Annotated in this window: 46 protein-coding genes, 2 pseudogenes and 1 CRISPR repeat array (2 of these 49 running past the window's edge); of the genes and pseudogenes, 14 read left to right on the forward strand and 34 right to left on the reverse strand. The window is 42.3% G+C overall.

Annotation, left to right across the window (positions count from 1 at the left end):
* The 8 genes from HNR44_RS14190 to arfA form a co-directional block, all read right to left on the reverse strand.
* Positions 1-426: the 5' end (the start) of a carbohydrate ABC transporter permease gene (locus HNR44_RS14190; protein WP_425489459.1), read on the reverse strand. It extends 513 nt beyond the left edge of the window; 426 of the gene's 939 nt are visible here — the first part of the coding sequence; the start codon lies at positions 424-426; its stop codon lies beyond the left edge, outside the window.
* Positions 427-504: 78 nt separating this feature from the next.
* A complete protein-coding gene (locus HNR44_RS14195) occupies positions 505-1,830 on the reverse strand; it encodes an ABC transporter substrate-binding protein (protein ID WP_343069524.1) in 1,326 nt (441 codons plus the stop codon).
* 351 nt (positions 1,831-2,181) lie between these two features.
* Positions 2,182-2,400: an FIMAH domain-containing protein gene (locus HNR44_RS18125; protein ID WP_425489460.1), complete on the reverse strand. Its 219-nt coding sequence runs from the start codon at positions 2,398-2,400 to the stop codon at positions 2,182-2,184.
* Positions 2,394-3,011 carry an arabinan endo-1,5-alpha-L-arabinosidase gene (locus HNR44_RS14200; protein ID WP_246407508.1) on the reverse strand — a complete coding sequence of 206 codons (618 nt, stop codon included), beginning with the start codon at positions 3,009-3,011 and terminating at the stop codon, positions 2,394-2,396. Before HNR44_RS14200 ends, HNR44_RS18125 begins: the two co-directional genes overlap by 7 nt.
* Positions 2,914-3,387, reverse strand: a complete 474-nt coding sequence (locus HNR44_RS14205; RefSeq protein ID WP_184404979.1) for a glycoside hydrolase family protein — start codon at positions 3,385-3,387, stop codon at positions 2,914-2,916. Before HNR44_RS14205 ends, HNR44_RS14200 begins: the two co-directional genes overlap by 98 nt.
* 304 nt (positions 3,388-3,691) lie before the next feature.
* The gene (locus tag HNR44_RS14210; protein WP_184404980.1) at positions 3,692-5,377 is read right to left on the reverse strand and encodes a ribulokinase; all 1,686 of its coding nucleotides are present in this window, start codon (positions 5,375-5,377) and stop codon (positions 3,692-3,694) included.
* 18 nt (positions 5,378-5,395) lie between these two features.
* Complete coding sequence (gene araA, locus HNR44_RS14215) at positions 5,396-6,889, reverse strand: L-arabinose isomerase (RefSeq protein WP_184404981.1); 1,494 nt, start codon at positions 6,887-6,889, stop codon at positions 5,396-5,398.
* Between the two features lie 24 nt (positions 6,890-6,913).
* The gene (gene arfA, locus HNR44_RS14220) at positions 6,914-8,434 is read right to left on the reverse strand and encodes an arabinosylfuranosidase ArfA (protein WP_184404982.1); all 1,521 of its coding nucleotides are present in this window, start codon (positions 8,432-8,434) and stop codon (positions 6,914-6,916) included.
* A gap of 297 nt (positions 8,435-8,731) precedes the next feature.
* Here arfA and HNR44_RS14225 point away from each other — a divergent pair, with 297 nt between their 5' ends.
* Positions 8,732-9,835, forward strand: a complete 1,104-nt coding sequence (locus tag HNR44_RS14225) for a GntR family transcriptional regulator (protein ID WP_184404983.1) — start codon at positions 8,732-8,734, stop codon at positions 9,833-9,835.
* A gap of 489 nt (positions 9,836-10,324) precedes the next feature.
* On the opposite strand, the gene HNR44_RS14230 is transcribed toward HNR44_RS14225, so the two are convergent.
* The 13 genes from HNR44_RS14230 to eutH form a co-directional block, all read right to left on the reverse strand.
* Positions 10,325-11,323, reverse strand: coding sequence for a LacI family DNA-binding transcriptional regulator (locus tag HNR44_RS14230; protein WP_184404984.1), 999 nt, complete (start codon positions 11,321-11,323; stop codon positions 10,325-10,327).
* 22 nt (positions 11,324-11,345) lie between these two features.
* Entirely contained in the window at positions 11,346-12,392 is a 1,047-nt protein-coding gene (locus HNR44_RS14235; protein WP_184404985.1) for an aldose epimerase family protein, read from the reverse strand.
* 20 nt (positions 12,393-12,412) lie between these two features.
* Positions 12,413-15,502 (reverse strand): beta-galactosidase, LacZ type, encoded by a 3,090-nt coding sequence (lacZ, locus tag HNR44_RS14240; protein WP_184404986.1) that lies wholly within the window; start codon positions 15,500-15,502, stop codon positions 12,413-12,415.
* A 161-nt stretch (positions 15,503-15,663) separates the two neighbouring features.
* The gene (locus HNR44_RS14245; RefSeq protein WP_184404987.1) at positions 15,664-15,819 is read right to left on the reverse strand and encodes a hypothetical protein; all 156 of its coding nucleotides are present in this window, start codon (positions 15,817-15,819) and stop codon (positions 15,664-15,666) included.
* Between the two features lie 146 nt (positions 15,820-15,965).
* Positions 15,966-17,267, reverse strand: a complete 1,302-nt coding sequence (melA, locus tag HNR44_RS14250; RefSeq protein WP_184404988.1) for an alpha-glucosidase/alpha-galactosidase — start codon at positions 17,265-17,267, stop codon at positions 15,966-15,968.
* Between the two features lie 52 nt (positions 17,268-17,319).
* A complete protein-coding gene (locus HNR44_RS14255) occupies positions 17,320-18,216 on the reverse strand; it encodes a carbohydrate ABC transporter permease (RefSeq protein ID WP_221434316.1) in 897 nt (298 codons plus the stop codon).
* The gene (locus tag HNR44_RS14260; RefSeq protein WP_184404989.1) at positions 18,216-19,097 is read right to left on the reverse strand and encodes a carbohydrate ABC transporter permease; all 882 of its coding nucleotides are present in this window, start codon (positions 19,095-19,097) and stop codon (positions 18,216-18,218) included. Before HNR44_RS14260 ends, HNR44_RS14255 begins: the two co-directional genes overlap by 1 nt.
* Positions 19,098-19,136: 39 nt before the next feature.
* Entirely contained in the window at positions 19,137-20,429 is a 1,293-nt protein-coding gene (locus HNR44_RS14265) for an ABC transporter substrate-binding protein (RefSeq protein ID WP_184404990.1), read from the reverse strand.
* A 268-nt stretch (positions 20,430-20,697) separates the two neighbouring features.
* Positions 20,698-22,191, reverse strand: a complete 1,494-nt coding sequence (locus HNR44_RS14270; RefSeq protein WP_184404991.1) for a UDP-glucose--hexose-1-phosphate uridylyltransferase — start codon at positions 22,189-22,191, stop codon at positions 20,698-20,700.
* Positions 22,181-23,188, reverse strand: a complete 1,008-nt coding sequence (gene galE, locus HNR44_RS14275) for a UDP-glucose 4-epimerase GalE (RefSeq protein WP_184404992.1) — start codon at positions 23,186-23,188, stop codon at positions 22,181-22,183. The genes HNR44_RS14270 and galE overlap by 11 nt, the downstream gene beginning before the upstream one ends.
* Positions 23,185-24,366 carry a galactokinase gene (locus tag HNR44_RS14280; RefSeq protein WP_184404993.1) on the reverse strand — a complete coding sequence of 394 codons (1,182 nt, stop codon included), beginning with the start codon at positions 24,364-24,366 and terminating at the stop codon, positions 23,185-23,187. The genes galE and HNR44_RS14280 overlap by 4 nt, the downstream gene beginning before the upstream one ends.
* Before the next feature lie 271 nt (positions 24,367-24,637).
* A complete protein-coding gene (locus HNR44_RS14285; protein WP_184404994.1) occupies positions 24,638-25,531 on the reverse strand; it encodes an N-acetylmuramoyl-L-alanine amidase in 894 nt (297 codons plus the stop codon).
* A 194-nt stretch (positions 25,532-25,725) separates the two neighbouring features.
* On the reverse strand, positions 25,726-26,811 hold the full coding sequence (gene eutH, locus HNR44_RS14290; RefSeq protein WP_184404995.1) for an ethanolamine utilization protein EutH: 1,086 nt from the start codon (positions 26,809-26,811) through the stop codon (positions 25,726-25,728).
* A gap of 164 nt (positions 26,812-26,975) precedes the next feature.
* On the opposite strand from eutH, the gene HNR44_RS14295 reads away from it, so the two are divergent.
* The gene (locus tag HNR44_RS14295; RefSeq protein WP_184405095.1) at positions 26,976-27,158 is read left to right on the forward strand and encodes a YqaE/Pmp3 family membrane protein; all 183 of its coding nucleotides are present in this window, start codon (positions 26,976-26,978) and stop codon (positions 27,156-27,158) included.
* Between the two features lie 55 nt (positions 27,159-27,213).
* Here the strand turns inward: HNR44_RS14295 and HNR44_RS17700 are convergent.
* From HNR44_RS17700 to HNR44_RS14305, 3 genes and pseudogenes are all read right to left on the reverse strand, one after another.
* Positions 27,214-27,520: pseudogene (locus HNR44_RS17700) on the reverse strand (VOC family protein).
* 90 nt (positions 27,521-27,610) lie between these two features.
* Positions 27,611-29,212: an ABC transporter permease gene (locus tag HNR44_RS14300; protein ID WP_184404996.1), complete on the reverse strand. Its 1,602-nt coding sequence runs from the start codon at positions 29,210-29,212 to the stop codon at positions 27,611-27,613.
* Positions 29,212-30,120 carry an ABC transporter ATP-binding protein gene (locus tag HNR44_RS14305; RefSeq protein ID WP_184404997.1) on the reverse strand — a complete coding sequence of 303 codons (909 nt, stop codon included), beginning with the start codon at positions 30,118-30,120 and terminating at the stop codon, positions 29,212-29,214. The genes HNR44_RS14300 and HNR44_RS14305 overlap by 1 nt, the downstream gene beginning before the upstream one ends.
* Positions 30,121-30,378: 258 nt before the next feature.
* On the opposite strand from HNR44_RS14305, the gene HNR44_RS14310 reads away from it, so the two are divergent.
* Together HNR44_RS14310 and HNR44_RS14315 are read left to right on the forward strand one after the other, a co-directional pair.
* Entirely contained in the window at positions 30,379-30,960 is a 582-nt protein-coding gene (locus HNR44_RS14310) for a TetR/AcrR family transcriptional regulator (RefSeq protein WP_184404998.1), read from the forward strand.
* A 196-nt stretch (positions 30,961-31,156) separates the two neighbouring features.
* The gene (locus HNR44_RS14315; RefSeq protein WP_184404999.1) at positions 31,157-31,570 is read left to right on the forward strand and encodes a DoxX family protein; all 414 of its coding nucleotides are present in this window, start codon (positions 31,157-31,159) and stop codon (positions 31,568-31,570) included.
* A gap of 51 nt (positions 31,571-31,621) precedes the next feature.
* On the opposite strand, the gene HNR44_RS14320 is transcribed toward HNR44_RS14315, so the two are convergent.
* The 3 genes from HNR44_RS14320 to HNR44_RS14330 all read right to left on the reverse strand — a co-directional run bounded on the left by HNR44_RS14320 (position 31,622) and on the right by HNR44_RS14330 (position 35,876).
* Positions 31,622-33,073 (reverse strand): aldehyde dehydrogenase family protein, encoded by a 1,452-nt coding sequence (locus HNR44_RS14320; protein ID WP_184405000.1) that lies wholly within the window; start codon positions 33,071-33,073, stop codon positions 31,622-31,624.
* A 183-nt stretch (positions 33,074-33,256) separates the two neighbouring features.
* A complete protein-coding gene (locus tag HNR44_RS14325) occupies positions 33,257-34,345 on the reverse strand; it encodes an NADH:flavin oxidoreductase/NADH oxidase (protein WP_184405001.1) in 1,089 nt (362 codons plus the stop codon).
* Between the two features lie 385 nt (positions 34,346-34,730).
* Positions 34,731-35,876: a stage II sporulation protein P gene (locus tag HNR44_RS14330; protein ID WP_184405002.1), complete on the reverse strand. Its 1,146-nt coding sequence runs from the start codon at positions 35,874-35,876 to the stop codon at positions 34,731-34,733.
* 230 nt (positions 35,877-36,106) lie between these two features.
* Here HNR44_RS14330 and HNR44_RS14335 point away from each other — a divergent pair, with 230 nt between their 5' ends.
* From HNR44_RS14335 to HNR44_RS14360, 6 genes are all read left to right on the forward strand, one after another.
* On the forward strand, positions 36,107-37,069 hold the full coding sequence (locus tag HNR44_RS14335; RefSeq protein WP_184405003.1) for a siderophore ABC transporter substrate-binding protein: 963 nt from the start codon (positions 36,107-36,109) through the stop codon (positions 37,067-37,069).
* A gap of 228 nt (positions 37,070-37,297) precedes the next feature.
* Positions 37,298-38,659: a magnesium transporter gene (mgtE, locus tag HNR44_RS14340; protein ID WP_184405004.1), complete on the forward strand. Its 1,362-nt coding sequence runs from the start codon at positions 37,298-37,300 to the stop codon at positions 38,657-38,659.
* 359 nt (positions 38,660-39,018) lie between these two features.
* A complete protein-coding gene (locus HNR44_RS17705; protein ID WP_246407463.1) occupies positions 39,019-39,408 on the forward strand; it encodes a hypothetical protein in 390 nt (129 codons plus the stop codon).
* A 610-nt stretch (positions 39,409-40,018) separates the two neighbouring features.
* Entirely contained in the window at positions 40,019-41,512 is a 1,494-nt protein-coding gene (locus HNR44_RS14350) for a spore germination protein (RefSeq protein WP_184405005.1), read from the forward strand.
* An 11-nt stretch (positions 41,513-41,523) separates the two neighbouring features.
* Positions 41,524-42,585, forward strand: coding sequence for a GerAB/ArcD/ProY family transporter (locus HNR44_RS14355; protein WP_184405006.1), 1,062 nt, complete (start codon positions 41,524-41,526; stop codon positions 42,583-42,585).
* Positions 42,582-43,670: a Ger(x)C family spore germination protein gene (locus HNR44_RS14360; RefSeq protein ID WP_184405007.1), complete on the forward strand. Its 1,089-nt coding sequence runs from the start codon at positions 42,582-42,584 to the stop codon at positions 43,668-43,670. The genes HNR44_RS14355 and HNR44_RS14360 overlap by 4 nt, the downstream gene beginning before the upstream one ends.
* A 46-nt stretch (positions 43,671-43,716) precedes the next feature.
* On the opposite strand, the gene HNR44_RS14365 is transcribed toward HNR44_RS14360, so the two are convergent.
* A complete protein-coding gene (locus HNR44_RS14365; protein ID WP_184405008.1) occupies positions 43,717-44,631 on the reverse strand; it encodes a LysR family transcriptional regulator in 915 nt (304 codons plus the stop codon).
* 163 nt (positions 44,632-44,794) lie between these two features.
* Between HNR44_RS14365 and HNR44_RS14370 the strand changes: the two genes are divergently transcribed.
* The 4 genes from HNR44_RS14370 to HNR44_RS14385 all read left to right on the forward strand — a co-directional run bounded on the left by HNR44_RS14370 (position 44,795) and on the right by HNR44_RS14385 (position 48,813).
* A complete protein-coding gene (locus HNR44_RS14370) occupies positions 44,795-45,490 on the forward strand; it encodes a CoA transferase subunit A (RefSeq protein ID WP_184405009.1) in 696 nt (231 codons plus the stop codon).
* A gap of 27 nt (positions 45,491-45,517) precedes the next feature.
* Positions 45,518-46,186 carry a 3-oxoacid CoA-transferase subunit B gene (locus HNR44_RS14375; protein ID WP_184405010.1) on the forward strand — a complete coding sequence of 223 codons (669 nt, stop codon included), beginning with the start codon at positions 45,518-45,520 and terminating at the stop codon, positions 46,184-46,186.
* The gene (locus HNR44_RS14380) at positions 46,180-47,361 is read left to right on the forward strand and encodes an acetyl-CoA C-acetyltransferase (RefSeq protein WP_184405011.1); all 1,182 of its coding nucleotides are present in this window, start codon (positions 46,180-46,182) and stop codon (positions 47,359-47,361) included. Before HNR44_RS14375 ends, HNR44_RS14380 begins: the two co-directional genes overlap by 7 nt.
* A gap of 120 nt (positions 47,362-47,481) precedes the next feature.
* Positions 47,482-48,813: a short-chain fatty acid transporter gene (locus HNR44_RS14385; protein WP_184405012.1), complete on the forward strand. Its 1,332-nt coding sequence runs from the start codon at positions 47,482-47,484 to the stop codon at positions 48,811-48,813.
* 527 nt (positions 48,814-49,340) lie between these two features.
* Here HNR44_RS14385 and HNR44_RS14390 read toward each other — a convergent pair.
* From HNR44_RS14390 to cas5b, 6 genes and pseudogenes are all read right to left on the reverse strand, one after another.
* Positions 49,341-49,553, reverse strand: a pseudogene (locus HNR44_RS14390) (ATP-binding protein); the annotation flags it as partial.
* 122 nt (positions 49,554-49,675) lie between these two features.
* Positions 49,676-53,093: direct repeats of the CRISPR family, unit length 30 nt; unit sequence GTTTCAATTCCTCAAAGGTACGATCTAAAC.
* Positions 53,094-53,279: 186 nt separating this feature from the next.
* Positions 53,280-53,543: a CRISPR-associated endonuclease Cas2 gene (gene cas2, locus HNR44_RS14395; RefSeq protein ID WP_184405013.1), complete on the reverse strand. Its 264-nt coding sequence runs from the start codon at positions 53,541-53,543 to the stop codon at positions 53,280-53,282.
* Between the two features lie 13 nt (positions 53,544-53,556).
* Positions 53,557-54,561, reverse strand: coding sequence for a type I-B CRISPR-associated endonuclease Cas1b (gene cas1b, locus HNR44_RS14400; protein WP_184405014.1), 1,005 nt, complete (start codon positions 54,559-54,561; stop codon positions 53,557-53,559).
* A 2-nt stretch (positions 54,562-54,563) separates the two neighbouring features.
* Entirely contained in the window at positions 54,564-55,061 is a 498-nt protein-coding gene (gene cas4 / locus HNR44_RS14405) for a CRISPR-associated protein Cas4 (RefSeq protein WP_184405096.1), read from the reverse strand.
* A gap of 32 nt (positions 55,062-55,093) precedes the next feature.
* Entirely contained in the window at positions 55,094-57,463 is a 2,370-nt protein-coding gene (gene cas3, locus HNR44_RS14410) for a CRISPR-associated helicase Cas3' (protein ID WP_184405015.1), read from the reverse strand.
* Positions 57,464-57,566: 103 nt separating this feature from the next.
* A protein-coding gene (gene cas5b / locus HNR44_RS14415; protein ID WP_184405016.1) for a type I-B CRISPR-associated protein Cas5b crosses the window boundary here: on the reverse strand, positions 57,567-57,671 show its final stretch. The gene runs 642 nt beyond the window's last position; 105 of the gene's 747 nt are visible here — the last part of the coding sequence; its start codon lies off the right edge, out of view; it ends in the stop codon at positions 57,567-57,569.

Here is a 57,671-nt window from a genome sequence, read left to right on the forward strand (position 1 = left end):
GAATATAACACCCGCAACAATAACTGATGTCAAAGCCGGGAGAAATAGAGATGCCCGGAAAAGGTTTCGAAATTTTAGTAATCTGCTATTTAAGAATGTAGCTAAAATAAGGGGAATAACTACTAAAATAATAACCGTTAAAATAACATAAATGGTTGTATTTTGTAGTGCTGTATAAAAATTAGGAGTCAGTAACCTTTCATAGTTTGATAACCCTACAAATGTCACCTGCCCAGGTAATATAGATTGAAAGCTCATAATGAATGCCTGAATCATCGGGTAAAGAAACAGAACCAAAAAGGAAATAATAAACGGAGACACAAATACATAAGGAGCAATCCGTTTAGAAGTCTTTATCTTAGACCAAAGGGATGGTTTAGTATACAGACGATCTTGTTTTGTTTTAATTTCAGTAGTTTTTTCCAAAGTGTCATCCTCCCCTCACTCAACGAATAATTAAGAAGAGAGAGAAAGTAAGATCCCCCTCTCTTTTTATTAAATTTGTTAGTCTGTCGCACCGCTTCTAACTGCCTCAGCAGCATCATTTAATGCCCGTTCTGGGTCCCCTTCATTTCGAATAGCCTCGTTAAATACGTTCGTATTTAATTCATTGGCTACGCTTGCTGTATCAGGAGTAACATTAAGAGCTTCTACTTCATCGGTTAATTCTGCCAACAAGTCGAAGATATCATCACCGAAGAACTGATAGAACTGGTTATCTTCTAAAACCTCTTCACTATCCCACACAGAGTATCGCGGCGGGTCAAACCCAAGATCTGTCCAAAGCGCTATATTAGCTTCTTCACTAATCTTGGCTTCAGACATGAGGCCTTTAGCAAGTTCTGGATTTTCTGTCTGATTTGTGACAACCGTACCTGTGCCTCCCATACCAGCAGTTCTATTTCCTCCTTCTTCCCAGGTTGGCATAGGCCGAATTTCAATTTTTCCTTCAAGGTCTTCCATATAATCTGTAAATCGTCCCATGTACCACATTGGCATGAGCACAGAAGCAGCTCCGCCGTCATTCATATAACCGTAGAACTCCTCTGCGTGATGCTCACCACCAGGTGCTGGTTCAGCAATTTCATGCTCATAAACCATATCCTGAAGGAATTGAAGTGTACTTATATTTATACCATTATCTAATGTAAGATCTCCATTTTCATCAAAGAAATCAGATCCTTGTTGACTTACCATAGCCCAGTAACCGAAATCATCTTCTGTTTCCACAGTTGCCATCATGGAATCCGTATTGTTAACTACTTGCTGACCAGCTTCAACGTAATCATCCCACGTTTCAATTGAATCAATGTCTACGCCTGCCTCATCCATAATTTCAGTATTGTAATACATAACGGTTGCACCGATATGGTAAGGGGTGCCATAATACTCTCCATCTTGAGCATAAATTTCAAACCTTTCTTCAACAGCATCATCAAATATAGGTTCAACGTACTCATTCATCGATTCGAATTGCGGTTCCCCTTCAAGGAAAGTGCCAAATTCACTGATTTCAATATCAGCAATATCTGGAGCTCCTTCACCGGATTGAAGCGCAAGACGTAAGTTGTTATGCATCTGATCATAAGGGAACACTTCAGCAACTAAAGTCACTTGGTCATCAGGATTTTCTTCATTCCATCTATCTACAGCCGATTCAAATAAATCAATATGAAGCTGCTGAAACGTCCAATAAGTTAACTCTGTTGCTTCACCGTCATCAGTACCAAATACTTCGGTATCCTCCGGGTCCTCTTCTTCTCCATCACCGCCACAAGCTGCTAGCACAAGTGCCGGAATTATCGCCAACCCTAAATATATCCTATTCACTTTTATTACCCTCCCTGAAACCGCCATCATAATATAAGGTGCTATTTTTGGAACAGAGCAAACATTTAAAGATATGGTTCTTTCACAAAGTACGGGGAGATTAATCAGTTTGCTTCATAAAATGCGTATTGCAGCGGTCTCGAATAAACGGCTTAAATGACTTCCCCCGCGAAATGTGATTGAACCAAAGATATAAAATCACATGCAGTTTAAAGAACACCTCTTTTCTGACCTTCTAAGGTTGCATAGGGTCAACAAAGAAAGTTCTAGAAATCTGAAAACATCGATGCTTCACTAAAATTATGCTTGAAAAACTATTCCCACTTTCCAATTAACCTCTCAGCTAAAGTGCTATAACTTCATATGCCTCTTCATTATCACATCATTCTCTTTCTGATTATCCAGCAAGTGTTTTAAGCCTCCCAAGTGTCGTAGGACTTTTTCTTCTGCTTTTTGGTCTTCGTAATGACTTATTGCAGTCAAGTGCAGGAGTAACGCATGTGGTGCTTCTTTGTTTGCAAATGCTCCAGACCTGGTATTGCTCAACTTGTTCTTTGATATCTTCAGCATTTACATCCGGTTCGTCTAAAATATGGCCATCCGTCCTTCCATTCCATATGTCTTATTTGCATTCTAATGACACCATCAGCATCTCCATCGTAATAATGATGAATCATATAGTATTTTCCGAATTTCTCGTAAACATCTTGCCCACCAGGACCTATTTGATTTGATTCGCTTCCAAGGATCACTGTTCCCCCACCTTCATCGAGTCGATTACCATCCTTGTAGACATAAGGTCCAGTGACAGATGTTGCACGCCCCATAGCGACCTTATAAGTACTGTCGATACCGCTGCAACACGTATCCCATGATGTGAGCAAGTAGTAAAATTCACCTTTTTTAAATATCGTTGGTGCCTCGATAGGATTGCTTTCAACATCCGGCCGAGAAGCTAAACTATGAATGTCTCCGATCGGTTCTGTCATGTCGTTAAGCTCTTGGAGTTTGATACCATCCCAATGTGAACCAAAGGCAATCCACCACTTATTACCATCTTGAAAAACGTGGGGATCGATCGCATTAAAATGATCTCCAGATTCGGATGTCAAAACAGGACCGAGGTCTTCCCAACTTTCCAGATCTCCTGGTGTTTCCGTGCGTGATAATTGCTGAATCATTAGTTCCAAAAGAAGAGGCTGCATCATACAAATAATATGTGTCGTCATTTTTTACAACTTGCGGAGCCCAAAGATGCTCCACATTGTAATCGAGTGTCCACTCCGGAAGAGGGACCTCACCAAGAGATTCCCATGGCCCTTCTAACGATCCATTCGATTTTCGAACATAAATACCACCAGGATCTTCTTCATCCAAAATTCCCGTTGAAAACACATAGTAAGTATCTCCATCTTGAATGATCGAAGAGTCATGCACCGGATCATCAATTTCTCCAGGAATAAACTCTCCAATGTCACCTGTCATATCCAGTTTTCCTTCTGGAAGGTTTGGCACTTTAAGTGAAAGGGTAGTCTGCTCATTTTCATAGTAGAGCATATACTCTTCACCTTCGACTTGATCAGTCGTATCCAGACGAACAATGCTCTTTTTTTCCTTTGGATCAATGACATTAGCAGCTAAAACGTCTATCTGATTCCCCTACAAAAGAGAACTGTTCCGCTTCCACACTGTTCGGTATTTCTTCAAAGATGACATCTAAGGTATTTATATTGACCGTATAATTTCAATTGGCTCGGATTCTAGATCTTCAATTCCATAAGCTTCTCCCCCAAAAGCAACAAGAAAAATCTATATTGCTATCAACATGTGACACTGCGCTTTCATGTTTTACCCCCGTTTATTAACTTTTTAATATCACTTTTGACTTCCGATGATTCTTCAACCCCTTCAACCTCTTCATAACATCATTCTCCCCGCGTCCAAAGTAATCATGTAAGCGTTTGTATTCTTCATATAGTTTTTGATAGATTGCGTGATTTTCTTGGTTTGGCAGGTATGGTTCAGGGTGCAATCTTGCCATGTGATTGGCTGCTTCTTCTATATCACTGTATCCGCCTACTTCTTTTCCAGCTGCTACTGCGGCGAACATGGCTGAACCGACGGCTGGCAGCTGTTCGCTTTCTCCTACGTAGATGGGGCGGTTTGTGACGTCGCTGTAGATTTGCATGAGCATTTTATTTTTAAAAGGAAGTCCCCCACAAGCATATAGCCTTTGAATCGGCACACCACCTTCCTCAAAGCTATTAATAATTCGATATGTCCCAAAAGCAGTGGCTTCAATCAGTGCGCGATAGATTTCTTCCGGTTTAGTGGAAATTGTGAGTCCTAGAATCAACCCTGTAAGGTCAGCGTCTACAAGAATTGAACGGTTCCCGTTCATCCAATCCAACGCTAACAATCCACTCTCACCCGGCTTCAACTGAGAGGCTTTTTCTTCCATTAGTTGGTGAATGTTTTTGCCTTGCTCGCGTGCCTCTACTTGAACTTCTTCAGAAATGTAATTCTCTACAAACCAATTGAAGATATCCCCTACGCCTGGCTGTCCAGCTTCATATCCATAGAAACCGGGGATGACACCATCTTCAACTACACCACACATTCCCTCAACAGCGCGCTCATTTTTTCCAAGCAATACGTGACATGTCGATGTTCCCATCACCATGACCATTTCTTCTTCTCGGGTTACACGCATCGCAGGTACACTCACATGTGCGTCTACGTTTCCAACAGCAACGGCTATTCCTGCAGGGAGGTTCATCTTTTCCGCCATTTCAGGTTGCAATTCTCCTGCTTTTTCACCTTGGGGATACACTTCACCCCGCAATTTAGTGTCATAGAGATCCACAAGTTTAGGGGAAAGGGCACGCAGTGTATCGGGCTGTATATATCCCTCTCTTTTGTGCCAAATCGCCTTGTAGCCTGCCGTACAGCTATTCTTTCTTACTACTCCGGTCATTTCCGATGTGACCCAATCCGTTGCCTCTAAAAATTGATCGGTTCGGTCGTAGACTTCCGGCTTTTCCTCCAGAATTTGCATAATTTTGGCGATCATCCATTCAGAAGATTGCTTTCCTCCGTAACGTGACAAAACATGGCGTTCCTTCTTTTCTAAAATCCGGTTTAGCTCATTCGCCTGGGGCTGTGCAGCGTGGTGCTTCCAAAGTTTTATCCAGCTATGCGGTTCTTCTTTCAAGTCATCAAGCAAACATAAAGGTAGATTCTGTTCATCTACAGGCAACATCGTACAAGATGTAAAATCAATGGAAATACCTATTACATCTTGAGGATCCACATTCGCCTTTTGGATAGCTTCAGGTACTGCAGTCGTCAATACTTCAATATAGTCGTGAGGATGTTGCAACGCCCAATCATCGGAAAGCGTTGTTCCATCTGGCAATTTTTCATCGATCACCCCGTGTGTGTATTCCGTCACGGCATTTTCTATTTCTTTTCCGTTTGCTAAATCAACCACTACCGCGCGCCCGGATTCGGTGCCAAAATCCACACCTATTGTATATTTGCTCATTACTAACCTGCTCCTTACCTATACATTCATCTTCCAATAACCCGACATACTTCTTAACTGATCTTTAAAGCTATTTACCCTTGTTTCTTCATCAATCACGGCACACTCGATATTCACCATTTCCGCGTAATCTTTTAGATCCTCTGCGTCTATTTCGAAAGACAAACAAGTATGATGAGCACCCCCGGCAGTAATCCAGGATTCTGTAGATACTTCCATCGATGGTGTCGGTTGCCATATAATCGTTGCTACAGGAAGATGCGGCATCGATTCATGGTTCTCAATGGCGTTTACTTTATTGACCACCAAGCGAAACCTTTCTCCCAAATCGATAACTGCTGCATTTACGGCTTCACCAGCCATTCCCTTAAATACCAATCGTGAAGGATCTTCCTTGCCACCCATCGTTAGTGGGTTCACCTGTATTTCTTGCTGTTCGCCTTCACCGGCGATTGTTGGGCAAACTTCGAGCATATGAGAGCCGATGATACTTTCTTCGCCCTTTTTCCAATGATACGTATAATCTTCCATAAACGACGTTTTCTTATTTCCCGATATGATTTTCATGATCCGAACCAAGCCAGCTGTTTTCCAATCCCCTTCGCCGCCAAAACCGTATCCTTTTTCCATGAGACGCTGGATGGCCAAGCCGGGGAGTTGTTTCATTCCATTAAGGTCTTCAAAATTTGTTGTAAGCGCTTGATAGTTATTTTTTTCCAGAAAATGTTCTAAAGCGACCTCGATTTTAGCTTGTTCTTTGACTGCTTCCCATTGTTCTTCTTTGACTTGTTTTGAAATCTTGTATCGGCTTTCATATTCTTCTAGCGTTGATGCAAGATCTTCCTCTCGTAATTGTCCAATCTCGTCAACAATTTCCCCGATTCCGTGCGCATGCACTTTCCAGCCAAATTTTACCTCAGCTTCAACTTTATCGCCCTCAGTTACTGCAACATTCCGCATAATGCCTCCGAAACGGGCAATTTTCAAATGTTGACCTTCTGCATGAGCAGCGGCTACATTCATCCATTTTCCGATCCTTTGTAAAACATCTTCATCATCCCAATGACCGGTGATAATTTTTCTCGGTATGTTCAACTTCTCTGTAATGAAACCAAATTCGCGGTCACCATGCGCGGATTGGTTGATATTCATAAAATCCATATCGATGGATTCCCATGGAACTTCTTTATGATATTGGGTATGAAAATGTAGCAAAGGTTTACCCAATTGTTTTAATCCGGCAATCCACATTTTCGCCGGGGAAAATGTGTGCATCCAAGTGATCACCCCGGCACATTGATCATAAGCGTTTGCTTGTAACAATGTCTTTCTTATTTCATCGGAAGTTTTCATTACTCCTTTGAATTCTATACTTTGCTGAACAGATCCGGATTCATTCATCCGCTTTACGATCTGCTCGGAATTGGCTTGCACTTCCTTAATGGCATCTTGTCCGTATAAGTTCTGACTTCCGGTTAAGAACCAAATTGAATATTTTCGATTGTCCGACATGAATTGTTACACCTCTATTTTGAATTAATCCACTTTCCTTTTTAGACGAACCATATTCCAGGACATTTTAGGAACCGCCGCCTTTAAAGATTGGTTGTCGATAATTGCATTCCCTATATTATGTGGTCTCACTTGTTCTTCGTCTTTTGTATTGACCGCTTTAGGATCATCATGCTCTAATACCACGTGCTCAAGAACATGGAAGTTTTCGAAAGATCGTAAATCACACTCTATATTCAGCGGCTCCGTTAAGTGTCTATTTGTTAGAAACAAGACCAACTCATCTCTCTCCTCGTTATAAACAACGGCACTATCCAGATACGGAATATCCGTAAATTCTTTAGAATCATATTTATCGGATTGAATGATTGGTTTTAAAGCCTTACCTCTCCCATAAACCGATAAATAATAATAGGGATAATAAATCGTCTGTTTCCAAGTCTTGCCTTGATTCTCGGTCATTATGGGCGCGATCACATTCACGAGTTGAGCCATAGCAGCAATTTTCACCCGGTCTGAATGATTGATCAGTGTATGCATCATGTTGGCAACAAGCAGTGCATCCTCGAAATTATAGACATCTTCCAATTGCGGGGGCGCCACTTGCCAAGGTTGCATACCCCTATCTGATTCCGTCGAGTGATACCATACATTCCACTCGTCAAAACTGAGATTGATCGTTTTATTGCTTCTCTTCTTTGCTTTAATGTAGTCACAAGTAGAAATGATCGTTTTAATAAAATCATCCATATCCAATGATTTCGCCAAGTAATTGGCGGTATCATTCTCATGATTTCCGTAATACTGATGAAGGGAGACATAATCGGCAAAATCATACGTATGTTCAAGCGTTATTGCTTCCCAATCGGGAAATGTTGGCATATTGTAATTAGAACTGCCACAACTCACCAATTCTATGGATGGATCCACAATCTTCATTGCTTTCGCAGTTTCATAAGCAACCCTTCCGTATTCTTCAGCAGTTTTTCCTCCCATTTGCCATGGACCATCCATTTCGTTGCCAAGGCACCAGGTTTTGATATTATGCGGATCTTTATAGCCATGTTTGATCCGAAGATCACTATAGTAGGTTCCGCCTGGATGATTGCAATATTCAAGAAGATTTCTTGCTGCATCCATACCTCTTGTCCCTAAATTCACGGCCATCATGACATCTGATTCTGCTTTCCTGGCCCATTCAGCAAACTCATTCGTACCAATTTGATTCGTCTCAATGGTGCTCCACGCAAGTTCCAAACGCCTTGGTCTTTGATCTTTAGGGCCAATGCCATCTTCCCAATTGTATGCGGATACCATGTTTCCACCAGGATATCTAACGATCGGTACTTGTAGGTCTTTTACCAAATCCAGTACATCTTGCCGAAAGCCATTTTCATCAGCAAGTTCATGCCCGGGATCATAAATGCCTCCATAGACTGCTCTTCCTAAATGTTCGATGAAAGATCCATAGATTCGCTCATCAATATCGGAGAGTACGTATTCTTTATCCACGATTACCTTTGCGCTGATTTGTTCGTTGCTCATTTTTAATCACACCCTAACTCAGAAATAATCAGAAAACACCCACAAAAATCTAAAATTCTAATATTTAATAAATTCATATACGCATTTCATAGCATCTTGGGTTTGCATAAGTCCTTTTTATGTATCACTTCCTTCTCAGAGTATAGAGAAAAACACTAAAAATAAACACTTGTACGTATAAGTTATTATTATTGAAACACACCAAAATGAATAATGCAATCGCTTTCTTGTTATTTTTTATCTTTTTCGATTTAATTGTACGTTCAAGTTTGGTATACTCTAGTAGCGAGGTGAACCATGACTGCTAAATATAAACAAATCAAACAGCATATTAAATCAAAAATTCTTGATGGATCTTTTCAACCTCATCAAAAACTTAACTCTGAATATGAATTCGTTGAGGAATTTCAAGTTAGCCGCCATACAATTAGACAAGCGATCGGGGAATTAGTGAGTGAAGGATGGCTTTATAGAAATCATGGGGTAGGTACGTTTTGTGCGGATCGCTCCAACATGGTTAATAATCCTTCACGCAAAAATATTGCAATCATTACAACCTACATCTCCGATTATATTTTCCCGCATTTAATTCGCGGGGCGGAGAGTTATCTGAGCGATAAAGGCTACAATGTGATGATTTTCAGTACAAATAATGAGTTTGAAAAAGAAAAACTTGCACTTGAAAATATCTTAACCCAACAAGTAGACGGGGTGATTATCGAGCCTACAAAAAGTGCTTTTTCCAATCCAAATTTAAGTTATTATTTAAATCTGGAGAACTCCAATATTCCTTATGTTATGTTTCACGCCTATTATGAAGAATTGGATCCATTTAGCTTAACATTAAATGACGAAGCGGCAGGTTTTTTAATTACGGAACATCTGATTAGGCGTGGACACAAAAATATTATTGGTGCTTTTAAAAATGATGACACCCAAGGCATTCAGCGGATGAAGGGGTTTTTCAAGGCGCATCGTAAACACAATTGCCGAATAGACCCTTCCTTGTTAATTACGTACTCTACATTGGAAAAAAATGATAAATCCGTACGAGAAGTTGGTAAACTTTTGAAGCGCAATGATAATAAGCCGACGGGTATTGTGGCTTATAACGATGAACTGGTGATTAAGCTTTTGAAAGTCCTTCGATCGCATCAACTTAGTGTCCCTGACGACATTTCCATCCTGGGTATTGATGATTCCCATTTTACGGAAGCTACCGAGATTAAGTTTTCTTCCGCCAAGCACCCAAAAGAAAAGTTAGGACAAGATGCAGCGAAAATGATTGTTGATTTAATCGAAGGTCGGGACAGGGAAGTCGATTCCATCGTTTATGAACCTGAACTGGTTTTAAGAAATTCTTCCAAGGACCTTACTGCTGCCACGACAACAACCATATAATCCCCTCTTCCCAACCCATGGTGTTACTCTTATAACCTTCTAATCTTCCAATTCTGGATAAATTAATAACATTGTGATGGTAATTGGATCAAGCATGATTTTTTTGCAGGCGATCATCGACTCGTTATTTTAACGGACAGTGGTTTCCCCATTGTCCGTTTTCTTTAATCAAAACTTAAACGCAACCTCTCGATATTATAAACTCGAGTTTCGCGCCCCAAAGAAAAAGGGATTCCAGCTGCACAAATGATATGAAAACCCTAATATGCCAGTCCTTTTGTAAACTTCCATTTTAACCCTGCAAACGACATTATGCTTTCAAAAAACTGATTTACCAAAAATGTAAATATTTCACAGAGTTCCCATTGCTTATGGCACGTTTGGTGGAGTGCGAAGATAATAAAAGAGACACGGGGGAGTGGCCTCGCGTCTTTTATTGGGATCGTATAACAGCTTTTCTCGACCTATAAAATGATTATTTTTCCACCCCTAACGACAACTCTCCCTTATCACTAACTCCGTGGCAATTTCTACTGTTTTACTAATCACCCGATTTCCGTTTAACCTTTCGAATACCATATCTACTGCTGTTTCTCCCATTAATTCTGTATGAACTCTCACTGAACTCAATGGTGGGTATAGATATTTCGCAATGCTGACATCGTTCATACTGATAAGGCACATCTCATCAGGAATACGTACATTATTTTCTTGCAGTGCGCGTAAACTGCCTACAGCCATGGTGTCATTGGCAAGGAAGAGTGCATTCGGTCTTTGTTCCAGTGAGTGTTCGTGCAACAACTGTTTCGTTAAGTTATAACCATCTTCCACCGAAAAATGACCGGTATACATCCATCGCTCGTCAAAAATCCGCTTTTCTTGCAAGTAGCTTTTATACGTGGTCGCGCGAATGTCCAATATCGGTGCATATTTTTGCGCGTACGTCTCTTTTCCTCCGATAAAACCGATACGAGAATAGCCACTTTCCAGAAAGTAATCGATCACTTTTTTTGTTGCGTGATAAAAGTTCGCAATGACGGAGTCATACTGATCTTCATTCGGATTCGAGTCTACAAAGATGAGATGCGGAGCCTCTTTAGATAATTTTTCTGCCTGTTCGGGATGAAATTTCCCAACCGCGATGATGGCTTTTGAGTTTTCTTGTACACCGTTATGAATAAAATCATCATATACATATTTTTTAAAGTTGATTTTTTGGGCTCGACATCTCTCTTCAATGCCTAACCGAATCGACATGTAATAGAGATCTTCCAATTCTTCTTGTTCCGTATACCAATAAACAATCGTAATTGAATCGACAGTAGTATTTTTCTTCGTATGTTTCTTGTAGTCCAATTCTCCTGCCACTTCAAATATTCTTCGTTTCGTGTCTTCTCCGACTGAGAGGGTTTTATCGTAATTCAGTACTCTGGAAACCGTCGCGATGGAGACGCCCGCCTTCTTGGCAATATCTTTTATCGTAGCCATATTTATAACGCTTCCTTTTCTCTTATTCCATGCTGCTTACAGTATAAACCGTTTCTGAGTGATATGTCTCGTCGGCGGATATAAAACAGGTGGGTCTTTCCAGGCCGGAAAACACTTGCGGAAGTCGTTGCGTTTCAATGCAAACGCCCCGAAAAGGGGTTCCATTTCCACCTTTAAGCGGTTGATCGGTTTCTAATTTTTGTGCAGTGTAAATGACAGCGCCCGGCTCTGTGGTGGTTATATGCAAAGACTGTCTGGAAAGCGGATCAAACAATCTGATCGGTGCTTGCGCTTTATTCTCTTGCCAAATAAAAAAATGATCGATGCCGCCATGAGCTGTTTCGATTTGCGGATGCTGCGCGTCGACAATCTTCCGAATGCTTGTTTTTTCTCGGATATCAAATGCAGTGTTTTCTGGTTCAATCAACTCACCTGTTGGAATTAATTCATCATCGAGTGCCAACACAGATTCCACCGGAGCCTGAATTTGATGCCCCAAAATTGTGGCATCCACTTCAGTTGTCAGATTAAAATAACTATGATTGGCAATGCTGAGCCATGTATCTTGATCACTGACTGCTTCCACTTTCATCCGTATTTCATCTTGATCCTTTTTTAATACGTAAGTAACCTTCAGATTCACTTTACCCGGATAGCCTTGCTCACCGTGCGTTGATGCATAAAATAAATGCAACCACAAATCTGAATCGGTCTCTTCATAATGATAATCCCAAAAAACATCGCTGAAACCTTGATCCCCGCCATGTAGATGGTGGTGTCCCTCATTTTGGGAAAGCGGCCATTTATGATCCAAGATCTTCATCTCACCGTGCGGAACCCGTCCTGCTACACGTCCTACAATGGCTCCAAGATAATTGGTATCGGTCAAATAGTCCATCGGATTCTCATATGCGAGCACCAAGCTATGATCAGGTTGGTTGGAGGGATACCAACCAGTGATTCTCCCTCCATAATTCAACACACATAAACGTGCGCCGATCTCGTTGATCATTTCCAATTGCATCAAGTCATGTCCTTTGTAAACCTGAATTCGCTGTTCTTTAAACAAGTGGCGACCTCCTTCAGTCCTCACAATTCCCCATCCAGAAAACCTTGAAAATGCACCTTAAACTTAAAATTTCTCGTTTTCAACCGATATTTCTCTAAAACATCCGGCCCGCAACTTGCAGAACCCAGTCCGTGCTGTTGATGATTCATGTTGACGGTAATCATGTTGTCTTCTGTTAGCTCATATAGGTGCTGTGCTTGTTCGATTTTTTCTCTGGAATACATTTGTGCGCTGAATTCCACTTCAGGATCCCCGATCACTTTTATCCCATGTCCTCGAACGTCAACGAGGGTGAACCAGCGGGTTTTGTGCCGGTTCCCGTTTTCCTGCGGAAAAACATAGGGAGTAAACATATTCCTGACAGAGTTGATCCATACACCATATGTGGGGGCTAATTGACTGTCGATATAAGATTCTCCCGGCCCTAAACCGTACCATTGAACGTTCTCAAATCTTCGTGGAACCCCCATCCTTAATCCAATTTTAGGCAAAGTTTCAGGTATATCTCCTTCGAAAGATCCTTCAACATGTAAAGTTACATTTCCATCTACAAAGATTTCATATTTATACTTTACATGAATCCCCCAAGCAAGTACCGGTGGTGCGATACGTGCCACCACTTCAATTTCTGCTTTCCTGCCCTCTTCTGAGAAATGATAATGAACAGAGCGAATGTTGTGCTGCATACCGTGCAAGCCGTACTTTTTCCACGTCTCTACGGAAGAGGGTGGGTTAAATCCAGGGATGAGATCGTTATCAATCGGTGCTCGCCAAAAATCAAGCTCGGGTCCGGAATCTATCATTTCCTGCCCTTTATAAAGCCATGAACTTAATTTTCCACTCGCTTTATCAAAAGCAAAGTGAAAATCTTCGCCGTAAAAAAGAATGTCGGCATCGGTTTCATTCACCGTTATGTTGTGTAACTCCCTGGGAATTTGAATATCATGCGTTTTGTTGTTTTCTTGGACAGCAAATTGCGACCAGGCTACCAGATGCCCTCTTTCTGCCCAATCTGTGTCCATAGCCAATGTAAAATCCAATGTCAACCAACAATCTTTTTCATGCTGCCCCGTCGTATCATAAGGTATTTCGATTTGTTTTACTTCACCAGGTTGAACTTCCGGTAAAGTTAACCTGCCTTGATCAATGATTCCTTCCTCTGAATGGAGATTCCAAGACAGCTGTAAATGGGCCAAATCAACGAACTCATAACGATTATTGATCTGAAATAATCTTTCTTCCAAGTCGATCGCCTCTATCACTACAGGTTCAATCACTTTTTTATATTCCAATAATGCAGGAGATGGCGAACGATCCGGCCTAAGCAAGCCATCGATAACGAAATTGGAGTCGTGCGGCTGTTCCCCAAAATCGCCACCGTAAGCAAAGAACGCTTCCCCTTCTTTCGTATAGGAACGTATCCCATGATCCAACCATTCCCAAACAAAGCCGCCTTGCAGCCTATCATGTCGATAAATCGTCTCCCAATATTCGTTGAAGCCGCCCGGTCCGTTCCCCATGGCATGGGCATATTCACACAAAATATGAGGCTTGGATAAATCGCCGCGCTGACCTAATTTCTCCAATACATCAAAGTCTGTGTACATCGTTGTAAATACGTCTGATGATTCCAGCTCATCTTCTGGATATTGATTACCACGATCCATGACCACCTGTGTTTCTCCCTCGTAATGAACGATTCTCGAATCGTCACGATCTTTCGCCCACGCAGTCATGGCCTTATGGTTACGTCCATAACCGGATTCATTACCCAAAGACCACATAATGATGGAAGGAAAGTTTTTATCCCTTTCCACCATGCGTTGAATTCGATCCAAATACGCCTTCTCCCACGCTGGATCATCGCTGATTTGGTGTTTATTTCCAATTAATTCAAAACCATGACACTCCAAATCAGATTCATCTATCACGTAAAGGCCATAAACGTCACACAAGTGATAAAAGTAGGGGTCGTTCGGGTAATGTGCCGTACGCACCGCGTTGATATTATGCTGCTTCATAAGTTTTACATCTTTTTCCATCGATGCCCTTGGAACACTTCTTCCTAAATCTGGATGATGATCATGGCGATTGACCCCTTTTAATTTGATGGGCTTTCCATTCACCAACATCAATCCCTGTTGTATCTCCACCGAACGAAAACCAACATTTGAAGGAATGACTTCAACAATTCTTCCTGATGCATCTTTTAATGTAATCGTCAGTTTATAAAGGCTGGGAGATTCCGCGGACCATTTCTTGGGCGATGACACAGATAACTCAAAATGATTTTTTCCCGAAATATCCACTTTTTCTTCCTTGATACCGGATTGCATAGATGTATCGAATAACTCCACTTCCAAGGAATAACCTTTTAATCCAGAGGGATTTTCCAGGTTCACATCCAATTGTAATGTGGCGTCTTGATAATGGTCATCAAACTCGGGCTTGGCGAAAAAATCAGTAATGTGAACATTCGGTTTCGTCACCAGATAAACATCCCTGAAAATGCCACTGAGCCACCACATATCCTGGTCTTCAATATAACTTCCATCGCACCATTGATAAACACGAACCGCCAAAGTGTTTTTACCGTTTTGAACATAAGGCGTGATATCAAATGCAGACGGTATTCTTGAACCTTGGCTGTAGCCTACTTCCTCGCCATTTATCCAAAGATGGAAAGCACTATCCACCCCTTCAAAATGAAGGATGGTCGTTTCGTCTTCGCGCTGATCGATATAAAACTCCCTTCGATAACAACCCGTAGGATTATTGCTGGGAACATGAGGCGGATCAATAGGAAAAGGATACTGCACATTCGTATAATGAGGGCTGCCGTAACCCTCAAGTTGCCAGTTGGAAGGTACATTGATCGTGTCCCAGCCGCTCGTATCGTACGTTTGTTTATAAAATTCACGCGGAGACAACATTGGCGACTCCGAATATTTGAATTTCCACTTGCCGTTTAGAGATTTATATCCTTTTGATGATGACCGTTGATTTTTCAGTGCTTGCTGCTGATCTTCATAACGAAAGAAATGAGATTTAGCGGGTAATCGATTTCTTTGGATCGTTGACAATGTTTCCAAGTCTTGTAATAGATGCATGTTTTCATCTCCATTTGGTATATCGTTATTATCCTTAATTGTATGGCCCTTACCTTTTAGGTTTAACGGAATCTCCTCCAAATCACTTAACGTCATGAGAATCCATGTTCACAGAAGTAGAATTCATTTCTCTCGAGTAGCGCACTGATCAAAAGTGTAGATTACATAGCAATGGCATCTTGTAAATTCAAATTTTCTTTGTATTCTTTGATGCCTCCACCATGTACAAAGTTGTTAAGTAGGCTTATGTAAGTACCATTATCTTTTGGGCCACGGGCGAATTCTACATGCTTGGTTTCTAATCCGACCAATATCATTACACATTCGCTCATTTCCGATTTGGCAACACTCATTTTGTAATGATGTTTAATATCCTTGCATCCTTATAGGATAGGCATTTTTTTATAACAGACATTTCAACTATAAATAGTGGGAGTGGGTAACCCAACTCCCTTCGTTCACCTTATTTGTATTCCGGCAGCCAATCGCCATGTGCTTCAAACAAATCATCACAGAGAGAACGAATGTCATCCATCGATAATTCTGCAGACGTATGCGGATCAAGCATGGCCGCCTGATATACAGGCTCTTTCTTTCGTGTACGATTCGCTTCCATCGTCAAAAGCTGCGTATTTATATTCGTTCGATTCAGTGCTGCCAACTGTTCTGGTAAACGACCGACATAAGTTGGAGAAACTCCATTCCGATCTACCAAGCAAGGAACTTCGACTACTGCTTCTCGCGGCAAGTTCTCAATCAAGCCACCTGAATTCGGCACATTACCGCCAATTTTAACTGACTGATCGGTTTCCATTGCTTTAATAATTCGAGAGGCATATTCATCTGAACGCTCGTGTGTAACTGATTCATCGTTGATCAGTTGGTCTCTTCGCTTTTCCCAATCGGCAATTTGGGCTTCACAGCGGCGCGGATATTCATCCAAAGGAATATTGAAGCGATCAATCAATTCCGGATAAGCTGATTTAATAAAATAAGGATGATACTCTGCATTATGTTCCGATGATTCCGTAACATAGTAACCGAACTTGTCCATCAATTCAAAACGTACCATGTCATCATGTTTGCTTTGCTGTTTTTCTCGAGCACGCCTTTTGATCTCCGGGTATAAATCTTCGCCATAGCGGCTCACTTCCAATAGCCAGGCCATATGATTAATCCCGGCAATCTTTGATTTGACGCCTTCTTGGGACATATCCAAACGCTCAAAAAGTTCTGGTACACAAGCTTGCACGCTGTGGCAAAGCCCAACGATATCAATTTTGCTCTCACCCGCGACAATACCGGTTAATGCTGCCATCGGATTGGTATAATTCAAGAGCAAGGCATCCGGACATACCTCTTCCATCTCTTCGGCAAAACCAAGCATCACCGGGGCCGTGCGCAATGTCCGAAACAGGCCGCCAATCCCGATCGTATCCCCAATCGTCTGCCGCAACCCATATTTTTTTGGTATCTCAAAATCGATCACTGTCGATGGCCGGTATCCCCCGACCTGTATGGCATTGATCACATAAGATGAACCACGCAGGGCTTCCTTACGATCCAAATACTTTTCAATCGCCACATCTGCATTCAATTGCTTTTTTAAGTGTTGAAGGAGCTGAAAAGATTCGTCCAGCCGTTTCTCATCAATATCATACAACGCAAATTCCATACCCTGTAACGCCGGTGAAAGCATGCAATCGCCCAATAGATTTTTCACAAATACGGTACTTCCTGCACCTATAAATGTTAATTTTGACATTAATATTCACCTCTTAATGAAATTTATGATTTGCTAGTTTTGATAAACAACATTATTCCTTCATCCCTGTATTGGCAAACCCTTGCACAAAATGACGTTGGAAGATGAAAAAGACAATGAGGATAGGGATAATAGATATTAAGGTCATGCTCATCATCAAAGTCCAATCAACGAAATATTCCCCTTCTGCCATAACCATACCAACAGGCAAAGTATACATACTGCTATCTGTAGAGACTACAAGCGGGTAAATGAGATCGTTCCATCTGAACATGAAGGTAAATATGATCAATATGGCAATCAAAGGTTGGACATTGGGCAGAATGATCTTGAGAAAAATCTTAAATTCCCCAGCCCCGTCAACTCTAGCAGCTCGAATCATTTCGTCCGGGATAGAAAGCATATATTGTCTGGCTAAAAACAAACCGAATGCTTCCGCGGCAGTAGGAATAATCAATCCAGCATACGTGTTAATCCAACCTAATTCATTTAATATGAAGAAATTAGGAAGAACAATGATGTGTGCCGGAACCATTAAAGTAGCAAGTACAAGTACAAACAAAATGTTTCGACCCCTAAACTTATACTTGGCAAAAGCATACCCAGCAAGCAAATTGATAAAAACTGTGAGAATCACCGCAAAGAAAGCAACGATGATACTGTTCACCAAATAATCCATATAGGGAACGACTTGGAATAATTCTTGGAAATTCTCCCATGTAAACGTTCGCGGAATAAAATTCGTATCTCCTGACATTGCTTCTCCACTCGTTTTAAATGCTGTTGAAAGCATCCATAGAAAAGGGATCAAGAAAATAAACGCGATAATGCAGAGGAAGAAAAATGAAATTTTATTCGTTTCTTTCCATTCTTTCTTCATTGATTGAAATTTTCGGTTGAAGGTTGAAGAGATTGATTTATTTTCGTTTGTAGGTGCTTTTGAATTCATTACTCTTTCTCCCTCCCCAACCACAGACTAATGCCGCTAATAGCCAGTACTAGAATAAATTGAACAACCCCTAATGCTGCACCATAGCCCATAGCTCCTTCTTCAAATGAGGCTCTGAATATATAGTTGATCAAAATCATTGTAGAATTTCCCGGTCCACCGCTCGTCATGGTATAGACTAAATCAAAAGCCATAATGGTATTGATTACTAAAATGATCACAACAAAAACGGTTGTTGGTTTCAAAAGGGGCAATGTAACATTCCAAAATTGCTGCCACTTATTTGCGCCATCTATTTGCGCAGATTCATAGAGATTTTCTGGGACGTTTTGAACCCCTGCTAAATAAATGACTAAACTATACCCTGCTTGTACCCATATCATTGCTATGATTACAGCTGGCATCGCTAAAGTTGTCGATCCCAGCCAATCGGGATTCACTCCTATATAACCCAGCCATTCATTAATCAGACCAAAATCCGGATTAAACATCCACACCCATATAAGAGCTGTTGCTACCATTGAAACAACGACAGGCATGAAGAAAATGGCCCTGAAAAATGCTCGAAATGGTGTTTTCATTCTGAGGAGCAATGCTCCCCCGATCCCTAAAGCTGCACTGATGGGTACAACACCTATTGTGAAATATAAAGTATTTCCTAAAGCTGTCCAAAACAGGGAGTCAAAAAACAATTCAGTGTAGTTGCTCAAGCCAATAAAGGATGGATCCCCAATAATATTCCATTCATGGAAGCTGATAAAGAAAATAAAGATAATGGGAGCAATCATAAATGTAAAGAATAGAATAATATTCGGTGTCAGAAATACATAAGGAGTTATTCTTAGTTTATTTTTTTGAAACCAACTGTACACAGCCGTCATTGTTCAAACTCCTTTTACGTTTGTTTTACTTTAATCACTTTAATCTTTGATAATAGAATCAATTTCTTCTTCAAGAGAATTTGCCACATCTTCCGGGGTTTCTTCATACACAAGCAAATTTTCCATTTGATCAGCAATGACCTGATTGATCTCGTTAAATTCAGGTATTGTCATTGTTTGCGCCATGTGCTCCGGAACCGTTTCAGCCTGTTCAAGAAATACTTCCATCGCTTCAATTGAATCAGGATCGTCAAAATCATAGTCAATTTCATCATCAACGTCTGTTCTACCAGGGATAAAGATGCCCTCTTCGGCAAACGCCATATTATTGTCAGCTTCCCCTAAAAACTCTAGAAATTTTTTGCCTTCTTCAGGTTGTGGTGCATTCTCGGGGATTGCCACTGCATTTCCTCCCATATCCGATGCTGACTGTTCTCCTTGAGGCATGAATGTCACCTCCCATTCGAATTCAGTACTTTCTTCGTATTCCGGGATCATCCAATTGCCATCGATAAGCATCCCGGCAGTCCCCGAAGTAAAGAGCAAGTTAGGGTCATCCCCACCGCGTGCACTATTTCCTACTGACATGTGATTTTGATACATTTCTTGAATCTGACGCAAGGTGTCAACTCCATCTTCGGTGTTTACCGTCGCTTCCGATAAGTCATTAGAAAAAATCGACACACTATTCTGGTAAAATAGGGGGAGAATACGGTAAGCACTTCCTTCATCCCAAGAATAGGCAAGTCCATAATTCGCAAGATCATGCTCTTGAAGTTGCTGGGAAACATCAAACAGTTCTTCCCAGGTCCAGGCTTCATCAATCTGATTCGGGGGTTCAATCCCTAATTCATCCATATACGTTTTGTTGTAAAATAAGGCAAGTGTATCGGTATGATGCGGCATTCCATATATGGCATCTCCTTGGCTAACCGCTTCCAATAAACTGGGATTAAATTGTTCTATATTATCTTCATAGATATCGCTTACATCAAGCAATGCATCTTCTCCCAAATATTCACCCAACTGCTGATATTGGATTCTTATCAGATCCGGCGCATCGTCAGCGGCAATTCGTATCTTCGCTTGCATGTGAATATCATCACCTGGCATAGGATGCGCATCAATTTTGATACCGGGATTTTCCTCTTCGAATTGCTGAAATTGTTCTTGAAATGCCCTTTCTTCACTATCAGAACTTGACCAGTACATAAAATCCAATACGACCTCGTCTTCTGATTCCTGATCAGCTCCTTCGCCATTTGGGCTGCATCCAATAAGGACTGCAGGAAGAAGAACGTTTAATATTTTTGCACTCCACATTTTTGACATTTGAGATCTCCTTTTTTGATTCTATTTCATCAAATGCCTGACCACGCTCACAATAAAATATTTTTTTAGTAATCATTTACTTATATTTTTACTGTTCTAGCCTATTGAGAAATCGTTTGCAATAGGCACCTGTTATTTAATTTGCTTTAACAAATGTTCTAAAATATATTAATGGAGCAGCGGAATCTTGTTTATGATCCCACTTTCCTTCAAAAAGATCCCCAAAAGCCCTCTTAGCAATACTAGTTTCGATTCTCTAGCTATTAAACTACAACCGCCCAATAAACTCCATCAATCCTTCCCGCCCGTCTTCGTTTTGTTTATAAACCCCCGCGTCTTCCAAGACTCGCATGAATTTCGCTCCCACTTCTTTTTCGATCTGTCTCCATAACTCTTCCTCATCATCGATCATGCCGTAGCGTTTTTTCAATTGCTCTGCCCAATCTTGGTGAATGGCCGTGACCGTGTCGGTTGCACCTTGTATATAACGCTGAATCTCTTCAAGCTCTTCGACCAAACGTTTCGGCAGGACGGCAAGGCCCATTACTTCGTTCAAGCCGATGTTTTCTTTCTTTATATGATGGACATCTTCGTGAGGGTGGAAAATGCCATCGGGATATTCCTCGTTCGTGCGGTTGTTGCGCAAAACGAGGTCTACTTCGTACTGTCCGTCTTTCCAACGGGCGATGGGGGTGATTGTGTTATGCGGCGTCTTCCCTGTGTATGGGATAATTCCGTGATCAGCATCTTCATGCCCCTTCCACTCACGATGTACGTGCTCGCAAGCATCCACAAGTGTGGCTTGATTCGATGATCGCAAACGCAAAACTGTCATGGGCCATTCGACAACTTGAGCGGTAATTTCCGGATAACCCGATAGCGTGAAGTCATATTGAGCCGCTGCTTTTTCCAAGGCAAACGTATAGCGGCCGCCTTGATAATGGTCGTGCGATAAAATCGATCCCCCTACGATCGGCAAATCTGCATTCGAGCCGATAAAATAGTGCGGGAAACGCTCAATAAATGAAAGCAATTGTTTGAAAGTATCGCGGTTGATGACCATGTCACGATGCTTTTCACTTAACAAAATGGCATGTTCGTTGTAGTAAATGTAGGGCGAATACTGTAAATACCACATTTCTTCCTGCATGGGCACACGGATTAAACGGTGATTGGATCTTGCCGGATGTCCAATTCGGCCCGCATAGCCCTCGTTTTCTTTACAAAGCACACACAATGGATAGTCAGCGGACACCGCTTTTTCTTTTTCGGCTTCGATGTCTTTCGGGTCTTTTTCCGGTTTGGATAAATTAATGGTAATATCCACGTCTCCATAATGATTTTCATGGGTAAAATGAACATTTTTGGCAATCCGGTCCATTTGGATATAATTCGATTTCTGACTCAGCCAGTAAAAATAATCCGTAGCGGAAATCGGATCCTTTGCATATTTTTGCTCAAATGTGAATTGCACATCGGAAGGGCGCGGGAGAAACACATTCATCACTTTCGCCTTCCATTTGTCTTTTTCATCCAGCAAATCCGCAATAAGCCCTTCATCGACTGCAATTTGGCTCAATTGTTCCAGCAAGGGTGCCAGCTCACGACCCTCATCAGGAGAAGAATAAGAAAAAGCATCAAGGCCATACAACGCCATCAATTGATTCCTTACATAAACGCGGTTACTTTCCTCAGCGAGCTCCGCTTCAATGGCCCAATCTACCAATTGCTCGATTCGTTTTGAGGTTTCTTCAATTCTCATTGGTACCATCCTCCTCATAACCTTGCGGAAATTTCCGATGCCACATCCAAGCGTCTGCAATCATTTTTTCTACATTTGTTCGCGATGGTTGCCAATCCAAAGTTCGTTTCACTTTTTCCGAAGAAGCGATTAATCTCGCCGGATCCCCGGATCGGCGTTCCCCGATTTTTTGAGGTATGGGATGGCCAGTCACTTTTCGTGCAGCTTCGATCATTTCTTTCACGGAAAAACCGTTGCTGCTGCCAAGATTGAAAATATCACTGGCGTTGCCCTTGCGTAGGTGCTCCAAGGCTAGCAGATGGGCATCGATAAGATCTTCCACATGAATATAATCGCGAATACACGTCCCGTCGGGCGTCGGATAATCGTCACCGAAAATCGTGATCGCCTCTCGTTTTCCCAAAGCGACTTCCAATATAATCGGGATCAAATGCGTTTCCGGCCGATGATCTTCACCGATCACGCCACTTTCAGCAGCACCGGCAACGTTGAAATATCTTAGAGAAACATAACGAAGGCCATGCGCCTCTTCGCACCATTTCATCATCCGTTCCATCGTTCTTTTTGTATCGCCGTAAGGGTTGGTCGGTTCTGTCTTCGCCGTTTCCACAATCGGCACTTCGTCGGGCTCGCCATAAACCGCTGCTGTCGAAGAAAAAACAATCGTGCGTACACCGTGATCAATCATGGCTTCCAACAGCACTTCGGTACCATGAACATTATTGTCAAAATAAGCAAGCGGTCGCTCGACCGATTCACCAACCAGCGACGAAGCGGCAAACATGAGCACTTCATCAATCGATTCTTGGGCAAACATTTGCTGAACGAAAGTCCGGTCGCGAAGATCGCCTTCATAAAAATGGACTTCGTCCGGCAGCGCCTCGCGGTGACCGGTCGTTAATTGATCCAACACGACCACTTCTTTTCCCTTCGCCAATAACTGCCGCACGGCATGAGAACCAATGTATCCCGCTCCACCGGCTACCAACACACTCATCGTGACACCTTCTCGAGGATTAATTCTTTCGCTCCATCGCCCACCTCTGCTTCATAAAAGGAAGCTTCATAGCCGATCACTTCACTGTAACGCGCAGCGACATTTTCTAAAAATAAGTTCACATGCGTTTTATCTACAAAAGCAATTGCGCAGCCACCGAATCCAGCGCCTGTCATACGTGCTCCGATCACGCCCGGCTGTTCCCAAGCCAAACTGATCAGAGTATCCAACTCCTTGCCAGTCACTTCATAATCATCACGCAATGATTGGTGTGACTCGTTAAGAAGCTCCCCGAACTGTTGCCAGTCACCAGTTTTCAACCTCTGCACAGCAATTTTTGTTCTTTCATTTTCTGCAATCACATGCTTGGCTCGTTTTGCCGTTACCTCGTTTTTCACGGTATGTTGCCATTTTTCCCATTGCTCCATACTGATTTCACCAAGGGCTTGAATCGGCAAATGCGCCTGCAAGTCCTGTAATGCTTCTTCGCATTCCCTGCGTCGATCATTATAAGCAGATCCAGCTAACGTCCGTGCTTTGTTAGAGTTCATAATGATCAGCGAGTAATCTTCAGTTGGAATCGGTGCATATTCATAATCAAGGGTTTGGCAGTCTAAAAGCATGGCATGCCCTTTTTTTCCGAAGCCGACCGCAAACTGGTCCATGATGCCGCTTTGTACACCGATGTACTCATTTTCGGCCTGCTGACAGAACTGAACCAACGTCCTTTTCGACAAGTTCCATCCTTCCCATTCATTTAACAACGTTGCCATCACCAACTCGATGGAAGCGGACGATGATAAGCCCGCACCATTTGGAATGTTTCCAACAAAATAAATATCGTAACCAGCTGTTGGTTCATAGCCATGCTTTTGCAAAATTGCCAGCACACTTTTAGGGTAATTCACCCAATCATGTTCCAATGAAAAACTTAGATCATCCAATGTAACCGTTATCAAATCCTCCAAATGAAAATTTTCGGAATAAAAACGACACTGGCGATCTTTTCTTTTGGTTGCGTAAGCATACGTCCCTTTCGAGATCGCTCCCGGAAATACAAAACCACCATTGTAGTCGGTATGTTCACCGATAATATTCACACGCCCCGGCGCAAAAAAACAGCGCTCCGCTTCTACGCCAAAACGTTCCTTAAATCTTTCACTTTGCTCTCTATGCATACTACCCCTCCCATTGCTCTTATAAGGAGTATACTATTCATTTAGTAAAACATCAATTTATTTTAGTAAAAATATTGAGGGAATTTCGACGGAATCATTGCGAATTTCCGTAGCGTAAGCTGCGAATAAGGCTCTTATGAAGGACTATAAAGGGTAAAGAGTATGTAGATTACTAAACTGAAATGGCGGCAAAATCGTTGGATGCTCCTTTACCCCAATTAAGAAAATAAGAGCACCCCTGGTACGCCAGAGGTGCTCTTATTTCACATCACTACAATTGGCCTGTTCGGTCGAGAAAAGTCATGACTTGAGCTCTTGTTGCCGGTTCATTCATACGTTCCCCATTCGTAACTCCGCTTGCAACCGCTTTTTTTACGGCAGATTTATGGGCATGGGGAATGGTGCTTCCAGGTTTCGCTGTTACAATAGCTGCTACTGCTGCGATGGCATCATCGACTGGAAGTTTTCCTTCTTCATATTGATCTGGGATGCTCTTCCCAATAAGGCCACGATTTGCCCCATCGTTGATGACTTCTTCAAACTTTTTCCTTAACACACGGCTCTGAACCTCCATATACCTTTTCCCCTCCTCCCCTTTGTAGGGAACTCCATAAAAATCACAAATCGCTTTCGCAAGGGCAACCGCACTTTGCCTCCGGAATGGATCTGATTTTAACCGTGCTAAATCCTGAGGGTTCGTCATAAACCCATGCTCCATCAAGACCGCTGGCATTCTCGTCTCTCTCAGCACATGAAAATTGGTCCAATGATTGGGCTTTGAACCTACATTTCCTCGATGATGAGTGCCCGTCTCTCTCGAAAGATAATGCGACCAGACATCAGCCAATCGCTTTCCAAGCTCGCTCGTATGCCAATAGAAAGCCCAGTGCCCTCTTACGGAAGAATTTGCATTCGCATCAGCATGAATGGAACAAAATAAATCAGCCCTTCTGTGATTGGCATCCTCCGTACGTTGCCTCAGCGGCCGTTCGGAAGCATTTGGCGTTTGCGTATACATGGTTTGAAAACCCGATGACTCCAGAAGCGGTTTGACGTAATGAGCGACAGCTGCATTAAAGCTATGCTCGGCCATCCCCGGCACGCCTTTATTTGGCGGGTACGTATCACTTCCGTGTCCAGGATCAATGGCAATAAGTTTAGTCACCTTCCTCCCCCCTTCTTTCATTATATATATCTACCCTTTGACTAAAAAAAGGGGGGCTAAAGCGCTCTTGCACCGAAAAAATTACCGAAGTGCTAAATGGTTCCGTCTCGAGCCGTAGGTCAACGACACTCCCATCGCTTACGATAACCGAGGCTTCTTCAATAGGTCCGATATATTAACCGGAGAGTTCTCGTTTATTTCTGCCTTATTTTCTCTCTAGTTACTACCCAAGCCAGCGTCACAGCTGTCATTCCTCCCGTTAATTTACCGATGACCATCGCGAACACATAATTCGCATCTACGCCAGCAACAAAGCCCAAGTGGCCTCCCAGTACAAAAGCGCCACTCACACAAAACGCAGCTACAATGGTTTTGCCCCGTTCATTCATATCAGAAAACATGGCAAAGGCCGGGATCGCGTGGGCAAGAGCGGCAAGCAAGCCAGCACTCGCTTCTGCATTCATACCGAGTCGATCTCCAACACGCTGCAAAGGTTGCTCTAACCCCCGGCTCAACATGTAAACGAGCGGAAATGCTCCTGCGAGTACGAGTACGATCTGCCCGATAATTGTCATCCCCTCTGAAAGTGGGGTGAGTCCTGAAATAGATGCAAACGGGAGCAAGGTTTCAATACTTAATAAAATAATGCCAATAACAGCCACCGCCGTAACTGCTCTTCCTAAAAACGTAAAAATCTTAACCGTAGCCTCTTGATAAAAAATTAAACCTGCCCCGATAACGACGGAAAAAACCATTGCAGGCATTAAATTCAGCAGCATCATATTCACTGGCAAACCAGCCACAAGCCCACCGATGAAGCAACCTAAAGGGGCACAGACAAGTCCCATTAAAATTCCCCTTGCAAAAAACGGCACGTCTTCTTTTTGCAATAAACCCATAGCGGCAGGCACGGTAAAAGAAAGCGCCGGACCATAAATGGTCCCTAGGAAAACCCAGGCAAAAGCAGCTGTTGCTTCATTATCCGCGAGTTCAACAGCCAGAGCATGACCGCCCATATCAATAGCCAGAAATGTATTGATTAGTGCAGCTGGATCAATACCTACGGTTTCATGAAGTGGAGTGCTCACCCATTCAATCCCGCTTGCTAACAAAGGAGCTATCGTAACAATCCCCACAATCACAAGGGCAAGCGGCCCCATCATTCGAAATGCTTCCAGAAATTTAGTGCCAATTCCTAATTGAGAACCAAATATGTAATCAACAGCACTCACTGTTAATGAAAGGATCATCACAAATAAAATGACCTGGTTAATATCCATTACTTATCATATCCTGTGTTCCTTTATAAACGATACATTGAAATCATCACATGGATATACGTTTGAGGCAAGCATTCTAGGTAAAAATACACGGTTTGTTGATACTGAATAAGCGGGAATATCCATGAATATGATAAGATTACAACTTTGACGAGGTGCATATGATGCTTTATTTATTAGCTGTTCTTTTACCCCCTGTTGCTCTATTAGTGGTTGGAAAACCCTTTCAAGCCATCCTTAATCTCGTTCTCCTTTTTTTATTCTGGATCCCAGCAGCCATTCATGCGCTCTTTGTCGTGCATGAAGTAAAAGCCGATCGACGGGCAGAGAAATATGGAAGATCATAAAGCTCAAAAAATCCGCGTTCTTTCATTAAAAGAAGGCGGATTTCTTTACACCCCGTTATTGGGGAAGATTCAATTGCCATAACACACCAAACTTTTTGCTAAAAGCGTAATCATCCAATGGCATAATGCGTTTCCTAAAGTCTTTCAATTTCTTCTTCCGAATCACATGTGAATCTATATGGAAAACGAAGGTGTAAAGGTAAATTCATGCTGAATAGGACTATAAATACACATGAATTTTTAATGAAAAGATCGCATGCATAACCCGTTTGCTCCATAGCGAACAATCCTGGTGATTTTTGAATCCTCAATGATAAATGTGTAATCATTCATGGCTTCTTCCGCTTTCCTTCTTGGAACATGAAAAATGGTATAACCTTTGAGGTTTGTAAAAAACTCTCTAATAAAGTTTTTGATCTTTATAATCACAACAAACCTCTATTACATCTCGTTTATCCTTCAATATCCCGTTTACTATATCCGATCAATCCTACAACCATTAGAATCACCGCAACCACGACCAATAACGTTACAGCCATAACATTCATGTCTTCAACCGGCAGCTGAGGGATATATCCATATGGGGATAGTTGTCCGGCCCATTCCGGAAATTGAAATAACTCGCCCAAATAAAGAACAATAAAGGCGTAAAATACATACAGCCATATGATGCTCACCAACTTTGGGAGTATACCGATCAGCAATACAGCAATGCCAACCATAACGAGCATGGCAGGATAATATACTAGAGCAGCTCCATATATCGTCCCAAAATCAAAAGCTTCCTCCATGACAGCCAATCCCGCAGCCCAAAGGCCAATAGCAGTAAGAGAAATCATCATAAATCCATTTAAGATTGAGATGATGAGATAACTGCCCATCAATTTTGTACGTGAAACAGCTCTCGCAAGCAAATGCTCAACGCGGTTCTTTTTCTCTTCACCATGAAGTTTAAGCATAGACATTAAAGGAGGCACCGTTACGAGTAATCCCATCACAATCATTAACGTAGGAATAAATTGCTCCGTTAATGTATATCCTTCCTCTGCCACTAGCATCTGCTCCATCATCTCATTACCTGCAAAAAACGATTCCAAATCGCCTAGGACCGAGCCATAAGACAGTCCCATGATGAGCATCCCCATCCCCCAGACAATGATGCCAGTGCGCTGCAATTTTACAATAAGACCTGCTGGATCCTGTAAGAAAGGAGAAGCACCTCTTCTTCCCGGTCTTGAAGGAAAAAAACCCGTTTCCAAATCACGAATGGCGTTAAGATAATTGGCCATAAAAAATAGAACAACCGATACACCAATGGTTAAAAAAATCGGCCCCCAATCATTATTCGAATAAACTTCTGTCTGAGTCACCCACCCCAAAGGTGAAAACCATGATAACGTTTCGTTCGTCACATCACCAACCGCACGTACAAGGTATGCGATCATCAGCACAGCTATGGAAAATCCTGTCGTTCCGCGTGAACTCTCTGAAAGTTGGGCGAATAGCGCCGTCACACCTGTAAAGAAAATACCGGTTGCGCCTAAACCAGCACCATAAAGTAAAGATCCCTCCAGATCCATACTTTCTACCCCTAATGAATATAACCCAAACCCTGTAACTAACGTCAAAAGCACATTCGTTACACACAAAACCAATAACGTCGCATTTAAATTAGATAGACGTCCGACCGGCAGAGAACGAATCATTTCGGCACGTCCATCTTCTTCATCTGCCCGTGTGTGACGAGTCACGAGCAAAATACTCATCAACCCAACGACAACTGCTGTTATTAACAACATTTGGTGCGCAGTCATGGCACCAAGCGTATAATTATCCAAATTCCCCGGACCTACCATTGCTATCATCGCGGGATTTTGCATGGTTTCAGCCATACCGTCCCTCTCTTGTTGAGAAGGATATAAATCAACAAAAGCGATGGGCACCATTAATGTAAAGAAAGAAATTCCGATGAACCATAATGGAATACGAAGGCGATCCCGTCTCATCATCAACCTGGACAGAGATCCGATATTTTTGAAAAGCGAATCAGACATCAGGATACACCCCCTGCATTTCCTTCATCTTTATTTTCATAATGACGCATAAATAAATCTTCCAACGTTGGCGGCATACTTTCCAGTTTCACAATCCCGAATTGACTGACATGTCTGATGACATGATCCAACTCTTCAGCATCGACTTGGAATGAAAGCGCCAGACCTTGCTCTTGGATATCGTGAATACCTTTGAATTCATTTAAAGATGTGATCGGCTCATTTGTCTCCACATGTATATTTGTTCTTGTTAAATGACGTAACTCGTTTAACGTACCTGTTTCAATCATTTTTCCTTGGCGAATAATGCCGACTCTATCACACAATTTTTCCACTTCCGATAGGATATGACTGGAGAGCAAAACGCTCTTCCCTTTATTTTTCACATCTATGACGCATTCTTGGAAAACCTGTTCCATGAGTGGATCGAGCCCGGATGTCGGTTCGTCCAATATATAAAGATCTGCTTCCATTGCGAATGCAGCAATCAACGCAACCTTTTGCCTGTTTCCTTTTGAGTACGTTCTGCATTTCTTGGTTGGATCAAAGTCAAATTTCTTAATCAACTCTTCCTTCCGGCTTGTATGGCTACGTCCTCGCAGCTTCAGAAAAAGATCAATCACTTCTCCGCCGGTTAAATTTGGCCATAGATTCACATCTCCAGGCACATACGCAATCCGCTTATGAACGTCAACAGCATCAGACCATGCATCTTTGCCGAATATCTTCACCTCACCTTCTGACGCCTTCAAAATACCGAGAAGCACACGAATGGTGGTTGACTTTCCAGCACCGTTCGGACCGATAAAACCATAAATTTCTCCTTCATTGATTTCTATGTTTACCCCTTCTAAAGCGGTAAACTTCCCAAACCTTTTTGTTAAATGGTTGACGTTTAATAAGCTCATTTCGCATCCCCCTGCCTTTTTACACCCTCATAGAAGACTTCTTCTACTCGAATGTCATATTCAAAATAATTTCTTTCCTATGGACTTCTCCATGCTTCATCGCAGATTCAGCATACGATATGATAGTGAAAGATTTGAATGATTTTATTATATATCGTTCATAATATACAATATATGCTTTTTTGGCAAGAAGATATGAACTTTTTTATTTGTTTTCGTACATTATTTTGATTACACTGATGAGGAGGTGAAAGTATAATGGATGGATTTGAACGTCGGAGAGAACAAAAGAAACAACAAATTTTAAAGTCTGCCTTAGACCTTTTTCTGGACTATGGTATACAAAAAGTGACGATGACAGAAATTGCCAAACAGGCGATGGTTTCACAGGTAACCATTTATAACTACTTTACAAGTAAACATAATTTAATCCATGAAGTCTTTATCTATTATGTTGAAAAGGCCGTTAAAGAGTTCGAGGAGATTGTGTACAGTGATGCCCCGTTCCCGGAAAAAATCAATCAAGTGATATTTAATAAAAAAGAAGTTTCGCAGCAAATCAACGAAGAATTCTATCAATTCATAATGAAGGAATATACCGCCGGGGCGGATTACATCCAAACGATTTATGAAGAAAAATCCATTCCTTACCTAAACCATTTATTAGACGAAGGAAGGGAACAAGGATATGTGGATCGAACGTTATCCAATGAAGCAATCTTCTTTTATATCGCCATGATGAAAGACTACATTCAACGAGAAGACGTATACAAAAAGATTCTACCGTTAACCGAAGATATTACGAAGCTGTTCTTTTACGGAATTGTCGGCGAGAGGTGAACCTTCTCGTTCACCAGCACCGAAAGACGAATGATCTCCCGCCTTTTCGTTCAGCACGTCCTGATTTAACCTCATGTTTATATTGGCCTCTTTACGACTTAACATACCTTTCATACTTTTTTTTATATCCTCCTTTTCAACTCCTTCATTCATCAGTAAGATGGCTGCAGATTCAATGAGAAAGGAAAAAACAACGATGGTTAAGCTGATGAAAACGATTGGTTTATTATTACTAAGATTCGTTCTTGGTTTTTTTATGCTGGCGTCAGGCATTGAAAAGTTATGGGACCTTAGCGACTATCATTCGGTCTTTGAACCCTCTCTATTGCCGAGCTCCTTTGTCCAACTGACTGCGATTGTCGAATCACTTGCCGGTTTAATGTTATTGTTTGGTATTTTGGTCCGTTCTTCCTCCCTTGCACTGATGTTGCCGCTATTTCTTTCGATGTTTTTAGTTCCTTATCAGCAGGCTTGGTTTCTCAGTGACTATATTCAAATTTCTCTATTATTCTTCATTGCCCTTATTTTAGCAGCAATGAAAGAACATCCCTTTACATGGCTCAACCTTAGAGACGAAGGAGCCGGTCAGTATTCCCATACGAACAGTTAAAGAGCACAAAGAGAGGGATCGAAATCCGTTCGATCCCTCTCTTTTTCCCTTTTAAAATGGATACTCGCGATTTTGTGATTGGACACTGACCCATTGAGTGGTGGTGAACTTGTCCAATGCCCATTCGCCGTTGAATCGACCAAGCCCTGAATGTTTTTCACCGCCAAAGGCAACGTGGGGCTCATCGTTCACTGGTTGATCGTTCACATGGATCATGCCTGTTTCCACTTGGCGGGCAACGTTCATGCCGCGGAATTGATCGCGAGTAAATACCGATCCGGTTAGTCCGTAAATTGTGTTATTAGCGATATCGATCGCTTCTTGCTCACCCTGAGCTTTCAAAATGGTCGCGACCGGACCAAATAATTCGTTCTTGGCAATCTCCATATCGCTCGTGACACTGGAGAGGATCGTCGGTTCGAAAACATTCCCTTCATGCTTGCCACCAACTTCTAGTGTGGCTCCGTCTTCAACCGCTTGATTCACTTCCTTTTGCAGCCGCTCTACCTCCCCTTGATTAATCAGAGGTCCTACAACGTTTTGGCTATCGAAAGGATCTCCGTAAGGCAACGACCGTGTACGTTCTGTGAACTTCTCGAGAAACTCATCATGAATAGAGGTATCAATGATGATCCGATTTAATGCCATACAGATCTGTCCTTGGTGCAAAAATTTGCCAAAGATGGCTGCGTCCACAGCTGCATCTACATCTGCATCATCGAGCACAAGCATGGCGTTGTTGCCGCCAAGTTCCAGCGCCGTATCTTTTAAATGTTGGCCCGCATTAACCGCAATTTGACGCCCCACTTCTGTAGAGCCGGTAAACGAAATGGCTTCAACGGTTGGATGGGTGACGAACGCATCGCCAATTTCAGACCCGCGGCCGACGACGACATTTACGACTCCTTTCGGAAAGCCTGCTTTTTCAAAAAGCCAGCCAAGCAGCATGCCGGAAGTGACCGGTGTATCCGAGGACGGCTTAATCACAACCGTATTTCCGCTTGCGATTGCCGGTGCCACAGAGCGCATGGAGAGATGGAAAGGGAAATTCCAAGGCCCAATGACCCCAATAACACCTTTCGCTTTTCGATAGACATAGTTTTCTTTATTTGGAATGTTAGAAGGGAAAATCGTACCACTTACGCGCGTCGGAAACGATAATGCCTCCTGGGTAATCCCTAATGCTGCCCCATACTCGATCTCCGCCTTTGTAGCAGAACTGCCTGCTTCTTTTTTGAGCCAGTCAACGATCGTTTCTTTTTCCTCTTTCATCACTTGAAGTAAGTTTTGCAAGTGTTGCTGAAGGTCAGCTGGCGAAAGCTTCACCCACTCTCTTTGTGCCTGCTCGGCTGCTTGATAAGCTTCATCAAGATCTGTTTCATTCGCAGATCGGATGGTAGTGATCAAATCGTTCGTATAAGGGTTGTAATTCTCTAGCGTTTTCTCACTTCGACCTTCTCGCCATTCACCATTTATATATTGTTTCGATGTAGATACGTTCATGCTCTTTCCACCTTTCATTGATGTGGATGTATTTATTTTATTCCCACGAAATTCTTCAAAAAAACTTATAAATACACTCCGTTACGTTAGCATTCCTATTCTTTCATAAGGGTATTCTTTTTCTCATCATAGAGGTGGCCGACGTAAAAATAGCTACCCTCAGGATAGCTACTTCATTTGATTTCACTTCCACCTTGTCCATCCACGCTCATATTGGGGCGGGACATCCAACTTGTCGGTTTGATGAACATCATGAGAGGCTTTTAGCGGAAAATATGGGTCCCGTAACATTTCCCTTGCCATCAGAACGATGTCTGCACGCCCGTTGCGGATGTGATCATCTGCTTGCATCCCTTGGTTGATCAATCCTACAGCAGCTGTTGCAATGTCTGCTGAATGACGAATCTGTTCGGAGAATGACACTTGATAGCCTGGACCTACATCAATGGATGGATTCGGAGTATTTCCACCGGCGCTGCAGTCAATAAGATCGACGCCTTCCTCTTTTAAGCGTTTGGAGAGCTCGATGGAATCTTCGATCGTCCAACCGCCCTCGACCCAATCAGAGCTCGATATGCGAACGGTAAATGATAAGTGATCCGGCCATTCTTGACGCATGATCCGAGTCGTTTCAATCACGAATCGAATACGATTTTCAAAACTCCCTCCATATTGATCTGTACGTTCGTTGACGAGAGGCGAATAAAAACTATGTGCTAAATAGCCATGCGCCGCATGGAATTCAACCCATTGAAATCCTGATTCCCGCGTTCTGACCGTCGCCTGGCGAAACGCTTCCTGGATCTCTTGAATTTCTTCAATGGAGAGTTCTTGTGGTGTGCGATGCTGTTCAGAAAAAGGAATAGCACTTGGGCCAACAACATCCCATCCACCTTGATCGTCAGAAACATTGACCCCGTAGTCTTTTTGCTTCCACGGAGCATATGTAGATGCTTTCCTGCCAGCGTGGGCCAACTGAATTCCTGGAACAGCACCTTGATCTTTGATGAACCGGGTTACCCGTTGGTAAGCTTCTATATGTTTTTCAGAATAAATGCCTAGATCGTCAGGGGAAATTCGCCCTCTCGGTTCAACAGCTGAAGCTTCAGCAATCACAAGTCCCGCACCGCCCACAGCACGTGAGCCGAGATGAACGAGATGCCAATCATTGGGAAAACCGTCCTCTGCACTATACTGACACATAGGAGAAACACCAATTCTGTTTCGTAACGTAATGTCCTTAATCGTTAATGGAGAAAAAAGATGCGGCATAGGTGAAGCCTCCCTATTATTCATAAAATACCATTCCTTGATTTCAGCAAATACCTTAATTCAAATTTACGTTCCCGTCAATAAAACTGCTTTCGTCGTGTGGATCTCTACCACTGATAAATCGTATGAAAACCTATGGCTCACAGGCTTCTTTTCATCAAAGACAGTTGGGTTTAACCATTCAGCGGAAGCTACGGGGAATTCGGCGTACAACATGATGATTCGACGCTGCGGTAAAGAAATTCGGCGAACGTGGATTCGCCTCCCCAAACTTCATAACTCTGACGACAAGAACACACCGCTCGAAGGTTGAACGGTGTGTGCATCATACTATTCTTTATGAGAAGTTTTAATCGTTTCCTTCACCGCCAGATTTCTATTAAAATCATTCTTCCTCAATCTCCTCATAAATATATTCTTGTAAGACTTCGGCCATGGCGTCGGCACTTCGGTACAATTCCTCAAAGGTGTTGTCGACACCTCCGAATTCAATCAGCATTGAGTTTGGTGAAAGGTCTTGATTAAAGATTCCATTCGTCCCTGAACCTCCCCGAATGATGACTCCTCGGCTTAACCCAGGCCATTCATCTTCCAGACGTTCGTGAATCTCTTCAGCCATTGCGAGGTTTTTTTCATAATCTGGGTGATCCTCGCCAACAACAAAGAAGGTTCGAGCATAGGTTTCCTCATTGATCGTAGCTGTCGTGTGTTCTGCAGACACTGAATCCCGATGTAAATCGAAGAAAAACTCAAGTTCATCGTTTTCCTCCATATTTTCAACGACGACCTCTCGTGCCACCTCGTAGGATTGATGATAAGGTAAATCTCTCTCATTCAACATATGTTGGATATCATCAGCAGAAACTTCGACCGGTAGCCCATAATCACGGAAATTATCAGCTAAATATTCTCCGACTTTTACAATGTTTGTTTCAGGATGAAAAGGTTCATCTTCGTCAATTTCCGGATAAAAAGATTCACGGTTATGGGCATGTGAAATATGAATGAGGGGGTCTTCGTCATCCACAGCAGCCGTCGTTTCCCTTTGTTCGCTATCTTCACCATCATTCCCGGCGGTAGTATTCCCCTGTTCCTGCTGTACTTCAGGAGGCGGCGCAGATTCCATCGACATCGTCGTAAAGTCCGTACCTTCCCCGGCAACGGCAATCGTATCGTCAAAAGCTGAAAAACCAGGAAGCTCCCTCCCTAGAAAGGTACGCGGATCTTCAACATTCATATTCGTCGCAAGCTCAAGTACGGCTGTCCCCAAATTAGGCGTAGACGAGTCCTCCAATCCATCCAGGTAGTAACGGTTCTCATTCCCAAGTATATGGATGAACCACTCGCTCTGCATTTGCGCTGTCCAATCATGGAGCGCCGATGAGGAAAATCGACTATGATTGCCCGCCGTCGTCAACATTGTAACAATAAGAAAGGTCATGACGATAAAAGCTACAATAGCCATAGAAATTGATTGAACATGATGCTTTGAAATAGAAAAAACGTGTGCTTGCGTTTTTGCTTTGCGCAAGGGCATGTCCCTCCTTACGCTATTACTATATGAAGGAATCTCTTTTCATAGAATCACCCTTTCGTCCACCATTTCATAAAATCATTTTCTTATAGAACATTGACCAAAGAATCGTAATCGTATATAATCATTACGAGCTTAATTGATAATGATTTTCATTGTCGTTCAAGTAATCATTTACGAGAGGTACATATCAAGACAAAAACCTCTAGAAAAGGAGCGTATAGAAGATGCGAAAACAAATATTTGGGGTCATTGGCGGCCTTTCAGTGACAGCACTAGCTGCATGCGGCGGGGGTGAAGCGAATGAAACAACGGGGAATGAGAATGAGGAACAAAGCTCCGAAGAAGAAGTGGTCGTTGATCACGATTTAGGTGAAACGACCGTACCTGTAGAACCGGAATCTGTCGTCTCTTTTGATTTTGGGGTCACAGATTCGATTCGAGCTTTAGATGGAAATATTAGTGGTATTCCAAAAGCTAATAATGTCCCAGAGTATTTATCAGAGTTTGAAAGTGAAGAGTACGAAGATGTCGGAAGCCTTTTTGAGCCTAATTTTGAACGGATTAATGAAATGCAGCCAGATGTGATTTTCATTTCCGGCCGGGCATCTGACCACTATGATGAATTAAGTGAAATCGCACCAACCGTCTTTTTGGGCAGAGATGAAGAGAACTATATGGAAATTTTCGAAGAGAACATGGAAACCCTCGGTGAAATCTTTGCCGCCGAAGACGAAGTAAACAGTCATCTAGAAGACATTCAATCCATGATCGCTGATGTCGAAGAACAGGCGAACCAATCGGATGAAACGGGCTTAATCCTATCGGCAGATGAAGGAGAGGCCAGCGCGTATGGACCAGGCTCCCGTTTTGGAATCATCCATGACGAACTCGGGGTGACACCCGCGGATCCTGACATTTCCGCTGAAAATCACGGCCAAACCGTGTCCTTTGAATACATTGCAGAAACCGACCCGGATTATTTGTTCGTCATGGACCGTGCAGCAGCGATTGGGGAGAGCGCGGCTCTAGACTTCGTCACCAATAATGAACTCGTAGAACGTACCAATGCTGTTGAAAATGATAATGTGATCGAGTTAAGCGGTGATTATTGGTACTTGAGCGATGGCGGTTTAGAGTCGATGAAAGAAATGATCGCAGAGATTGATGAAGGTTTTGAAGAGTCCTGAAAATAATGATTCCATCATATAAGTGAGGTTCCTAGATGGATTCTATCGCCGCAATGGAACCTCCAGGTTTTTGATAATGATTGAAACACCTTCATTCGTGGAGGTGTTTTTTATATGTAAAGGTGAGGAACATATGGAACCGTCGAATAGAAAACGGAAAATAACAAACACTACTGATGTTCCTACACCTTTACTAGAGATGAACAGACGATGGTTGAGGAGGAAAAAATGAAAAAGCTAAATGCCCATAATCGTAGGTGGCTTACCGAAGAAATCATCGATCTTTTAAAACAACAAGAGCGCATCGCATTTCGGTTACAATTTTTAGAGTTGCATTCAACGGATCAAAGATTCGTTTTCTTAAGCTTAAATGAACAAGAAAGAACACTTGTTTATGAGTATATAACCCCTCAAGAGTTCGCTGAGATTTTTCAGGGGCTTGACAACATGGAACAGGGTTGGGCAGCCCGAGAACTAGAGGAGGAATATTTAGCAAAAGTTCTTGATGAAATGTACTCAGATGATGTCGCTGATTTCTTAGGCAGTTTGTCGGGAGAAAGGCAGGCATCAATCTTAGCAGCATTAGAGGAACAAGGGTCCGCTGATGTAAGAGAATTGCTCTCTTACCCAGAAGAAACAGCTGGCGCTGTGATGACCAAAGAGTTTATTTCGGTGCGTAGTGACCAAACGATACAGGAAGTTATCGAGCGGTTACGGCGTGAAACACCAAATGCAGAGACCATTTATTACATATATGTGACCGATGCAGCTGGTCATCTGGTAGGTGTGGTTTCTCTTCGTGAGTTAATCACCAGCTCACCGGAGAAAACCATTGAAAAGGTTATGGGAAAAAAAGTCATATCTACCTCTGTAACGACAGATCAAGAAGACGCAGCCCATCTTATTTCTGAATATGATTTGTTAGCGATTCCTGTTCTTACCCATAATGACGTACTCGTTGGCATTATTACGGTGGATGACGTGATTGATATTCTTGAAGAAGAAGCCACTGAGGACGTAGGAGAACTCTCTGCTTCCCGCGGGGCTACTGACGTAAATGTAACAGCTGTTCAAGCAGCGAAAAAACGGGCTCCTTGGATTGTATTACTTATGTTTTTAGGTTTAATAACCGCAAACGTCATTGGTCAATTTGAGGAAACCCTGGAAGCTGTTGCGTTATTATCTGCCTTCATTCCATTAATTATGGACTCTGCCGGCAACACAGGCACCCAATCATTAGCTGTTGCCGTACGAAGCTTGGCGACTGGTTCTGTGGAACGAAAAGGTGTCATTCAGTTGCTAAAGCGAGAGCTGGGTATCGGAATATTACTAGGAATCATTTCTGCCATTGTACTGATCGGAATCATTCGTATTTTTTACGGTAACCTCATACTTGCTGTTATTGTAGCTACTTCACTTTTTCTTACTTTAAGCGTAGCAGCACTTATTGGAGCCATATTCCCCCTTATCATTAACAAATTAAACATTGATCCCGCAGTAGCATCAGGTCCCTTCATCACGACACTTAACGATATTATTGGCTTGCTCATTTACTTTACGATTGCAACATCACTGCTTCAATATCTATAAAGAAAAATCCAAGGCATTGGTATCCTCTCGCGAGAGAAGGAGCGCGGGTTCACCACCGGTTCAGTTGATCTCCTCGATCAATCGTGCATTCGGGGCTTCTTACCTCCTTTTCGGCGGGCATATTCAATATTTCGGCGCAATCCTTCGTTTTTCGGCGGATGCAACAGAGAATTCAGCGCTCGGCACGATTATTCGGCGCGAAGGCTATGGAATTCGGCGAAAGTGTTTTCACAGGCGCACATATTTTTGGGATAAGCCCCGTGCCGTTAGCTCATAGGGGAGTAACGCCTATACCAGCTGCTGAATAAAGTGATATGAACTTTACTCATCTCATAGACGTGTTGAAAGGAGATCACTTTATGTCTCAGTATTTTGGCCGTGTCAACCGTCAACAGAACGGGCCGTTCGGTGGGTTTCTAGGTGGATGGTTTAGTCCTCCTGGGCCGCCGCCAACAGGTGGAGGACCCGGTTCATCACCACAAACCAGCCCTCCGACTGCTTCACCCCCTGGATTTATTCCACCTAGGCCGCCTGAAACCCAACAAATTGGGACCTTTGCTGTTGACCCAGGGGCAATTAGAGGTTGTTTATTTCGCTTCACGTATGTCTGGTTAACGAATCAACAACAATTTTGGTTCTACCCAATTTTTGTCGGTCGAACATCAGTCGCAGGCTTTCGATGGACTGGATTTTCCTGGGTTTATTTTGGCATTGATACGGGACTTATTGATGCATTTCAGTGCTATTAGAAACCTCCACTATTACATTACTACGTTTTGTACGGTAACCCGAACCATGGATCCTTTAAAAATTCCATGGTTCGTTTTTTTGTGTTGATGGTTTACAAGTCCCGAATTCACCTCAAATCATCGATGATCAGGTGTTTTATGATTGGGTTTCCCTCCCTAGGAATAATATTTTATTTATTGGCAAATGGTAACTCTATAGATGCTTCAAGAGGGTGTTCAAAAAGTCCGGGAAAACCTCCTCGAAAAAGAAAATCACTTTTTCATCATGCGAGGATAAATCGAGGAAGAGGATTCTAGAGCCGTCGAATTTTTGCGTCAGCTTGCGGGGTAAAGGCGACCAACGTTTTCACATTCAGTGACAACGCTGGCACTAGCGCCTCCGGCGCGTCACACGTACTAAAAATGTACCCTCGGAAAAGAAACCCCTTTTCCTTTGTGAGAAGTGAATGCTTTCGTGGTACAAGCAGGATGCTCGAGACGGGCTTCCTTGCACTCCAAAGCATAAGAAAATTTAGAGTCGTCATTTTGGCGATAAGCGAACATTTTCTAAAACTTCTCGGCTCTTTTTGTCCTCCTTTTTGAACACACACTTCAAGAAGGTGAACGCCGTATGTTTAAGAGGTTTGAAAAGAAGAAGATCAACCACGGGAAGAAAGGATCCTTGCAGAATCTCCTTGAAGCCTGTCAACAATCCACGGACTTTATGTCCTTTCGGGTATCTGATCGAAGCCCATTTTGTCTTCATTACGTAGAGCCCTTGGTGGAAGAACACCTCGTCCATGATGAAGTGCTTACTCACACGAAGAAAAAAGAGATGAGGACACTCGTAGATCTCAAACGGACGATTCCCATTGAAAAAGCCAAAATCATAAGTAATGTTACGGATATCGAAGATGACTTAATGCGCGGCCACATCATCATTCAAGTGAAAGGCCAAGATCAAGAAGTTCTCAGTCTTCCTGCTGAGAAGAATGAGCAACGGTCGGTGGATATCCCTGAAAATGAATTCACCGTTTCCGGCCCCAAGGAAGCCTTTATTGAGTCGCTTGATGTCAACCTGAACCTGATTCGCAAACGCCTCCCTATTTCTGAGCTAGTTATCGAGGAAACCAAAGTCGGACGCTTAAGTCAAAGCAGGGTGGCCATTCTGTATATTGAAGGTATCACCGACCCACAACTCGTGCAAACGTTGAGGCAGCGTATTCACGATGCAGACTACGATGAAATCGTTGATAGTTCTCAGGTTGTTCAATTAATCACGGACAACCCAAATTCCCAGTTTCCGCAATTATTGAGCACCGAACGACCTGAGAGGGTAACATCAGGCTTAGCAGAAGGAAAAGTCGCGTTTACTGTGGATGGCTCCCCCCAAACGGTGGTTGGTCCGTCCAACTTCATGACATTCTTTTCATCCCCTGAGGAACACTACTTTCTCTGGCCCATAAGCATGGCGATTCGGCTCATTCGGATCGTTGCGCTGTTGTTCTCTGTCCATGCCACAGCCTTTTATGTGGCTATAACTTCATTCCATCATGAATTAGTTCCAGATCCGTTGTTAGAAACGATGGTGGCTTCCAGATCGGAAGTTCCGTATCCCTCGATTGTCGAAGTAATAATCTTAGAAATCACCGTCGAACTCCTCCGAGAAGCCGGGGCCAGACTTCCAAGCCGTATCGGGCAAACGATTGGGATTGTCGGAGGTATTGTCATCGGAACTGCCGTCGTTGAAGCCTCTCTAGCCAGCAGTATACTGTTAATTACGATTGGAATTACGGCACTTGCCTCTTTTACAACACCTGTCTATTCCATGGGGAATACGATTCGTTTGATCCGTTTTCCCTTTATCGTGTTTGCCCAGTGGCTTGGTTTATTTGGGATCGCTGCCTGTTCGGTCATTTACCTCCATCATTTATTTACGCTGACCTCGTTAGGCCATCCTTACCTGGCCCCCCTCTATCCGTTACGGGTCAGCGGCTTAAAAGATACGATCGCCAAGTTCCCGATTCAAAAACTACAAAGAAGACCGGGCGTGCTTCGACCGCAAAAAACGAAGCGATTTGATGTCAAAGCCAAGAAACATCCCCCAAGGGATATCGAGGAATAAGGAGCATGGGTATGCAAGCAAGATCAATGTTGACGAAACAGCTCTCCCCATTTTTTGCGTTTTTTGTCGTGACCGTGATGCAAATCGGCGTGGGTATTTTCACATTTCAACGAACCATCGTCTCGATTGTCGGCCATGATGGCTGGATAGCCATTATTCTCTCGGCATTGATGGTTCATGTCGTTATTTGGATCTTGTACAAGATGCTAAACCAGTACCAAACCATTGTCGATGTTCAAAAAGGAGTATTTGGAAAAGGGCTGGGGACATTTGTCAGCCTTTATTGGATCTTGTATTACAGTTTATTCGTACTTACACTCCTTATTGGCTATACAGAAATTCTTCGCACCTGGCTCTTTCCTGAAGTCGCAAACGGGGTACTTTTCTTTGTACTCCTGTTCCTGGCCTATTTATTCACGATGTCAGGCCTTCGTACGATCGTTGGGATAAGCGTACTGGCGGTTCTTATGGGGCTCCCAATCTTTTTTCTTAGCCGCTTTCCTTATGGACAAATGCAATTTAGGAGTTTGTTTCCGGTCTGGGATCATTCTTTCCTGGACCTATGGTCGGCTATAGGATTGATGACGTTTCAATATTTAGGATTTGAGATCTTGTTAATGGCTTATCCCTTTATCAGAGAAGCCCCGCGCTCCCATAAATGGGCGCAACTCGGGGTGACCTTCAGTATGATTACATATTTGATTGGTTTTATCCTCCCCGTTCTTTATTTTCATGAAAACCATCTAGCCGTCATTACATGGCCAACCCTGTCTTTTTGGAGGATGGAATATTTCGGAATGTCCATATGGATTATCCTCCTACTGCCGAATATGGCTCTAGGGCTGTGGGCTGCAAGTCGTGTTGCTAAACAGACGCTCAAAATCTCCCAACGCCATGCGGTATGGGGGCTATCACCTCTGATTTTCGGGTGTGCATTCTTATTTACCGACCAGTGGGAGATCGAAGCCATTTCATCCTTTACGTCAAGTTTGGGATTTTTTACGATTTTCGTCTATCTTCCCCTCTTATTTCTCATCCAAACGATGATTACTAAAAGGAGGCGCCGTCAATGAACAGGGCCATGCGTATGATCACTTTCCTTTCTCTTCTCCTTGTTTTTACCGGCTGCAGTGCTCAGCCACAGCTGATTGAGGATATCCAGTTTATACAGGCGATGGGGTATGACCTTATAGATGGAGAGACACAAGCCACCGGTGTCACCACCATCTATATGCCTGCCGAGGATGCTTCCCCTGAAAACGCAACTCTGAACGTTCCAAGAGATGACCTTGAAGATCTCTATTCTAAATTTCAAGCAAAATCGTCCCGATACATGGACACGAGTCGGAGCCGTGTGCATTTATTTCATGAAGAGTTGGCAGCCGAAGAAGGGGTCTTTCCCATTTTTGACACGATTCAACGAAACCCCATGATTGAACAAGATATGAAGGTTGCTGTCACCAAGGGAACCACGAAGGAGATCCTAGAGGGGGATTATCCGTTAGCATCGACGGTCTACAGATATTTACTGGATTTGATCGAACTTAACAAGGATGAGCAGATCCCTCAAGCGAATTTCCATGACTTTCTGTACCTTTACTATGCGGAGGGGGCCGACCCTCATTTGCCTCTTTTGAAGAAACAAGGTGACCATGTGGTGATCATCGGGACTGCCCTATTCAAGGGAGACAAGTATATCGAGGAGATGGACTTAGAGCAGGCCCATATATTTAGGATGCTCATTGAAGATACCGAGGAAGGGACGGTCAATATCGACCTTAACGAGGATAAGAGTGTCGGTTTTCATCACCTCTCCACCTATCCGGATTGGACGATCAAACAAGAGAACGATGGCATCCACGTTCAAGTGGACGTCGAAATCGAAGGCGTTCTTCGAGAAACACAAAATATCGATGTCTCCCAAACGGAAAACATTCAACAACTGGAAACGATCGCTGCCCAACAGCTTCAGACCGAACTGGAAGAGATCATCCACTTTTTACAAGAGAACGAAATTGACACCATCGGCATCGGCGAACGAGTGGGACAGAACGTAAGGGGACTCGACATCCAGCAGTGGGAAGAAGAGGAGTATACGGATTTAGATGTTGAGGTAAATGTAGATTTCACGATTGAAAATACAGGGGCCGTTGAATAGCAAACCCTCCTGATTAGAAAAAGATGTAGATGGAGCTTCTCGTAAGTTACGTTTTGTTAGGGGCCCATGTTGGACCCTGATCTGCAAACGTTTTTTTAACGAATTGCACCCATTCTTTAGCTGCGTGTGATTGGTAGCTATCTTTGCGCCAAATGATAGCTAGACTCCATAGAATTTGTGGGTTCTCAATATCTATAACAGATGTACCCGAAAGGTCCGCTTCTGCAAAGACAGTTTCCGGCAAGAAGGTAATCCCAAGGTTTTCCTTTGCCATCTTTATAAGAAAATCCCATTGGGTACTTTCATTGATAATGTTGGGTTCGAAGCCCGCTTGAATACAGGCGTCCCGTACTCTGTCATAAAGAGAAAACCCTTTAAGGAACAGAAGAAAATGTTCATTTTTCAACTCTCGCATCTCCACACGCTCACGCTTTGCTAAAGCATGACTTGAAGACACTACGAGCTGAAGTTTCTTCTCAACGATGGGAAGAACTTCAAACTGCTCATGGTCAACAGGCAAAATCCCCACCCCCACATCAATGTTTCCTTCTAAAAGAGACTGTTCCATCACCTTCGCCCCTTCTTCGACAATATGCATGTCCACTTCAGGATAACGCTTGATAAAGTCCGCAATAACGTTAGGAAAAAAACTAGAACCTATAACCGGAGGGAGACCAAAATGAAAACTCCCCTTTTTTCTTAATCTTATATCGTTTGCCGCTTTCTGCATATCTTCCACCTCCCGCATTACCTTATGGGCATGCGTTCGCATCATTTCCCCTTCCTCTGTCACCTGCAAATGACGCGTCGAGCGATCGAACAAGCGGATGCCTAATTCTTCCTCAAGCTGATGGATCACTTTGCTAAGTGTTGGCTGAGAAATGTGCAGCGTTTCACTTGCCTTCGAAAAACTTTTCTGTTTATACACTTCTAAAAAAAAGCGCAATTGTTTGATCTCCATGATGACCCACCTATTCAATTAAAGAATACATTTATTATATTTATCTATTTTACTAATGAAAGCGTTTTTAGTACAGTGAATGATATACCAATTGTAAGCGAACAAAAGATGTTGCCTGACTTCTTGTGCAATATCAATTTTCATAAAAAGGAGCTTATCACCAATGACGAAAGTGAGAACATCGTTTGAAGATAGCCTCAGTAACATCAAAGACGGTGACACCGTAATCGTAGGGGGATTTGGCCTTTGCGGAATCCCAGAGAATGCTATCCTGGCGCTGGCAGAGCAAGGAACCAAGGATCTTACCATTGTCAGCAATAACTGCGGACTTGCGGATTGGGGCTTGGGACTTTTACTGCAAAACCACCAAATCAGTAAGATGATTGCTTCTTACGTAGGTGAGAATAAAGTATTTGAAGAGCAATATTTAAATGGAGAACTGGAAGTCGAATTAGTCCCGCAAGGAACACTTGCCGAGCGGATACGTGCAGGTGGGGCCGGCATTCGCGGCTTTTATACGCCCACAGGTGTAGGCACCCCTATCGCAGAAGGAAAAGAGCACAAGGATTTTAACGGAACCACTTGTATATTAGAAGAAGCGATTACAGGGGACGTATCACTCGTGAAAGCTTGGCATGGCGATTCCTACGGCAACCTTGTTTATCGAAAAACATCCCGCAACTTTAACCCGCTAGCTGCCACTGCCGGCAAGCATACCATAGCCGAAGTTGAAGAGCTAGTCGACATCGGGCGATTAGACCCTGATACCATTCATACACCGAGTCTTTATGTTCAGGATCTATTGCAAGGCGAAACGTACGAAAAAAGAATTGAAAAACGAACCGTCCGTGAAGCGTAATTCAACACAACGAGGAGGAATGGAACCATGAGCAACGATCGTGAAATCATTATCAATCGTGCCGTTCAAGAAATCGAAGAAGAAATGACCGTAAATCTAGGGATCGGCATGCCGACCATGATTGCGGATAAGATCCCGGCATCCAAACACGTTTTTCTCCACTCTGAAAATGGGATGTTGGGGATTGGTCCCTACCCGATTTCAGGCGAAGAAGATCCTGATTTGATCAATGCCGGCAAGGAAACCGTTACGGCGAAGACTGGGGCCTCATTTTTCGATAATGCTGAGTCTTTTGCCATGATTCGAGGAGGACACATTGACCTTGCCATTCTTGGCGGGATGGAAGTATCTGAGAAAGGGGATCTAGCCAACTGGATGATCCCAGGGAAAATGGTCAAAGGCATGGGAGGTGCGATGGATATCGTCCAAGGGGCGCAAAAAGTCGTGATTATCATGAATCATGTCAATAAGCACGGAGAATCTAAAATTCGTACCGCCTGCGAATTGCCATTAACGGGAGAGAAGGTGGTGGATCGTTTGATTACTGACATGGCTGTGTTTGATTTTACAGAAAAAGGCATGGTTCTCACGGAAATCTTAGAGGGTTATGATCTTGCCAGTATTCAAGAAAAGACAGAAGCTACGTTTACCGTCGATGAAAAGCTCCTTGAGAAGGAGGGCTCCTTTTCATGGTAGAGCATGTTGTGTTAACGGGAGCCGTTCGAACACCGATTGGAAGTTTTCGCGGAGCTTTTCAAAATGTATCCGCCCTTGATCTTGGTACGGCTGCGATTCGTTCCGCGCTTGAAAGGGCTGGCATAGGTCCCGAACAAGTGGATGAAGTCATTATGGGAAATGTTCTCCAAGCAGGATTAGGGCAAAATCCAGCGCGGACGGCTGCGATGAATGCTGGCCTTCCAGAAACAGTGCCTGCAATGACCATTAACAAAGTATGCGGATCGGGGCTGAAAGCTGTTCACCTTGCCACTCAAGCTATCCAAACCGGTGATGCTGATATTGTCCTCGCCGGCGGCATGGAAAATATGAGCCAAGCTCCCTATTTGAATATGCATGCCCGAGAAGGGGCTGGAATGGGCGATCAGAAACTGATCGACAGCATGATTCATGACGGGCTCTCATGTGCATGGGAAAATACTCATATGGGAGTCACGGCTGAGAACGTGAATGAGCAATATGGCTTTTCACGAAAAGAACAAGACGAATTTGCTGCCTGGAGCCAACAAAAGGCATCCCATGCCCAAGAGAATGGACGGTTTGCTGAAGAAATCACCCCCGTCCAAGTACCCCAGAGAAAAGGAGAAGCTATCACTGTCAACGAAGATGAACACATTCGCGGCAGTACCACCGTCGAAAAACTAAGCAAGCTGAAACCAGCGTTTCGTAAAGAAGGAAGCGTAACGGCTGGTAATGCTTCCGGAATCAATGATGGCGCCTCCGCGATCATCGTCATGAGTGAACGAAAAGCAAAAGAACTGGGCATAACACCCCTGGCGCGCCTTCGTGCCAATGCCAGCGCTGCGGTACCACCAAGTATCATGGGGATCGGTCCTGTGCCTGCAGTCAACCAAGCATTGGAAAAGGCTGGCATGTTGATTGAAGATGTAGATCTCCTGGAAGTGAACGAAGCCTTCGCAGCTCAATCTCTGGCCGTCCAGCATGACTTAAACCTCTCAAGCGACCGCCTGAATGTGAACGGGGGCGCCATTGCATTAGGCCACCCTATTGGAGCTAGCGGAACCCGTGTCCTTGTTACTTTGCTCCATGAAATGCAGCGCCAAAAAAGTACAACAGGCCTTGCCACCCTATGTATTGGTGGCGGACAAGGAGTAGCAACCATACTAGAGAGGTAAAGTATTTTGTATTATAGTAAGATACCTGCACCATACTGATGGAATTGATCTACCATCAGTATGGTACTTGTATTTTACTGAATATTTATAATCTATTCCTGTGGAAAAGGGAGGAGACTCATGTTTGTTTCTATCACTCGTTTATGCGATCGTCTCGTTCAGCGCTATCTTCCAGATTCTTTTTTATTCGCGATTATACTAACATTTGTCGTATTCATCCTTGGCCTTTCAATGACGGATAGCTCTCCATTAAATATGGTGCAATATTGGGGAGAAGGCTTCTGGGACTTGTTAGATTTCACCATGCAAATGGCGCTCATTGTTGTAACCGGATACATTCTTGCCAATACCCCAATCGTTAAGACGATCCTAGCGAGACTAGCCTTATTCGCTCACACACCGGGGCAAGCCATTGTACTCGTAACAGTCGTAGCATCCCTTGCCTGCTTGATTAACTACGGTTTTGGATTGGTTATAGGTGCCCTATTTGCCCGCCACGTGGTTCGTAATGTCCCAACCGTCGACTACCGATTACTGATCGCTTCCGCTTATAGTGGTTTTCTTGTCTGGCACGGGGGGTTATCTGCATCTATACCACTGACCATTGCTACACCGGATCATTTTCTAGAAAATATGCTTGGTACTATCCCAATTACAGACACCCTATTTTCATCGTATAACATTTTTATTGTCGTAAGTTTCGTCATCAGTTTACCCATAATCAATTTTCTTTTATTAAAAGCCACCGACCAAAATAATAAGATAGATCCGACATTTATGGAAAATACATCAGACGTAAAAAGTGAAGAAGCAGCAACAACAACGACTCCAACACCTGCCGAGCGTCTTGAAAATAGTACAATCGTATCAATGCTCTTAGGCGGTTTAGGTCTAGGATATGTTTTTTATTATTTCATTCAAAACGGACTAGATTTAAATCTTAATATCGTAAACTTTACATTCTTATTCCTCGGCATTCTCTTTCATCGTACACCGAGACGCTATCTTTCAGTCTTAGGAGATGCTGCAAAAAATGCCGGAGGAATTATTATTCAATTTCCATTTTACGCTGGCATCATGGGTATGATGGTCGCATCAGGCCTATCCGAACAAATTTCTCTATGGTTCGTCAGCATTTCAACAGAGACGACTCTCCCACTCTTCAGCTTTTTAAGCGCAGGAATCATCAACTTTTTTGTCCCATCAGGCGGAGGCCAGTGGGCCGTGCAAGGACCGATCATGATTCCAGCAGCCTTTGAGCTTGGTGCAGACCCTGCCCGTATAGCCATGTCTGTAGCATGGGGAGATGCCTGGACAAACATGATCCAACCCTTTTGGACACTACCATTATTGGCAATTGCAGGATTAAAAGTTCGAGATATTATGGGCTTTTGTCTTATCCTACTTTTTTGGGCATTGATCCCTATTTCTGTTGGATTGATCTTTATGTAGGGGAAGCATGGCTGAGGCCATGCTTCTATGAGTGATTATGTCAAAACGTCTGTATAAGTGTGTACAAATCAAAGCAATTCGTATCTACTTGATTTCCCGAATTCAAGTTACTGTTCTACTCAAAAGGGGATGTCCTTCACCAAATTTTAAACAGCCATATCAGATAAAATTTGATCAAATTCACAGTTTGTATAGTATTGCGGACAGAGCGAGCCAGCTGTACGGAGTTTTATGCCACTGTTTGCGGACATCTGAGCCAGTGAGTGCGGAAAAGAGAGCCACTACTAATGGCATAATCACAGTCATTAGAACACACGTTGTTCCGATGGCTGTGAATCTTATCTAACTCTTATATCCACTAAATGCTCATCAATAATCTCAATGGCCCAACGAACAAGTTCATCGTGATTTAAATCTTCTTCCTCGTTCCATGTGCAAGGGGGGCAATAGCTAATCTTCCACTATAACCATCACCTCGTCAGGTAAATACGTGTGGAAAAAATGCTTCGCTATACGATTTTCCACCTTTATTGAAATGTCATTTGATCCCCCAAACCATGGCGCTCTCTCATCGAAACTTCCCCATCAGTGAGAATCTTATAGGAATCGTGAACGATGCGGTCAAGAATCGCATCAGCTACTTGTGCTTGTCCTAACTTTGAATGCCATCCTTCCGGCAAAAATTGTGAACAGAAAACCGTGGATGCTCTTTTTAACCTCGCCTGAATAATTTCCAACACATGAAGGACATTTATAGTTTCTTAGTGGCGCGATCACCTGTCGAGAAATTCATCCAACTGTCCCTTCGACACTCGCTTTATTCTTATTATCCAGAATTCTGGATAATCTTCATTATCCGGAAGTTTCAATTCCTCAAGGGTACGATCTAAACCAATGTCTAATTGAATGTTTGAATCAATCTTCCCATGTTTCAATTCCTCAAAGGTACGATCTAAACGAAATACAGGTTCTATCAATGGTGTACAATACATCATGTTTCAATTCCTCAAAGGTACGATCTAAACTCATCTACGGATGGTGAACCAGAAGTATCTGGGACGTGTTTCAATTCCTCAAAGGTACGATCTAAACTGGCGGTAACGAGCGGATTACCCAATCGTCTGCCGTGTTTCAATTCCTCAAAGGTACGATCTAAACAGATATATTTTCGAGTGAAAACTACTTGCCACTGTGGTTTCAATTCCTCAAAGGTACGATCTAAACGTGGGGACGGATCGAACGTCTTTATACGGTATGCAGTTTCAATTCCTCAAAGGTACGATCTAAACGAGGTCTTCCAAAAAAGCAATTTGTTATTTGGTTTTGAGTTTCAATTCCTCAAAGGTACGATCTAAACCAAGTTGGTCTGACTCTGCAATTGCTGGATCGGTGAGGTTTCAATTCCTCAAAGGTACGATCTAAACTAATCCCCCAGCGCGCAGGTGCTTATTTCCGGTTCGGGTTTCAATTCCTCAAAGGTACGATCTAAACATAAAATCGGACACCCACGTCCATACTTTATCCCAGTTTCAATTCCTCAAAGGTACGATCTAAACTCTCACCCGCACCGACAGGGTGACGGTACAGGGTATCTAGTTTCAATTCCTCAAAGGTACGATCTAAACGGGGATGTTGAATGGGTGAAAATCTAACAAAAGAAGGGTTTCAATTCCTCAAAGGTACGATCTAAACGAAAACTTAATCGAACAATCCCCACATTTGATAGAGTTTCAATTCCTCAAAGGTACGATCTAAACGATGATTAACGTTCCGATGATTGATCCGAAGAAGAGTTTCAATTCCTCAAAGGTACGATCTAAACGAAAACGCGGGGCTGTCTGTACGTGACGAGAAGAAAAGTTTCAATTCCTCAAAGGTACGATCTAAACGTGCGCCCGGCCACGTTTGGCGGCGTTCAATGGTAGTTTCAATTCCTCAAAGGTACGATCTAAACAGAAGGGAGTCTCCACAAACGGAGCTGAATGTTGGGGTTTCAATTCCTCAAAGGTACGATCTTAAACGTTAAAGCCGAAAATAAAAGATAAGACAGAAGCAGGGTTTCAATTCCTCAAAGGTACGATCTAAACGCATGTCCTGCTCTGGTGACACCTTCCCCTTTTCAGTTTCAATTCCTCAAAGGTACGATCTAAACTGCCTTGGATCGATGGATGACCTTATGACGGATGAGTTGTTTCAATTCCTCAAAGGTACGATCTAAACTAACGCTTCATCCAATTTAGAGCGACATCCAACTCAGTTTCAATTCCTCAAAGGTACGATCTAAACATTACTATACGTTTTTTTCAGCTCCGAGATAAGCCAAGTTTCAATTCCTCAAAGGTACGATCTAAACAGTAACCATTGGCTTGCCTCTCGATTTCAGCTTCAAGGTTTCAATTCCTCAAAGGTACGATCTAAACCTTGATAAGTTGATCCGGCTTGTAATATATACTGAGTTTCAATTCCTCAAAGGTACGATCTAAACTGTAATGTAAAATTTTGTCATCATAGAAGAAGTTGTGTTTCAATTCCTCAAAGGTACGATCTAAACGAAACGTCGTATTTGCAGTAGTCAATGGTTTCCTGGTTTCAATTCCTCAAAGGTACGATCTAAACATTCACCAACTGTCAGATCGTCAATAAATTCAATGAGTTTCAATTCCTCAAAGGTACGATCTAAACATGGATAAGGAAATCTTTTGGTTTCCCATCTTTCCAGTTTCAATTCCTCAAAGGTACGATCTAAACCGGCTAGTCCCTCAGAAACAAATTCCCCGATGTCCAGTTTCAATTCCTCAAAGGTACGATCTAAACCGCCAACGCCGCCTTCATCGGGCATCCATTCATAAAGTTTCAATTCCTCAAAGGTACGATCTAAACCGACTTCCACAACATTCCGCCCAGTTAGTTGAGTAGAGTTTCAATTCCTCAAAGGTACGATCTAAACGATATCCCCTGTTTATATATTTATAGATAGAGTACGAGTTTCAATTCCTCAAAGGTACGATCTAAACGCGGTTTTCGGCTCTGGATATCTGTCACCCACAGCAGGTGTTTCAATTCCTCAAAGGTACGATCTAAACCGGCTCGTCCTCTGAACCTGCAACGTCTTCCCAAGACTCGTTTCAATTCCTCAAAGGTACGATCTAAACTTGCTGAGCAGGTGCGCCGCTTTCACGGCGGCTTCATGTTTCAATTCCTCAAAGGTACGATCTAAACCCGATAGATTTCCGCAACCAATTCCCTACTTCAAAAGTTTCAATTCCTCAAAGGTACGATCTAAACCCAAACAGACACCTTCTTCACGTTTTATTACACCTGTTTCAATTCCTCAAAGGTACGATCTAAACACGGCTGCCTGTATACCTTCGCCTAGATCGTCCATCGGTTTCAATTCCTCAAAGGTACGATCTAAACCTTCGCCCGCGCCTAGCGTTAGTTCCTGCCAGCGCAGTTTCAATTCCTCAAAGGTACGATCTAAACATGCTCCCCGTCTATTTTTATGATAGGGGCGATGAAGGTTTCAATTCCTCAAAGGTACGATCTAAACTCAACCTGCATCGCAAGTTCGTCGCTGAGTTGATTAAGTTTCAATTCCTCAAAGGTACGATCTAAACTTGAACTCATTTCCCCGCTCATCGTGTCTGCAGTTCCGTTTCAATTCCTCAAAGGTACGATCTAAACGGCACTGCTGCCTATTTTAGTGCAATATTACACACCTGTTTCAATTCCTCAAAGGTACGATCTAAACATTCTGCTTAGGTGTAGCTGTAGATGGAGCGGTAAGGTTTCAATTCCTCAAAGGTACGATCTAAACCCAAACCGCGCTGCCCATGCTTCCTACACCGTCGAGTTTCAATTCCTCAAAGGTACGATCTAAACAATCTTTCCGTTTTGGTCAAGAGAATGTCTATTATCGTTTCAATTCCTCAAAGGTACGATCTAAACCCGTTAGCGTTCCGGGTTGTATTTACCTGCACAACCCGTTTCAATTCCTCAAAGGTACGATCTAAACTGTATTCCTTCCCTTTTCCATCAACCACAACTTTTGAGTTTCAATTCCTCAAAGGTACGATCTAAACCGCAGCAAACCCAAATGGCCGGCATGTTTATTGGTGTTTCAATTCCTCAAAGGTACGATCTAAACGTTAGCATTCTTTAACAACAGCACATGGCGGCGTGAGTTTCAATTCCTCAAAGGTACGATCTAAACATAATTTCCAATTAAATTTTCGATAGAAGATATTCGAGTTTCAATTCCTCAAAGGTACGATCTAAACCCCAAAAAATGGCTAATATAAGCGTTCTATGCTACATCTAGATTTCCTGCTTTTTGTTGAAAATATAGATAAAATTTTTCAACCCCCTGATAGATCCCCTATTGAGAAGATAATTCATGTCGTCGATCTTCAGGGTTTATTACGCTATTAATGGTCGACGACAATAGATTGACACCATAACATGGATTAGATGATGTTATCATCACCACCTTTTTTCAGGCCCATTTCTTCTCTTTGAGAATATTTTTGCGATCGGAAAGTATAAAGGATCACAGAATCTTCATCGGGATCTATTAACATTTCCAATTCTTTTTTTAGTTTAACAAAATTCGCCTTAGAAATCTCACCTTCCAAAACAGAATTCTGAACCCAATGTAAATATCGACGGCCAATCTTTAAAGCCTTATTTACCCTTTTTTGGGCAAAATCATAGACCAAGATAACAAACAAATTGTTCACCTCTTTACCACGAAGCTTTATAAGGCTTATATTCTTTTTCGCTAAGTAAGTGCTTTTGTACTTTATACAACTCTAGCCGAACCAATCGCCGATAGGATACTGACTTCCCTAGATGCCGGTGATTAACAGTCTGTTTCATTCGACTGTCAAATTCGGAAATAAATGTCTTTCTGCCAGAATCGGATAAGAGAATGGCATCTGTTTGTTTGTCAAAATCTTTTTTCTGGATCATCTTTTTATTTAATAGTGAAAAAATCAACCGGTCAACGATAATCGGTTTAAAAATTTCCGCAACATCTAGATTCAGGGAAAAACGCCTGAAATTCGTCGCATGTAAATATCCAATGCGTGGATCAAGGTACGTTTTGTATATTTCACTTAATACCATCGTGTAGCAAATAGAATTTCCAAAGCTAATTAGTGCGTTTAATCGATTCAGTGGGGGACGGCTGCTCCTTTTTTCAAAATGGAAATCGCGATTCCCAATGATAATGTCGAAAGCAGAATAGTACTTTTCTCGTGCATGTCCTTCCACCGCCATCACTTCTTCTACGGATTCCAAAGGTTCCAACTGATTATGTACTTGTGCAAAATCTGCTGTGATTTCCTCCAACCTCTCACGGTCTTGTTTTACTCGGTTCCTATAGTACTTAATTACCCTATCCATTTGTCCGACTGACCCACGTACAAAAGTTTTTGCCAATTCTATTCTTCGATCAAAGTGAATATAGTGTTCTGCTTGTTTAAGAATTACATGTCCAGCGTTCAAATGCTCTCGAGGGTAAAATGTTCCTGTATAATAACCGTAATGATTATAATAGTGTACACAAATTTCTTTTTGTGAAACAAATTCCAAGAATCGCTTACTTACATCTACTTCGCCAAAAACATAAATGTCATTTGTATCTTCAACTGGTATGACTTTTTTCCCCTCTTCATTTTCAAAAAAGAGTGTATTGTCTTTACGACGAAGCTGACCATGTTTAAAAATGTATAGCGTCTTTTTCATACTTATCCCTCCGCCCAGCAATATTCACGATAAGCGCATCTACGGCAAAATTTGATTTTTTTAGGGTCGGGTGGAATCTGTTGGCGAGCAATTTGACGAATATCTTCCACCGCCTCTTTCAAGCGTTGATCAGACTCTTCATCCAAATAAACCGCTTCAGTCTTCTTTTCTTCAGGAAAAAGTAATTCTCCGCTTGCATTAATCCCCATCTTGCGTAATGTTTGGAGATAATAGAGCAATTGGTATCGTGCACTTTCCAAATAGCGTGAAGACTTTTTGACTTCGCCTATAATTAATTGCCCCCTTTCCTTACGAACCCGATCCACTTTAATATTCCCAATCAGAACTTCTTTTTTATTTCTTTCATACGTATGTTCATTGATAAATCTACCAAGATCCAAGTTCTCATCATCCTGGTCCGCTGCAATGTTGTGTATAAGCAACCAGACTTCTCGTTTACAGATAAAGTAGTACCAAACATGTGTGCCAGTTACGTCCATTACATAAGACAGCGAGATCACACCCTTTCTATTTACATCATCCATGCTTCAACCTCAGATTGAGAACGTATAATTCCATATTCCATATTGTAATGCTGGTATAAAAGATAATATGGAATGTGTAATAAATGCAGGCGTTGGTATAGATCAATTTGATCCTTTAACTCTCCTTGAAAATACTTTAACGGTGCGGATATAACATATCTTCTAATTTCTTTTTTCAAATGCAAATGTTTTTTGAATCGCTCTTCAGGGTTCTCTTCTTCAAATACATTTGCCACGTATTCTTTCCACAGTGACTGTGATGCTTCATCTATTTCAAAATAGACATCTACAAATTCTGAATTATTTTCATCAATAAGTTGGAAGTCTGAAATATATGTTTTTGTATTATAGCTCCCATTAAAATGTAACGTCTGAATGGCCTTCCAAAGTTCTTTAGAATGGTCTTTATTGATATGTTTTTGGATTAAAGTAAAATAATTATCGATATGATCAAGGAAATCAGATTCACTTATCTTTTCTGTAGGTAATAATTCTTTGGAAATACTAATGTGTGCTTTTCCATACACAAGCCTTGCTTCATCTTGACCATTGTCTCTCAAAATCGGGAGTATCTTGACTTCCCCTCGATCGTTTCCACCGTTTCGGTTACACCTACCTGCTGCTTGAATAATTGAATCAATGGGCCCAATATCTCTATATACCACATCAAAGTCTAAATCTACTCCTGCTTCGATTACTTGCGTTGAAACGACAATGACCTGATAATCTTCCATTAAACATTCTATTTCCGTGATTCGCCTCTGCCTTTCAATAGGGACGATATTCGTAGATAAATAGATGAGCTTTAAATCTGGATAGTCCTTAGATGGAAATCTTTCTTTCATTTTATTGTATACTTCAATAGACGAGGAAATCGTATTAAAAATAGCTAAATAATTTTTAACTCCTTGATAATGATCCTTAAAATATTCGATCCATTCATCTAAACTATAACTTTCTCCTTGATTCGGAATAAAGGTTAAGTCGACTCGGTCCATTGAGTTGAAAAAGTCTGCTTTAGTATGGACTTTAGATTCCAAAAGTTCTGTCGTATCTTCCTGTGAAAAAATAAGCGGCTGCGTAGCTGTCATTAAAATTATTTTACAATGAAATAAATTAGTTAACGCTTGAAAAGTACTTTTAAGCAACTGCCAGTATTCTGCCCTGATATTCTGAATCTCATCAAGAATAATAATGCTGTTGGTTAATTTGGAAAACTTCTTTAATGGGCGGTTTCTCCATCCGATGAGGGTCTCTAACAATTGAATGTATGTTGTGACGATAAATTCTGATTCCCAACTTTCTGTTAATAAAAGCGCTTCATGAACAGGGCGTTCTTCTTGTTCATGGTATTGAATGTCTGCTAAATGATGATTTTTTAAAAGGAAACTTTCCTGATTTTGTTTAAATGTATCAACGTATTCCTCAAAAATTTTTTCTGCCTGATCATAATTTTGATCTATAACACTCGTGAATGGTAATGTATAAATAATGCGCGGTGCCCTTCCATCCTCTTCCGCTTTTTTTCTTAGTTTCAAGGCAATGGAGTAGGCCATTAAGGTTTTCCCAGATCCAGTGGGAGCCGTCAATGTAGCAATCGGGTCATTAAAATGTTCGATATTAGATATGGCTGTATCATACATTTTATTTCGCCAACCATTCATTCCTGATTTATCCCTGACATCAAACGTATCTTCCCGATATAAATCTACTATATTGGGTGGTATAGTTTGCCTTGAGACCTTGTGAGTATTGGATGCAGAATGTTTATCTGAGTCGATTAGGGCGGAATATAACACTTGATGGATAAAGTAAAGTTCAGCAATTATTGGGTCTTCTTTCCATGCAAGCTTATTGATTTTCCGTTGGTATTTTTTCAACTCTTTCATTGTTTGAGGCCATTCTTCTATGAAAGAAAGTACAATATTTTGTGGTATAAAAACCGAGTAATGACATCCTAGTTCAGATAATTCTTTTTGGATCTCTTCTGCATTCACTTTTATATCCTCAATTTGGATCTCCATAGTCTTAACACGTTGATAATAATCATGCAGATCATCATCGGGTTTTAGTACAACATGCTCCATCGCTTTTAAATTACCGTGATGATGCAGGACGGATATATAACATAAAAGGGGAGCAAAAGGTGCAAATACTGAATGATGCTCTTCACAACTCTTATTGCATAAATGGGCGGTAAAAACGGCAGAAATAAAAGAATGATGTGATTTTTTTCCACCCTTGTTATTTTTCAGATGATCCTGAAAATAGCTTGTATATTTCCCAAAATCATGACCAATTCCGTTTATGATAGAAAGGGTAAGGAGAAGATCGTGTTCGATCTTCTCTTTTTTCAAATGAACGTCCTCTACCAAACTCTTAGATAGCTGGCAAACTTCGTCAATATGATAAAATAGTCGTTTGTCTTCATGGGATAAAAAGTACATTGCAAAGGGCACCTCACATATATAATATATTCTCTGTCTTGCCCTGGTATTGAACTTGAAAGTACTCCCCTCGTGGTTCAGCAATAATTCTACCTGAACGTTCGATAAGGTAAGACAT

Origin of the sequence: Geomicrobium halophilum (genome assembly GCF_014207655.1) — a bacterium.
In the GTDB taxonomy this organism is placed as follows: Bacteria; Bacillota; Bacilli; order Bacillales; family Marinococcaceae; genus Geomicrobium; species Geomicrobium halophilum.

Bases quoted from the DNA above. Each gene is read 5' to 3' on its own strand.
- HNR44_RS18125 (WP_425489460.1), bottom strand. From the start codon at position 2,400: ATGCTGAAGATATCAAAGAACAAGTTGAGCAATACCAGGTCTGGAGCA.
- HNR44_RS14200 (WP_246407508.1), bottom strand. From the start codon at position 3,011: ATGATTCAGCAATTATCACGCACGGAAACACCAGGAGATCTGGAAAGT.
- HNR44_RS14205 (WP_184404979.1), bottom strand. From the start codon at position 3,387: ATGCTCTACTATGAAAATGAGCAGACTACCCTTTCACTTAAAGTGCCA.
- HNR44_RS14210 (WP_184404980.1), bottom strand. From the start codon at position 5,377: ATGAGCAAATATACAATAGGTGTGGATTTTGGCACCGAATCCGGGCGC.
- araA (WP_184404981.1), bottom strand. From the start codon at position 6,889: ATGTCGGACAATCGAAAATATTCAATTTGGTTCTTAACCGGAAGTCAG.
- arfA (WP_184404982.1), bottom strand. From the start codon at position 8,434: ATGAGCAACGAACAAATCAGCGCAAAGGTAATCGTGGATAAAGAATAC.
- HNR44_RS14225 (WP_184404983.1), top strand. From the start codon at position 8,732: ATGACTGCTAAATATAAACAAATCAAACAGCATATTAAATCAAAAATT.
- HNR44_RS14230 (WP_184404984.1), bottom strand. From the start codon at position 11,323: ATGGCTACGATAAAAGATATTGCCAAGAAGGCGGGCGTCTCCATCGCG.
- lacZ (WP_184404986.1), bottom strand. From the start codon at position 15,502: ATGCATCTATTACAAGACTTGGAAACATTGTCAACGATCCAAAGAAAT.
- HNR44_RS14245 (WP_184404987.1), bottom strand. From the start codon at position 15,819: ATGATATTGGTCGGATTAGAAACCAAGCATGTAGAATTCGCCCGTGGC.
- melA (WP_184404988.1), bottom strand. From the start codon at position 17,267: ATGTCAAAATTAACATTTATAGGTGCAGGAAGTACCGTATTTGTGAAA.
- HNR44_RS14255 (WP_221434316.1), bottom strand. From the start codon at position 18,216: ATGAATTCAAAAGCACCTACAAACGAAAATAAATCAATCTCTTCAACC.
- HNR44_RS14260 (WP_184404989.1), bottom strand. From the start codon at position 19,097: ATGACGGCTGTGTACAGTTGGTTTCAAAAAAATAAACTAAGAATAACT.
- HNR44_RS14265 (WP_184404990.1), bottom strand. From the start codon at position 20,429: ATGTCAAAAATGTGGAGTGCAAAAATATTAAACGTTCTTCTTCCTGCA.
- HNR44_RS14270 (WP_184404991.1), bottom strand. From the start codon at position 22,191: ATGAGAATTGAAGAAACCTCAAAACGAATCGAGCAATTGGTAGATTGG.
- galE (WP_184404992.1), bottom strand. From the start codon at position 23,188: ATGAGTGTGTTGGTAGCCGGTGGAGCGGGATACATTGGTTCTCATGCC.
- HNR44_RS14280 (WP_184404993.1), bottom strand. From the start codon at position 24,366: ATGCATAGAGAGCAAAGTGAAAGATTTAAGGAACGTTTTGGCGTAGAA.
- eutH (WP_184404995.1), bottom strand. From the start codon at position 26,811: ATGGATATTAACCAGGTCATTTTATTTGTGATGATCCTTTCATTAACA.
- HNR44_RS14295 (WP_184405095.1), top strand. From the start codon at position 26,976: ATGCTTTATTTATTAGCTGTTCTTTTACCCCCTGTTGCTCTATTAGTG.
- HNR44_RS14300 (WP_184404996.1), bottom strand. From the start codon at position 29,212: ATGTCTGATTCGCTTTTCAAAAATATCGGATCTCTGTCCAGGTTGATG.
- HNR44_RS14305 (WP_184404997.1), bottom strand. From the start codon at position 30,120: ATGAGCTTATTAAACGTCAACCATTTAACAAAAAGGTTTGGGAAGTTT.
- HNR44_RS14310 (WP_184404998.1), top strand. From the start codon at position 30,379: ATGGATGGATTTGAACGTCGGAGAGAACAAAAGAAACAACAAATTTTA.
- HNR44_RS14315 (WP_184404999.1), top strand. From the start codon at position 31,157: ATGGTTAAGCTGATGAAAACGATTGGTTTATTATTACTAAGATTCGTT.
- HNR44_RS14320 (WP_184405000.1), bottom strand. From the start codon at position 33,073: ATGAACGTATCTACATCGAAACAATATATAAATGGTGAATGGCGAGAA.
- HNR44_RS14325 (WP_184405001.1), bottom strand. From the start codon at position 34,345: ATGCCGCATCTTTTTTCTCCATTAACGATTAAGGACATTACGTTACGA.
- HNR44_RS14335 (WP_184405003.1), top strand. From the start codon at position 36,107: ATGCGAAAACAAATATTTGGGGTCATTGGCGGCCTTTCAGTGACAGCA.
- mgtE (WP_184405004.1), top strand. From the start codon at position 37,298: ATGAAAAAGCTAAATGCCCATAATCGTAGGTGGCTTACCGAAGAAATC.
- HNR44_RS17705 (WP_246407463.1), top strand. From the start codon at position 39,019: ATGTCTCAGTATTTTGGCCGTGTCAACCGTCAACAGAACGGGCCGTTC.
- HNR44_RS14350 (WP_184405005.1), top strand. From the start codon at position 40,019: ATGTTTAAGAGGTTTGAAAAGAAGAAGATCAACCACGGGAAGAAAGGA.
- HNR44_RS14355 (WP_184405006.1), top strand. From the start codon at position 41,524: ATGCAAGCAAGATCAATGTTGACGAAACAGCTCTCCCCATTTTTTGCG.
- HNR44_RS14360 (WP_184405007.1), top strand. From the start codon at position 42,582: ATGAACAGGGCCATGCGTATGATCACTTTCCTTTCTCTTCTCCTTGTT.
- HNR44_RS14365 (WP_184405008.1), bottom strand. From the start codon at position 44,631: ATGGAGATCAAACAATTGCGCTTTTTTTTAGAAGTGTATAAACAGAAA.
- HNR44_RS14370 (WP_184405009.1), top strand. From the start codon at position 44,795: ATGACGAAAGTGAGAACATCGTTTGAAGATAGCCTCAGTAACATCAAA.
- HNR44_RS14375 (WP_184405010.1), top strand. From the start codon at position 45,518: ATGAGCAACGATCGTGAAATCATTATCAATCGTGCCGTTCAAGAAATC.
- HNR44_RS14380 (WP_184405011.1), top strand. From the start codon at position 46,180: ATGGTAGAGCATGTTGTGTTAACGGGAGCCGTTCGAACACCGATTGGA.
- HNR44_RS14385 (WP_184405012.1), top strand. From the start codon at position 47,482: ATGTTTGTTTCTATCACTCGTTTATGCGATCGTCTCGTTCAGCGCTAT.
- cas1b (WP_184405014.1), bottom strand. From the start codon at position 54,561: ATGAAAAAGACGCTATACATTTTTAAACATGGTCAGCTTCGTCGTAAA.
- cas4 (WP_184405096.1), bottom strand. From the start codon at position 55,061: ATGGACGTAACTGGCACACATGTTTGGTACTACTTTATCTGTAAACGA.